The sequence below is a fragment of the Prosthecodimorpha hirschii genome (assembly GCF_001305515.1).
In the GTDB taxonomy this organism is placed as follows: Bacteria; Pseudomonadota; Alphaproteobacteria; order Rhizobiales; family Ancalomicrobiaceae; genus Prosthecodimorpha; species Prosthecodimorpha hirschii.
Genome location: NZ_LJYW01000001.1, coordinates 6,244,375 through 6,300,892, shown reverse-complemented (window position 1 = coordinate 6,300,892; position 56,518 = coordinate 6,244,375). Strand labels below are relative to the sequence as shown.

Sequence of the window (56,518 nt, the reverse complement as noted above, 5' to 3'; positions counted from 1 at the left end):
CGATCCTGATCGACCGCATCATCACCCTCGCCTTCTGGCTGTCGATCGCCGGCGCCGCGACCGGCCTCTGGATGATCGGCAGCATCCTGGCGTCACCCCCGGCCTGCACCTGACCGCCTCGCTCTGCCGGCGGATGCCGATGGCATCCGGACCCGCCGGCAGCACCGGGCCGTCAACCCGAATGGAGACCAGCATGACCAAAGTCGTCGATAGCAGTTCGGACGAGCGCACCGTCAACAACGTGATGCGTCACGCCTACCGGGCCCTTTCCGAGCCCGAGAAAGCTACGATGCAGAAGATCAAGGACGACGGCCTCGCCTTTCATGACTTCCTCGCTTCGCTCGGCAACAGTCGAGAGATTTCGGTCGCGAAGACGAAGATCGAAGAGGCCGTCATGTGGGCGGTCAAGCACGTCACCGCCTGAGGCTGACCGCCTCGCCCTGCCGGCCCATCAGGTCGGCAGCACCGGGCCGTCACTCCGCACCCCGAACCCCGGAGCCACCCATGCTCGCCAGCCTGTTTTCCGCGCCGGCTACCGGCGCCCTCGCCTTCGGCGCAATCGTCTTCGGCATCGCCGCCCTCATTCTGCCTGCCCAGGAGACGCAGCCGTGAGCGAGACCGGGACTGTGTTTGTCGCCGACGCGCTCGCCGCCGAGGCGGCCGCCCATGTCGCGGCCCTGGATGCCGCGCCGGCCGATGCCGGTGCCGACCCCGCGGCCGGCGACGCCGCCCTGCTGGCCGGCATCCTGGAGGAGGCCCGGCGCGAGACCGTGGCGATGCTCGGGCGCACCGCGCCGACGACGCTCGCCATCGCCCGCATGGTCGGCCCCGGCTACCCGCTTGGCGACGCCGTGGCGGCGATCCGCGAGGCCGACCAGATGGCCTTTGCCGGCGCCCGCCCGCAGGCCGTCGACCTGCTGAGCGAGGCGATCGCCGCGCTCGCGGTCGCGTCCGTCGTGATCCGGGAGGGCCGCGAATGACCGACCCCGCCACCCATCACGGCTATGCCCTGGTCTCTCTCCCGCCGACCGCCCGGCGCGTCGCGTCGGTCGACGTGATCCTGATCGAGCAGGTCCGCCCCGACGGCACCCTGGCCGGCCCCTTCGCCGGCCCGGGCGGCCGCCGGCGCACCCAGGCGAGCCGCAGTTTTGCCGCCGGCGCCGTGATCGCGCGGTTCGGCCGCATGCCGAAGCCGTTGGAACGCGAGGATGCGATCACCCGATGGCATGCCGGCCGCACGCTCGATGCCCGGGCGCGCTCCCGCGCCTATGCCCGCGCCCGCCGCCTGACCCCGCGCGCCGCCGCCGAGCTGCTCGGCGGCATCGCCCGCACCCCGATCGCCCGCGCCGAGGCCCGCCGTCTGGCAATGGCGGCCCAGTGCCTGGAGGAGGAGGAGGCCATCGCCCGCTTCATGGCGCCCGGCCCCACTCCGAAGAGGATCCGCCGCCATGGCTGACAAGACCGGCATCGAGTGGACCGACGCCACGTGGAATCCGATCGTCGGCTGCAGCGTGGTCTCGCCCGGCTGCACGAACTGCTACGCGATGCGGCTCGCCGGCACGCGGATGAAGCATCATCCGTCCCGCGCCGGGCTGACGCGCGACAGCAAGGCCGGCCCGGTCTGGACCGGTGAGGTGCGGTTCATGGAGCCGTGGCTGACCCAGCCGCTGCACTGGTCCAAGCCGCGCATGATCTTCGTCTGCGCGCACGCCGACCTGTTCCACGAGGCGGTGCCGGACGAGTGGATCGACAGGGTCTTCGCCGTCATGGCTTTGTGCCCCCAGCACACGTTCCAGGTGCTGACGAAGCGGCCGGAGCGGATGCGCAAGTATGTTTCCGAAAACCTTGGAGGCAGAATTCAAGACGTCGTCGATAACATGGAACCAGACGGAATTTGGAAGTTTCCAGGGTACGAGCCGTGGATTACGGATGATTTCCCGCTCCCCAACGTCTGGCTCGGTGTCTCGATCGAGGATCAGCGACGGGCCGATGAGAGGATCGGCATTTTGGGGGCCACTCCCGCGGCTCTTCGATGGGTCTCTGCAGAGCCGCTGTTGGGGCGGATCGACTTCGATATCGATCAGCTGCGGGTAATCGACTGGGTCGTCGCTGGCGGCGAGTCCGGCCCCGGCGCGCGGCCCATGCACCCGGATTGGGCGCGCTCGCTGCGGGACCAGTGCGCGGCGGCTGGCGCGCCGTTCCTATTCAAACAGTGGGGCGAGTGGGTGTCCGTGCTGGATCGCGATCGTGACGATCCGGACTGGAGAGCCGATTACCCAAAGCATGAGCGGATCGGCAACCGAGTGCTGAACCTTGCCGGAGGCTCCGGCTTCCACGGTGAGCGGGTGCACATCATGCACCGCATCGGCAAGAAGGCCGCCGGCCGACTGCTCGATGGCGTGATCCACGACGGATACCCGGAGGTCCGCCCTCATGCGTGACCGCCCGATGCCCCGCTGGCTTGCCGGCCTCGATCACCCCGCCGCCGCCAGCCTATTGGCCGGCCTCGCCTCCGCCGTCGGCCTGTTCTGGGCCGCCGCCCGCTCGGGAGGATTCTGACGTGCCTCATCCCAACCAGCGCGCCGCCGACGAGCTGCGCGACCATCTCGATGCCCTCCTGGCCATCGAGCTCGAGCGCGATGCGCTCAAGGAACGCAGGTCCGAACGGCTCGCCGAGATCAAGGCGCGCGGCTACGACCCGAAGGCCCTCCTGGCCGTGCTGCAGCGGGTACGCGAGGACGAGGCCGCGCGGCGCAAGCGCGAGTCCGTCGCCGCCAGCGCGGAGATCTATGCCGCCACACTGGGCATGGACCTCGGCGACTTCGGCGCCCGGTCCGATCCCGGCCTGTCGCCCGGCGCCCGCGACGCGATCGAGCGGTCGCGCCGGCCCGGCCAGCCCCATCCCGGGCCGCCGGATCCGGGATCGCCCGACGGCGACGATGACGCGCCGCATGCCGCCGGCCAGACCCGGCAGCCCGAGACCATGGCCGGCACGCCGCTGGCACCCTCGGCCGACGAGATCTCGGCGGCGCGGCAGCAGGGCGCGGACGCCTTCCACGCCGGCGTCGATGTGCTCGCCAATCCCTACCTGGCGGGCGATCCCCGCCGCTTCGTCTGGGACAATGGCTGGTGTGCCGCCGGCGGCACCGACGGCATGGACATCCCCGCTCATCTCCGCCGCCCGGCCGATCGCCGCCGGCCGAAGCCGGAACCGGAAGCGCCCGCCCCGGCCGCAGAGTCCGACATCACGACCAAGGCCGGGCCGCCTTCCACGTCCGATGAGCCCACCCCCGACGAGGACGACGCCTGATGCGCGAGACCCGCTCCATGTCGCCGACGCCGCTCCGGCGCGCCACCCTGCCGGCCGACCTCGGCACCATCCTGGAGCCGGGCGAGGCCGAGGAACCGATCCTGACCCCGGCTGTACGCCGGGCGATGATCGACTGGATGGCCGAGATCGAGGCGCGCGACGCGCTCGCCCAGGCCGGTCTCAAGCCGCGTTTGTCCGCCCTCCTGGAGGGCCCGCCCGGCTGCGGCAAGACCACGCTCGCCCACCACATCGCCGCCCGCCGCGGCATCCCGATGCTGGCTGTGGGCGCCGAGAACCTGCTCGGCATGTATCTCGGCGAGAGCGAGGGCAAGGTCGCCAAGCTGTTCGGCGCGTTGGAACAATCCCGCTCTGAAGTGTTGCTGTTCCTCGACGAGATCGATGCGATCGGCGGCAAGCGCTCCAATGCCACCGATCCCGGCGGCTCCGTGTCCGCACGCAACTCGATGCTGACGGTCCTGCTCCGCCGCGTCGAGCAATGCCGGACGATCATGATCGCGGCGACCAACCGGCCGGACACCCTCGACGAGGCGCTGTGGCGCCGGTTCGGCCTGCAGATCACCGTCGACCTGCCGGGCGACGACGAGCGCTACGCCATCCTGAAGCGCTATGCCGCCCCGTTCCGGTTCGACGAGGACCTCCTCGATGCCCTGACCGACCTGACCGAGGGTGCTGCGCCCAGCCTGCTGCGCCAGCTGATGGAGGGCCTGAAGCGGGACATGATCCTCGGGCGCACGCCGGCCGGCATCGACGCCGCCGATGCGGTCGCGGCCGTCACCTCGGCCATCCGCCCGCATCCCGACTACGAGCCCCCGCGCCTCTGGACCGCCGGCCTGCCGGACGGATTCCCCTGGCCGCCGAGCCGGGAGACGAGCCGGGAGCCGGGCCGATGAGCGGCAGCGTCAACAAGGTCATCCTGATCGGCAATCTCGGCCAGGACCCCGAGATGCGCACGACCCGGGATGGCCGCAAGGTCATCACCCTGTCGGTCGCGACCTCCGACGGCTGGCGCGACAAGCAGTCCGGCGAGCGCCGCGAGAAGACCGAATGGCACCGCGTCGTGATCTTCCACGAGCAGCTCGGCGCGATCGCCGAGCAGTATCTGCGCAAGGGCTCCAAGGTCTACCTCGAGGGCCAGCTGCAGACCCGCTCCTGGGAGGACCAGCAGGGCCAGAAGCGCTACTCGACCGAGGTCGTCCTGCAGGGCTTCCACGCCACCCTGACGCTGCTCGACCGCGCCGATCGCCCGGCCCCGAGCCCCGACGACTACGGCCGCCAGACCACGCGCCCCGCTGCCGGTCTTGCGACCGGGGGCGGTTCGGCGCCCGGAGCCGGCCAGACGACCAGCCGAAACGCCGCCGCGCTCGCCGCCGGCGGCGCGCCCTTCGACGACGATATTCCGTTCTGAGGAGATGCCGATGTCCGTGAATGGCCACCGCCTGTCCAAGCACCACCCGGCCGCATCCACGCCGCCGCAGCTCGCGCCGCCGTCGTCCCATCTCGCCGACTATGACGTCGTCGAGCTCCGATCGCCGGCCCTCCCCGATGTCGAGCCCGTGCCGCCCGTCACGCCCGAGCCCGGCTGGACGGAGCAATCCGGCTTCTACGCCGGCCTCGTCATTGGCGTCATCGCCACGATCGCCCTGATCATGGCCACCATGGCCGTGGCGACGGCTTTCCGGAGGGTTTTATGACTCAGTCAGAATTCATCGAGCGCTTCGTGGCCCACATGATCGCCGAGGCCGGAGAGACGTTCCCCGACGGAACGTCCGTTGCCGAGTACGCGCGGGAGACGGCCCAGACCTATTGGGACGACGAGGACCAGAGGTCGGAAGGCCCGGAGGAATGCGCCGATTGCGATATGTCCTATTGGGAGGCCTCAGCATGAGCCCGCTCGACACGAGCCCCGCCGCGCTGCGGGAATGGCGCCTAGGCGCCATGAATGACGGCCTGTTCATTATCGACGCGCCGCCGCGCCCGAGTACCGATGACATCATCCACGATCGGGAAGACGGCCCGACGTTGATCCTCAACGTCACTGATTTGCCCGAGGCAAAGGCACGGGCAATCGTGAATGCGCACAACGCGGCCCTCCGCACCCTCGCCGCCGAGAATGAAGCTGCAACCGTCAAGCCGGACTTTACCGTTGGGGCAGTCGCGGCTTTCGACGCCGCCTCGCGTGACGCTCACCTGGAGATCGTTCGCGAGAAAGACGCCACGATCGACGCCCTCCGCGCCAGCCTCGCGGAGGCCGAGAAGGCACGGGACGCCGCGCATGCCGCCCTGGCGCTGATCCCGCCGATCGCCGACGAAATCTTCGAGCGATGGGACAAGGACATGCGCCCGGCCAAGCTCCTGACAGCGCTGGCCGGGCGGCTGAATGGCTATCGCCCGGACGTTACCGAGATCGTTGCGGCGGTCCTGGCGTCGCCGGCAGCCGCGAAAGCGAAAGCGATCGAGGCCGAGCGGGATGCGCTGGCCGGCCCTCTGGTCTACCGCTCGTACGCCTGCGTGCCCGAGCACGCGGTCCAGTGCGCCTATCTCCTGAGCCTCGCTGAGGCCGAGTATGCGCGCGATCCGTCGTCCAACGCGGCCGAGGTCATCGAGCTTTACGCTCGCGGCGACGTCTCGATCGAAGAGGCAATGGATGCCCTGGCCGCGCCCGATCAGCCGGAGTCGCCTCCGTCATGATGACCCTTCTGTCGCCGGCCGAGGCCGCGGCACGCCTCGGCATTGCGGTGCGCACCTTGCGCGCGCTCGTGCGGTCCGGTGAAATCCGCTACGTGATCACCGGGTGCGGGCGGCGGCGGCCCAAGAAGGCCTACGACCCCGCCGATCTCGCGGAATTCGTCGCCCGCCGGAAGCGCCAGGAGCCGCCATGTCCGTCTATCGCCGCGCCGGGCGCGAGGGCTACAGCTACGATTTCCAGACCGACGGTCGTCGCTTTTCCGGCCGCCTCGAAGCGACCAACCGCCGCGACGCCGAAGCCGAGGAAAAGCGCATCAAGGCCCAGGTCCGAGCGGACCTGGATCGGACCCGGCGGCGCGCCCGCGCGCCCATGACATGGGGCGAGGCTTGCCGGCTCTATGTCGAGCAGGTTGCCTCGCTCTACCGCGGCCGCCGCGCCCGCCAGAAATGCGAGGCTGCCCTCGCCTGGCTGACGCTCTGGATCGGCGCCGACACGCCGCTCGCCGCGATCGGCAATCGCACCGTCTCCGACCTGGTCGCCCGAAGGCGCGGCGACGGCGTCGCCCCGGCCACCGTCAACCGATCCTGCACCGAGCCCTTGCGGCGCGTGCTCAACCGGGCCGCCAAGGTCTGGGAGGAGGAGGTCGCGCCGATCGACTGGCGGCAGCATGTGCTCGGCGAGCCGCAGGAGCGCGTGCGCGAGCTCGGCGCCGATGAGGAGGCGCGGCTCTTCGCGTCGCTCCGGCCGGACTATCACGCCATCGTCCGCTTCGCCCTCGCCTCCGGCGTCCGCCTCGCCGGCTGCCTGGCGCTGACTTGGTCCGATATCGATTGGCAGGCCCGCCGCATCCGGATCCGCGGCAAGGGCGAGCGCGACTATACCGTTCCGCTGTCGACCCTGATGCAGGCGATCCTGTCGCCGCTGCGCGGCCGGCACGAGACGGCAGTATTCACCTATGTGGTGCAGCGCACGCGCGACGGCCGCACCGCCGGCGCCTGCCTGCCGATCACCGAATCGGGCCTGTCGTCGGAATGGCGCCGCGCCAAGGCCGATGCCGGCCTGGAGAATTTCCGGTTCCACGACACCCGCCACACGCGCGCAACCCGTTTGTTGCGACGCACCGGGAACCTGAAGCAGGTGCAAAAACTGCTCGGCCACTCCCGCATCGAGACGACGGCCCGATACGCCCACGTCACCGAGGACGACCTCCTGGCAGCCCTCGACGCCGAGTCCCACCAGAATTCCCACCGGCCCCGCGCCGCAAAGATAATCCGTCAATGATATGAATTGTTTAAGCGATCCAGCCCGGGAAAACCCAAAACTCCCGCGCTACCAGACTGCGCTATGCCCCGCCTTGTTGCCTGACGATCGGATAGTGGCTTTTCCGCCGCACCGCAAGCGACGCGATCGGCACGCGGACATATTCGCCGGCGGGGCACCCGACCCGGCATCCCGAAAACATATGCGAAAACACCGTAAATTTACGCCCATGCCGCAGGATGCCGCTCGAAACGCTTCGGGGAGGACTTCATGGCGGGGGCTGGTCGATTCGGAATGGGCAGCATCGGGGGCAAGCTGGTGATCTGCGTCGCGGCCGCCATGATGGCCGCCGCGGGGGCGATCGGCATCGTCAGCTATCGCGAGCAGGAAGCGCTGAGCCGGACGGCGATCGAGGAAGCGCTGACGCAACGCTATCAATCGGTGATCGCCGCCATGATGGAGCGCGGCGACCGCGCGCTCGGTGTGGCGCTGACGCTGTCCGAGGATCCGCGTCTGGCCGATGCCTTCGCGGCGAACGATCGCAAGGCGCTGCTCGAGGTCGTCAAGCCGGCCTTTGCGATCAACCGCGAACGGCTGAATCTCGGCCTGTTCAGCTTCCAGAAGCCGGACGGGACCAATTTCGCCCGCTCCCATGCCCCGGACAATTTCGGCGACAGCGTGCTCGCCCGGCGCGTGACCGTGCGCGACGCGCTGCAGACCGGCAAGGGTGTCGTCGGCATCGAGCCGGGTCGCGACAATATCAGCATCTTCGGCACGGTCCCGGCCAAGAAGGACGGCCGCATCGTCGGCGTGATCGACATCGGCTCGGTCTTCGAGAACCGGTTCCTGAACGACCTGAAGGCCGTCAACCACGTCGACATCGCCATGCACGTGATCGCCGACGACAAGATCCAGACCCTGGGGGCGACCTTCGCCGAGAAGACCCTGCTCGATCCGGCAGCCCATATCGCGGCGCTCGCGGCACCGACCGGCCTGCGCATGGCCGAGATCGGCGGTCGTCCCTTCGCGGTCCTGGCCGGCCCGCTCAAGAACTATTCCGGCAAGGCCTTCGGGACGATCGAGGTCGCGATGGACGCCTCCACCTTCGTGGCCGCCAAGCGCGACGCCATCCGGATGCTGATCGTCGTGCTGATCGTCGTCGCGCTGGTCGGCTGCGGCATCGCCATGGCGCTGGCCCGTCATCTCGGTACGCCGATCCGGGCCCTCAACGAGCTGATGCTTCGGCTCGCCGCGGGCGACTACGAAGTCACCGTCCCGGCGGTCAACCGTCGCGACGAGATCGGCGCCATGGCGCATTCGGTCGAGGTGTTCCGGCGCAACGGCATCGAACGGCGCGACCTGGAGGCCGCCTCGCTGCGCGAGGTCGACGCCCGCCAGGGCCGCCAGAAGGCGCTCGACGGCCTCCTGCGCGACTTCTCGACCTCGATCGGCGACGTGGTCCGCGGCGTCAGCGACAATGCCCGCGCCATGGAGGCCACCGCCCAGAAGCTGACCGCGCTCGCGGCCTCCGCGAGCAGCGAGGCCGGCCGGGCGGGCGACGCCTCGCGCGCCGCCTCGCGCAACGTCCAGTCGGTCGCCGCCTGTTCGGAGGAACTGTCCACCTCGATCAGCGAGATCGCCGCCACGATCGGCCAGACCGGCCAGGTCGTGAACCAGGCCGACGCGGCGGCGCGCGGTGCCAACCAGCGCGTCAAGGCCCTGGCCGAGACCGCCTCGCGCATCGGCAATGTCGTCTCGCTGATCCGCGACATCGCCGAGCAGACCAACCTGCTCGCGCTCAATGCCACCATCGAGGCGGCCCGCGCCGGCGAAGCCGGCCGCGGCTTCGCGGTCGTCGCGGCGGAGGTGAAGTCGCTCGCCGGCCAGACGGCCCGCGCCACCGAGGAGATCGCGCAGCAGATCGCCGCGATCCAGACCGAGACGGAAGCCGCCGTTAAGGCGATCGAGACGATCGCCGGCACCATGGCCAACGTCTCGACCTATACCGCCGCAGTGACCGGTGCGATCGAGCAGCAGAGCGCGGCGACCGGCGAAATCTCTCAGAATGTTCAGGCGGCGGCCGACGGCACGGCGACGGTGGTCGAGACCGTCTCGGTGGTCACGTCGAGCGCGGTCGACACGACCCGCTCGGCCGAAACGGTGCTGGCGGCCGCGCGCGACCTGACCCGACAGGCCGAGCGGCTCGGCCATCAGGTCGACAGCTTCCTGGGCGCCGTCCGGGCGGCCTGAGGGCGCCGCCGGCGCGATCGCCCAACCCCGTCCATGAAGAAGCCCGCGGGTCCGACCGGCGGGCTTCTTTCGTTCAGTCGTCCGATTGGTTGGTCGAGCGGCGCGCGGCGCGGACGCGTTCGCGCTTGCCGGGGCGCTTGGGGCCGCCGGCCGGATCGGGCCGGTCGGGACGCGGCGCGAAGGGCGACTTGCCCTCGCCCGGGCCGGCCATGCGCCGGCGCGGCGGACGGCCTTCGCCGCGGACCTCGCCCCGTCCTTCGCCCCGGGCCTCGCCCCTGGCCTCGCCAAAGGCCTCGCGCGGCGGGCGGTCGCCGGCCTCGGCAGGCCCGCCGGCTCCGGCGCGCGGCGGCTTGCGCGGGGCCCGCTCCGGACGATCGGGGCGCCCGGCACGCGGGCGGGCGGTCTCTTCGGTCGCCGGCTCGATGCGGACTTCCTCGTCATCGGCCTTGCGCACGGCGGCGGCGAATTTCGGCGCCGCCTCGCGCGCAATCTCGAACCGGGTATCCCGGTCGAAGATGCGGATCGCGCCGATATCCTTCTTGGTGATGTGGCCGAGCCGGCAGATCAGCGGGATCAGCCAGCGCGGGTCGGCATTGCGGTTGCGACCGACGCTCATGCGGAACCAGACGACCTCGTCGGGGCCGAGCCGTGCCGGCGGGGCGCCGTGCTGGTCGCCGCCGGCGGGACCCTCGCCGCGCCGGGCGGGCCGCTCGCGCTGCGGGGCGGAACCGGCCTCGAACATCTCTTCCGGTTCCGGCAGGCGGGCCCGGTAGAGCCGCACCAGGGCGGCGGCAAGCTCCTCGGCCGGCCGGCCGGCGAGCAGGGCGCGACCGAGCGCGAGGTCCTCCTCGCTCTGGTTCTCGGCGATGACCGGGTCGGCCAGCATGCGTTCCTGATCGAGCGCCCGGATCTGCTCCGCCGTCGGCGGGCTCGACCACTCGACCTCGATGCGGGCATTGTGGATCAGCATCTCGGCCTTGCGCCGGCGCGTATAGGGCGCCAGCAGGACGCAGACGCCCTTGCGGCCGGCGCGGCCGGTGCGCCCCGAGCGATGCAGCAGCGTCTCGGCGTCGTTGGGCAGGTCGGCATGGATGACGAGCGCGAGGTCCGGCACGTCGATGCCGCGCGCGGCCACGTCGGTCGCCACGCAGATGCGCGCCCGGCCGTCGCGGATCGCCTGAAGGGCGGTGGTGCGGTCATGCTGGCTGAGTTCGCCCGAGAGCGCCACGGCGGCGAAGCCGCGTTCCTGCAGCGCGCCGTAGAGATGGCGCACCGCCTCGCGGGTCGAGCAGAACACCATCGCGGCCGGCGCCTCGTAGAAGCGCAGTAGGTTGACCACGGCCCGTTCGATGTCGTTCGGCGCCAGTCGGATGGCGCGATACTCGATGTCGGCATGCGAGGTCGCGTCGGAGGCCACGTCGAGGCGCAGGGCATCGCGCTGGTAGGCCTTGGCGAGCGCCACGATCGGCCGCGGGATGGTCGCCGAGAAGAGCAGCGTCCGCCGGGTGGCCGGCGCGGATTCCAGGATGAATTCCAGATCCTCGCGGAAGCCGAGGTCGAGCATCTCGTCGGCCTCGTCGAGCACGACGGCGGCGAGCGAAGACGGATCGAAGCTGCCCTTCTCGAGATGATCGCGCAGGCGGCCCGGGGTGCCGACCACGATATGGCAGCCGGCGTCGAGCGCCCGGCGCTCGCGGCGGATGTCCATGCCGCCGACCATCGAGACGATGCGCGCGCCGGTGTCGGCGTAGAGCCACTCGAACTCGCGGCAGACCTGCAGGGCCAGTTCGCGGGTCGGCGCGATGACGAGCGCCAGCGGCGCCCCGGCCTGCGGGAAGGTTTGCGCCGTGCCGAGCAGGGTCGGCGCCAGCGCCAGTCCGTAGGCGACGGTCTTGCCCGATCCGGTCTGGGCCGAGACGATCAGGTCGCGCCCCTCGCTTTCGGGCTGCAGGACGGCGGCCTGCACCGGCGTCGGCACCGCATAGGAGCGGGCGACGAGGGCATTGCCGAGAGCGGGATGGGCACGGGAAAAGGCCATGGCGGGCTCGATCATCAAACGGAAAAGACCCGGCCGGGCGCCGGGCCCGTTCGGTTCGGGCGGCGTCAGGTGATCCGGCAGGAGGGGTTCGGCGGTTTCGATACAGGATCGGCGGGCGGAAAGCCAGCGCGGATCGGCGATTCCCGGCCCTGCCGTTGCCGATCGCGCCGCGCGCGGCCCTATCCGGCTATCTTGAGCCCGGCGATGCCGGCGACGATCAGCAGGATCGAGACGATCCGGGCCACCGTGGCCGGCTCCTGGAACAGGATCATGCCGAGGATGGCGGTGCCGATCGTGCCGATGCCGGTCCAGATCGCATAGGCCGAGCCGACCGGCAGGTCCTTCAGCGCCAGCCCGAGCAGGCCGAGGCTCGCCGCCATCGCGATGAGCGTGCCGAGCGTCGGCCAGAGCCGCGTGAAGCCTTCGGTATATTTCAGTCCGACCGACCAGACGGTCTCCAGCAGGCCGGCGACGAGCAGATAGACATAGGCCACGGGATCGATCCCCTCGAATTTTTCGGGGTCGTCCCCTTGAAGCGATGTCGGCATGCGTGCCGCGAGGTCGTCCTCGCCGGACAAGGATGGTGCCGACGCGGCCGGTTCGCAAGCCCGGGGCCTGCCGGTTCGGCGGCCGTCCGGTATCGAATGGCAGTATGGCACACGAAAGCACCCCGAAGCGCGCCCGGGCGACCGGTCGGGTGTCGCCCGCCTTCGGTCGTCCGTACGCCTCGCGGTCGGACGGATCGAGGATCCTGACATGGATTGTCGGGGGACTGCGCTTCCCTCCCGGGAGGAGCTTGACAGTTGAATTGTTCGGGTCGAGAACGTGCGAATGAACGTTCGCTCTCCAAAACTGACCCGATCCCTGGCGGCCGCCGCGGAGGCGCTGCGCCATGCGCTCGGCGGCTGCACGGCGGGTCAGGCCGAGACGCCGCACGACCAGCGCCGGCGCCAGATCCTGGCGGCGGCGCGCGCCTGTTTCGCGCGCTCCGGCTTTCACGGCGCCTCCATGCAGGAGATCTGCTCGGCGGCCCAGATGAGCCCGGGCGGGCTCTATCGCTATTTCCGCTCCAAGGACGAGATGATCGACGCCATCGTCGAGGAGCAGCGGCTGCGCAACGTGCGGCTGCTCGGCGAACTCTCCGGCCCCGGTCCGCTGACCGACCGGCTGGTGTCGATCGCGATGGTGTTCGTGCGCGAGATGAGCGAACTGGGCTCGGTCGCGCTGATGACCGAGGTCTATGCGGAGAGCTTCCGCAATTCCGCGCTCGGCGAGAAGTTTCTCTCCAACGAGAACGAGGTTCGGAACGGCATCCGGACCTTCATGGAACAGCAGATGGCGGAGGGGCGGATCGCACCGACCCACGATCTCGAAGCGGTGCTGAGCTTCATGTGCGGCATGATGGACGGCGTCGTCATGCGCATGGCGTTTGACGGCGCGCTGTCGCCGGAACGGATCGAGCCGCTTTTGCGGGAAGTCGTGGTGACGCTGCTCCGGCCCGACGATACCGGGCTCCGGCCCGACGATATCGGGCTCAAGCCCGACGAGACGGGCGCCGGCGCACCGGCGGACTGATCCGCATTGCAAGACAAGACGAATACTGGACGGATTCCGATGAGGCACGGCTGATGACCGCGACAAGGACGATTTTTCATTTGGGCGCCACGGCGGTCTTGGCCGGTGCCGTATGGACCGGAACGGCGCTGCCGATCGGCGGTGGCCGGACGAATGCGGCCGAGGCCAACACGGCGACGCCGGGCTCCGCGCCGGTCGCGACCGTGAAGCCGCCGGCCATCGCCGTCGTGCCCGCCGAGACCCGTGAGGTGGTCGAGACCGTGATGGTGGCCGGATCGCTGCTGCCGCGCGAGGAGGTCGTGGTCGGCGTCGATATCGACGGCCTGCGCATCCTGGATCTCGGCGCCGACGTGGCCGACCGCGTGGCCGCCGGCCAGGTGGTGGCGCGCCTCGCCGACGACACGATCCGCACCCAGCTCGCCCAAAACGCTTCGAATATCGCCCGCGCCGATGCGGCCATCGCCCAGGCGCGCAGCAATATCGCCAATGCCGAAGCGGCGGAGGTCGAGGCGTCGGCGGCGCTCGAACGGGCCAAGCCGCTGCGCGAGCGCGGCATCATCAGCCAGGAGGTGTTCGAGCAGCGCACCTCCGCGGCGCGCGGTGCCGCAGCGCGGCTCGAGGCGGCACGCGCCGCGCTCGACGTCGCCCATGCCGACCGCGCGGTGCTGGTCGCCGCCGGTCGCGAGATCGAGCTCCGGCTCGGCAAGACCGAGATCAAGGCGCCGACCGCCGGCATCGTGCTGGCCCGCAGCGCGCGCATCGGCGCGGTCGCGGGCGGTTCCGGCGAACCGCTGTTCCGCATCGCCCGGGACGGCAAGATCGAACTCGAGGCCGACGTTCCGGAAGGCCAGATCAGCAAGCTGAGGCTCGGCCAGCCGGTCGACGTCACGCCGGCCGGGTTCAACGCACCGATCCGGGGCGAGATCCGGCTGCTGTCGCCGCAGATCGATACGACCACCCGGCTCGGCCGCGTGCGCGTCGCGCTGCCGGCGGACGCAGCCGTCCGTTCCGGATCCTTCGCGCGCGGCACGATCGAGACGGCGCGACGCTCGGGCGTTTCCGTGCCCCGTTCGGCCGTGATGACCGAGCGCGGCCACGCCACGGTGCAGGCGGTCAAGGACGGCCGCATCGAGACGCGCAAGGTTGAGGTCGGGCTTTCGGGCGATGGCCGCGTCCTGATCCTCTCCGGGATCGAGGCCGGCGAACAGGTGGTGGTCAAGGCCGGCACCTTCGTACGCCATGGTGATCAGGTGACGCCGGTCGTCGCCAAGGCCGAGGAGATCGGCGGATGAATATGAATTTCTCGGCCTGGTCGATCCGCAACCCGGTCCCCCCGGTGCTGCTTTTCGTCGTGCTCATGGTGCTCGGTTGGCTGAGCTTCATGAACATGCCGATCACCAAGTTCCCGAATATCGACGTGCCCGTGGTCTCGGTCACGGTGACCGATCGCGGCTCGGCACCGGCCGAGCTGGAGGCGCAGGTCACCAAGAAGATCGAGGACGCGGTCTCCGGCGTGACCGGCGTCAAGCATATCCAGTCGGACATCACGGACGGCCAGTCGCTGACCGCGATCGAATTTCGCCTGGAGATCAATTCCGATCGCGCCCTCAACGACGTGAAGGATGCGATCGCCAAGATCCGCGCCGATCTGCCGCGGACCGTCGACGAGCCGATCATCCAGCGCGTCGAGGTCGAGAACCAGTCGATCGTCACCTATGGCGCGGCGTCGCCCGGCATGACGCCGGAAGAGCTGAGCTGGTTCGTCGACGATGTCGTCGTGCGCCAGATCCAGGGCTTGAGGGGCGTCGGCCGCGTCGAGCGGATCGGCGGCGTGACGCGCGAGATCCGGGTCGCGCTCGACCCGGACCGCCTGATGGCTCTCGGCATCACGGCCGGCCAGGTCAACGCGCAGCTCCGCGCCACGACGGTCGACGTTTCGGGCGGCAAGTCCGAGATCGGCTCCCAGCAGCAGGCGATCCGCACCCTCGCCGCCGCCGAGACGGTGACGGGTCTCGCCGATACCAAGATCTTCCTGCCCGGCGGCCGTCAGGTGCGCCTCGCCGATCTCGGCACGGTGACCGACAGCTGGGAGGAGCCGAAGAGCTTCGCCCGCCTCGACGGCCGCCCGGTCGTGTCCTTCTCGATCTATCGCGCCAAGGGCGCCTCCGACACGACCGTCAACGACATCACCGCCGCCAAGGTGGCCGAACTCGGCAAGCTCCACCCGAACGTCGTCTTCACCAAGATCGACGACGGCGTCTTCTCGACCTACGGCAACTACGAGTCGGCCATGCACTCGCTCCTGGAGGGGGCGGGTCTGGCGGTGCTCGTGGTGTTCATCTTCCTGCGCGACATCCGGGCTACCATCGTGGCCGCGATCGCCATGCCGCTCGCCGCCGTGCCGACCTTCTGGGCGATGAGCATGATGGGCTTCTCGCTCAACCTGGTCAGCCTGCTCGCCATCACCCTGGTGACCGGCATCCTGGTCGACGACGCGATCGTCGAGATCGAGAACATCGTCCGGCACATGCGGATGGGCAAGTCGCCCTACCGCGCGGCCATGGAGGCGGCCGACGAGATCGGCCTCGCGGTCATCGCCATCACGATGACGATCATCGCGGTGTTCGCGCCGGTCAGCTTCATGGGCGGCATCGCCGGCCAGTATTTCAAGCAGTTCGGCCTGACGGTCGCGGTCGCGGTGTTCTTCTCGCTGCTGGTCGCGCGCCTGATCACGCCGATGATGGCCGCCTATCTGTTCCGCAGCCACGGGCATGAGGAGGCCCATGACGGCTGGATCATGCGCGCCTACACGGCCGTGCTGCGGGCCACGCTGCGCTTCCGTTGGCTGACCCTGATGGCCGGCATCGCCTTCGCGATCGGCTCGATCATGTCGGCCTCGACCCTGCCGCAGGGCTTCATCCCGCCGGAAGACCTGTCGCGTCTGGTGGCTTCGATCGAACTGCCGCCGGGGTCGTCGCTCGACGACACCGCGCGGGTGACCGATGCGGCCATGCGGGACCTGAAGAAGATCCCCGAGGTCAAGGACGTGTTCGTGCTCGGCGGCACCTCGCCGACCGGCACGCTCGAACTGCGCCGGGCCAAGCTGACCGTCAATCTCGTGCGCAAGTCAGAGCGCAAGCGCTCGCAGAAGACGCTGGAAAGCGTCGTCGGCGAGACGCTCGCCGGCATCCCGGACCTGCGCTTCTACTTCGTCAACGACCGCGGCGAGCGCGAGCTGACCGTCGGCCTGCTCGGTGCGGACGGCAAGGCCGTCAACGATGCGGCGCTGGCCCTGCAGAGCGCCATGCTGAAGAACCCGATCTACGCCTATCCGACCGCCAACGCGGCGCTGGATCGGCCGGAGATCCGGATCGTGCCGCGGTTCGATCTGGCCGCCGATCTCGGCATCACGCCGGAATCGATCTCGGAGACGATCCGCATCGCCACGATTGGCGACAACGGCCCGAACCTCGCCAAGCTCAATCTGGGCCTGCGCCAGATTCCGATCCGCGTCCAGGTCGAGACCGACGCGCGGGCGGATCTCTCCACCCTGTCCGCCCTGCGGGTGCCGACGGGGTCGGGAAAGTCGGTGCCGCTGTCGAGCGTCGCCGAGATCGGCTTCGGTCAGGGTCCGTCCTCGATCCAGCGCTACGATCGCGAACGGCGGGTGACCGTCGGTGCCGCCATGACGGCGGGCCACGCCACCGGTGAAGGCCTCGAGGCCATGATGGCGCTGCCGGAAGCCAAGAATCTCCCGGTCGGGGTGCGCATCCAACCGACCGGCGACACGGAAATCCAGGACGAGGTCTTCGCCGGTTTCGCCTATGCGATGGGCGCCGGCATCATGATGGTCTTCGTGGTGCTGATCCTGCTGCTCGGCAACGTCTTCCTGCCGATCACCATCCTGGCCTCCCTGCCGCTCTCGGTCGCCGGCGTGGTGCTCGCCCTGCAGGCGACGCAGAACCCGGTCTCCATGCCGGTGGTCATCGGCATCCTGATGCTGATGGGCATCGTGACCAAGAACGCGATCATGCTGGTCGATTTCGCGGTCGAGCAGGAGAAGCACGGCATGCCGCAGCGCGAGGCGATCGTCGATGCCGGCCGCAAGCGGGCGCGCCCGATCGTCATGACCACCATCGCCATGGTGGCCGGCATGATGCCGGCGGCCTATGCGGCCGGCGAAGGCGGCGAGTTCCGCGCCCCGATGGCGATCGCGGTGATCGGCGGCCTGATCGTCTCCACGGTCCTGTCGCTGCTGTTCATCCCGAGCTTCTACACGATCATGGACGATGTCGGCCGCTGGACCGGCAAGGCCTTCGCCTGGATCCTGCGCCCGAACAGCCCGGACGAGGACGACGCGGCGGCCGTGCCGGGGCACCCGAGCGACGTGGCCGTCGCGGTCCCGGGCGGACACGCCGCTAACCCTCATGCCCCGGGCGGCCACGCCGCCCACGCTCATGCTCCGGGCGGCCACGCCCAGGGCGGTCATGGGGGCGGCGGGCACGCGGCGGGCGACCACGGTCCGTCGGCGACCATCGTCGCCCTGACGGCAGCCGAGCGCCGCAAGGCCGAAGCGAAGTTGTCCGCCCTGCCCTTGGCGGCAGAATGATCGCCGCGGGGCGGACGGCCGCAATGCAGCCGCCCGCCCCGCCGCCCGCTTTTCATCGCCGCTACCGTATCCGGCCTTTCGATCTGCGAGCACGCGCCACGATCTAGTGGTTTGATCGAGACGGATGGTACCCATCCGTCTCGTGAATCCAAACCACTAACTCTTTGACGACGTGGTCAATTCAATCTGACATTTGCGGAACGCAAATGTCAGATTTTGACCACTAGGCCTCGTTTCGTCTTTTCACATCCCGCCTGACATTCGACATTATTGCCACCGAAATACCTCAATGCGTTTCTTTTATTTTATTGTGACAGGCTTCCACTCGGCGTAGCCTGAATACTCTCTGATTCACGCTGGCACTACGCTCGGGAACACAAATTCCACGCCGCCATCAACGGTTCGTTAGCCGGGCGGCCGTAACCTTGCCGGCGATTCACAGGGACGAAATGCATGGACAAGCTGCAGGAGAGCAGGACGACGGCGGTCTACGATCACGTCACGATGTTCGAGCTTGCGCCGGTTTCGCTGTGGCTCGAAGACTATAGCGGTCTCAGGCGGCTGTTCGATGCCTGGCGCGCGGCCGGAATTTCCGACCTGCGCGCCTATCTCGGCGAGGATCGGGCGCGGGTGCAGGCCTGTTCGGCCGAGATCCGCATCGTCGAGGTCAACCGCCGCACGCTCGACCTGTTCGGTGCCGCGGACCGCGACGATCTGGTTCGCAATCTGCCGGTCGTCTTTCGCGACGAGATGTTGTCGACCCATATCGACGAACTGGTCCAGCTCTGGTCCGGCGCGACCCGCTTCGGCGGCGACACCGTGAACTACCGGCTCGACGGCCGCCGGCTCGACGTCCATCTCCAGGGCACCATCCTGCCCGGGCACGAGGCGACCTGGGACCGCGTCCTGGTCGCCATCGAGGACATTTCCGAGCGCGAGTATGCGCGCAAGCGGCAGGCCGCCAGCGAGGCCTATGCGCAGGGGCTGTTCGAGCATTCCCCGGTCTCGCTGTGGGTCGAGGATTTCAGCCGGATCAAGCAGCTGCTCGACGGGCTGCGCCAGCGCGGCATCGCCGATTTCCGCGTCTTCACCGATGTCCATCCGGAATTCGTCAACCAGTGCGCCTCGGAAATCCGCGTCATCGATGTCAACAAGCGCACGCTCGACATGTTCGGCGCTCCGGATCGCGCGACCCTCTTGCGCCATCTGCCCGACATCTTCCGCGACGCCATGGTGCGGGACTTCCGCGAGCAGCTGATCCAGCTCTGGGACGGGCACCTGTTCCACACGCGGGAGGTCGTCAACTACACGATCGAAGGCGACGAGCTGCATCTCCTGCTGCAGTTCTCCGTGCTGCCCGGCCACGAGCGGGACTGGTCGCTGGTCCAGATCGCGCTGACCGACATCACCGCGCGCAAGAAGGCCGAGGCCTATCTCGAATATCTCGGCCGCCACGACGTGCTGACGCAGCTTCTCAACCGGGCCCACTATTCGGAAGAGATGAAGCGGCTCGAACGCAAGAAGCTGTTCCCGGTCTCGATCGTCATCGCCGACCTCAACGGCCTGAAGACCGCCAACGACAGCTTCGGCCATGCGGCCGGCGACAGCCTCTTACGGCGCGCCGGCGAGGTGCTCAACAAGGTCACCGAGGCGCCCGCCAGCGCCGCCCGCATCGGCGGCGACGAGTTCGCGCTGCTGCTGCCGTTCACCGACGAGCGCGGAACCGGTGAGATCATCAAGCAGGTCCGCAACCTGGTCCAGTTGAACAACCAGTTCTATCCCGGCCAGCCGCTCAGCTTCGCCATCGGCGCGGCGACGGCCTTGCCGGGCGAAAGCCTGGAACAGGCCGCACGCCGGGCCGATCTCGCGATGTATGCCGACAAGCGGGCCCAGAAGCTGTCGTCCGGGCCGCTCTGCGAAGCGGCCGAGTGACGCCGCGGGGGCCGAGCCCCCGTCGGCCCCGTCTTTCGCCGACCGGCCGCACGGTGACGGTCGGCTCTCCCGGTCAGGCCAGATCCTTGGCGATGCGCATGCCGTCGAAGACGGCGGCGTGGATGTTGCGCGAGGCGACCGCGTCGCCGATCCGGTAGAGGCGGAAGCCCTGCCCCGCCGGTGCCGGCTGCGCGGTCCCGGCGACGAAGGCCTTGTAGTCGACCGCACCGCCATTCGACGACAGCGGCTTCAGCGCGAAATAGAGATCCTCCAGCGGCAGCGTACCGTGCTCGACCACGATCTGGTCGGCCCGCTTCTCGACCAGCCCGCCGCCATATTCCTGCTCGAACACGCCGACGAGGCCGTTGCCGTCGCGCCGCACCGCGCGCAGGCGCAGATTGAGCGTGGTCGCCACGCCATGCTTGGAGAAGGCGCGGAAATAGACCGGATAGTTGGTGCCGCCGACCTCCGGCGCCAGCGTGCGCTCCGGCGTGACGACCTCCAGCTTCGCGCCGGCTTCCGCGATCGCCTCGGCGGCGGTCATGCCCGGATGGTTGCCGTTGTCGTCATAGAGAATGACCGTCTCGGCCGGCTTCACCGTGCCGGACAGAATGTCCCAGGTCGTCGTCACCAGGTCGGCACCGGAATCGAGGAACTCGACATTCGGCAAGCCGCCCGTGGCGACGATCACGACATCAGGCGATTCCGCCGTGACGTCTGATACTTCCGCGTAGGTGTTGAAGCGGAACTGGACCCCGTGGCGGGCGCATTGCTCCAGCCGCCAGTCGACGATGCCCTGGATCTCGCGCCGGCGCTTCAGCCCGGCCGCGACCCGAATCTGGCCGCCGGCCGCGTCCGCCGCCTCGAACACCGTCACGGCGTGGCCGCGTGCCGCCGCCACCCAGGCCGCCTCCAGCCCGGCCGGACCGGCCCCGACGACGACCACCTTCAGCGCCCGCGGCGCCTTCTCGGTGATCTCGTGCGGAATGAAGCCTTCGCGGCCGGTCGCCGGATTGTGGATGCACAGCGCGTCGCCGCCGAAATAGATCCGGTCGATGCAGTAGCCCATGCCGACGCAGGGACGGATCTCGTTCTCGCGGCCCTCGGCGACCTTCCGGCCGATATGCGGATCGGCGATATGGGCCCGCGTCATGCCGACCATGTCGAGCTTGCCGGTTGCGACCGCGTGTCGGGCCGTCGCCACGTCCTGGATGCGCGCCGCGTGGAAGACCGGGAATTTCGTCGTCTCGCGCACCGTGCCGGCGAAATCGAGATGCGGCGCCGAGCGGTAGCCCATGCCGGGGATGACGTGCGACAGCGCCTCGTCGGTATCGATATGGCCGCGGATCACATTGATGAAGTCGATCAGCCCGGAACCGGCCAGCCGGCGGGCGATGTCGAGCCCTTCCTCCTGGCTGAGACCCCGGTCCCAATCCTCGTCGCAGACCATCCGGGTGCCGACGATGAAATCCGGACCGACCCGATCGCGCACCGCCTTCAGCACCTCCATGCCGAAGCGCAGGCGATTCTCCAGGCTGCCGCCATACTGGTCGTCGCGGGTATTGGTGGCCGGCGACCAGAACTGATCGATCAGGTGCCCGTACATCTCGAATTCGAGACCGTCGAGGCCGCCCGCCTTCACCCGCTCGGCCGCATCGGCATAGTCGGCGATGATGCGGGCCAGATCCCAGTCCTCGGCCGCCTTCGGAAAGGCGCGATGGGCCGGCTCGCGCACCGGCGACGGCGCCACCACCGGCAGCCAGCCGTCCTTGTTCCAGCCCGTGCGCCGGCCGAGATGGGTGATCTGGATCATCACCGCCGCGCCGGCCTCGTGCACGTCGTCGCTGAGCGCCTTCAGCCACGGCACCACCTCGTCCTTGTAGAGGACGATGTTGCCGAAGGCCTGCGGGCTGTCATGGGACACGACCGAGGAGCCGCCGATCATGGTCAGCGCGATGCCGCCCCGCGCCTTCTCGGCGTGATAGCGCCGGTAGCGGTCTTTCGGCATGCCGTCTTCGGTGTAGTAGGGCTCATGCGCCGTCGACATGAAGCGGTTGCGAAGCGTCAGGTGCTTCAGGCGGAACGGCTGGAGCAACGGGTCTTTCGATGCCGTATGGGACGGGACGGGCGCGTTCATTCAATGCTCCGGCAGCTGGGGGACGGCTTCGGCGATGGCGTAATAGTCGCCGGCATAGTCGCAATAGATGTGCCGCTCGATGCACAGGCCCGTCGGCCCGTCGAGCGTTCCGGCGGTGATCGAGATGCGCCCTTCCCCGGCCGGCTTCCAGAAGAGATTGCTGCCGCAAAGGCGGCAGAAACCGCGCTCGGCCTTCTCGGAGGAGCGGAACCAGGCCAGGCAGTCGTCGTGCGTCAGCACGAAGCGTTCGAGCGGAACCGAGGTCATCGCCGCATAGTGCCCGCTGGTCTTGCGGCACTGGACGCAATGGCAGGCGACGACGGCCCGCAGCGGCGCCTTCGCCTCGTAGCGCACCGCCCCGCATAGGCAGCCGCCGGACCGGACGTCGTCGGATTGCAGGTTGTGTTTCGCTTCGGATTGCGGTGCCGTGCTCATCGACAGGCCTCGCCGGCCCGGTCCACCGCGGAGCCCGGCGAATCAGCCGGCTGCGCTTGCGGCCCATGGCCGAGCGCGGTCAGTTCTGCCGCGACGATCCGGATGCAGTCGGGGCACAGACAATCGTCGAAGGGGCCGACGCCCGCCGGCAGGGGCACGGGCAGCCGGAACGCCTCCTGGCCGCACCAGCAGCGCCCGCTGCCGTCGTTGCGGCATCCAAACTCAGCGCCGCAGCGCGAGCAGGCGATCCTTCGAGACGCAGCGGCAGCACTCGGCATGGCCCCTCCCCGGTCGGAATCCACTGTCCGACCGGACGTCGCCGCTCGCTATCGAGAAGGCGACATCCGGCGGCGAAGCGTCGACGCGGATGGGAGGTCTGCGCCGGCCGGGGGCCTGCCGGTCGCGCGGATCACGCCGCGTCGAGATGGGCGAGGAAGCGGCGCAGACCGTCCTGCAGGTCATTGGCCTGGCCGCCGAGCCGGCGCGCCTGGGCGACGACGCCGTCGGCGGCGCCTTCCGTCGAGACGACCGCCGAACGCACCTCGCCGATATTGGAGGTGACGATGCCGGTGCGGCGCGAGGCGTCGCCGGCCGAGGTGGTGATCGCCCGCGTCGCCTCGGTCTGTTCCTCGACGGCCTCGGCAACCGAGCGCACCGCGCCGCCGATATCGCCGACCACCTGCCGGATGGTCTCGATCGCCTCGACGGCATCGCCGGTCACCCGCCGCATGGCCGCGATCTGGCCGGCGATCTCCTCGGTCGCCTTGGAGGTCTGGCCGGCAAGCGCCTTGACCTCGGAGGCGACGACCGCGAAGCCGCGCCCGGCCTCGCCGGCCCGCGCCGCCTCGATGGTGGCATTGAGCGCAAGCAGATTGGTCTGGCCGGCAATGCCCTGGATGATGTCGACCACGGTCCCGATCCGGTCCGCGGTATTCGACAGCGAGGCGACGATCTCGTTGGTCGAAGCCGCACGCCGGTCGGCCTCGCCGGCGACCGCGCCCGACCGGGCGATCAGTTCGGAGACCCGGCGCAGCGAGCCGAACAGCTGCTCGGAAGCCGAGGCGACGCTGCTCACGTCCTGGCTGGCATCCTGCGACGCATCGGCGACCGTGGTCGACTGCGCGGCCGACCGGCGCGCCAGCGTCGCCATGGCGCCGGCAGCCGTCTCCAGATCGACCGCCGCACGCCCGACCGATTCGGCGACGCCGCCGACCCGGGCCTCGAACTCCCGGGCAAGCCGCGTCGTCGATTCGCGCCGCTCGCGGTCGCGCATCTGGCGTTCGGCCTCCGCGACGCGGCCGCGCTCCAGCGCCTGCTGCTCGGTCGAAGTCTTGATGGTCTCCACGGCGCGCGCGATCTCGCCGATTTCGTCCTGGCGCGACCGGCCCTGGATCTCGGCGGCGAGATCGCCGCTGGCGATCGCCTTGAGGGCCGCGGTCAGCCGCAGGATCGGCCGGGTGATGCTGAGCGCGACCAGGATGCCGATCAGGACGGTGGCGGCGAGGATGGCGGCGCCGACCAGCCCCATGGTCCGGCTGATCGAGTCCGCGGCCGCCTGGGCCTCGGCGACGGACTTGTCCGCCACGATGGTCCAGGTCGTCCCGAACAGGCCGACCTCGGCGGTGCGCGCGAGACGTGGTTCGCCCGCCACCGCGTAGTGCAGCGTCCCGGAGGCGGCAGAGAAGTTCGCCGGCAGTCCGAGGTCCGCGGCCGGCAGGCCGGCGGTGGGCTTGCCCGCCAGCGGCGCGTCGGAGCGCAGCACACCGTCGGCGCCGACCGCGAAGGTCTGCCCGGTCTCGCCGAGCCCCTTCCGGTCGGCCAGCACGCGGTCGAAGATCGACGGTGTCAGGCGGACGACGACATAGCCGGCCCGGACATTGGCCTGGGCCTCGCCCATGGCGACATTCGCCTTCTTGACCACGGCCCGGCCGATGAAGGCCGACGGCAGCCCGTCGCCGCCCGGCGCATAGGCCGAGAAATCCTCGAACACGGCCTTGTCGTCCGCAGCCGCCTTCAGCGCGGCGAAGACGCGGGCAAGGCCGGTCCCGGCCAGGCTGCGATCCGCGACATCGAGGCCGAATTCGCCGGCCTTGGTCACCGAATAGACCACCCGGCCATCCTTGTTCAGAAACAGGATGTCGGCGTAGCCGCCGGTGCGGGTCAACTGCTGCGCGGCGCCGTGCATCTTGGCGTGGCGGACGCCGTAGACCTTGCCGAGCTTGGCGCCATCCCGCGCGATGCGCTCGGCCGCGGCCCCTTCCGTGAAATGGGCGCGGACGACATCGTAGTCCGGCTTGCCGGGCACCAGATTCTCGTCGAGATCGACCAGGCTGCCGCCGATCAGGCGATCCGCCACCATCGCCGCGGTGTCGATGTCGATCCGCTCCGCGACCAGAGCCAGGCTCAGTTCGCGGGCGGTGGCGGCCTGCGCCAACCGCTCGGAGGCCTCGTCTTCGAGCGCGTTGCGCGCGCCCGACCAACCGATCCCACCCATGACCGCCGCGCTTGCGACAGCCAGGGCCACCAGCGCGAAGGGAAGCCGGACACGAAGCGAAGCAAGCATCATCGGGATGTCCTGAGTGACGGTTGGATGGCAAGACGACGTCGCCACCGTCTCAACCGGTTCAGGATAAGTGATGCCGCGCTAACATTGTCCTTACGGAATGTAACGACATGTCAGCCTCGATGCCGCGGATTGTCGCAGCGGACTCAAGCTCACATGCGCATCCGGCTGCCCTTCGGATCGAACAGCGGTTCGGACAGCAGGCGCGCCGGCCGGCGCTCGCCGATGATCTCGATCTCGTAGGCCGCCGACGGATCGGACGCGCCGGCCTCGACATAGCCGAGCGCCACCGAAACGCCCGAGGCATGGGCGTAGCCGCCCGAGGTGACCCAGCCGACCACCGTGCCGTCGCGCCAGATCGGCTCGTCGCCGATCACGTCGGCATCGAGCGCATCGACCACGAAGGTGTTGAGCAGCCGCTCCGGCCCCTTGTCGCGGGCGGCGAGCAGCGCGTCGCGGCCGATATAGCCGGTCTTCTGGGTCGAGACGAAGCGCTCCAGCCGCGCCTCCCAGGGCGTATAGATCGGCCGGTATTCGCGCGACCAGGACCCGAAGCTCTTCTCCAGCCGGAGCGAATTCAGCGCCCGGGCACCGAACGGCCTGAGGCCGAGATCGGCGCCGTTGGCGACGAGGAGGTCGAGCAGCGTGCGCTGGTGCTCCGGCTTGACCCAAAGCTCGTAGCCGAGATCGCCCGTATAGGTGACCCGGCCGACCAGGGCCGGCAGCGTGCCGAGATCGAATTCGGCGACATCCATGAACCGGAAGCCTGCGGCGGAGACGTCGCGCGCGGCGATGCGCGTCATCAGTTCGCGCGATTTCGGCCCGGCGATCTGGAAGCCGGTGAGACCGAGGCCGAGCGAACGGACGGAGACGCCGGCCGGCGCCGCGGCCAGGAACCAGCGCATGTGATAGGCCTCCGCGAGGCTCGATCCGAAGATCACGAAGCGCTCGTCGGACAGCCGGCCGACGGTGAAGTCGCCGATCAGACGGCCGGCCGGATTGAGCATCGGCGTCAGCACCATGCGCCCGGCCGCCGGCAGGCGGTTCGGCAGCAGCCGGTCGAGGAAGCCTTCGGCGCCGGCCCCGGTCACCTCGTATTTGGCGAAGTTGGAGATCTCCAGGAGGCCGACCGCCTCGCGCACCGCCCTACATTCGGCGCCGACATGGGCGAAATCGTTCGACCGGCGGAACGAGAAGTCGTCCTTCGCCTCCTCGGGCGACGGCGCGAACCACAGCGCGTGTTCCAGGCCGCACAGATCGCCCATGACCGCGTTCATGCCGACGAGCCGGTCATAGACCGGCGTCGTGCGGAACGGCCGCGCCGCCGGCAGTTCCTCGTTGGGGAAGCGGATGCGGAAGCGGCGGGAATAGTTCTCGCGCACCTTCGCATTGGTGTGGCCGAGCGTGGTCCAGTCGCCATAGCGGGCGACATCCATGCCGAACACGTCGAAGCCCGGATCGCCGTCGACGATCCAGTTCGACAGCGCCAGACCGACGCCGCCGCCCTGGCTGAACCCGGCCATCACCCCGCAGGCGACCCAGTAGTTCTGAACGCCGCGGATCGGGCCGACCAGCGGATTGCCGTCGGGCGCGAAGGTGAAGGGTCCGTTGATGATCCGGCGGATGCCGGCCCGGGCATAGGCAGGGAAATGCTCGAAGCCGACCTCGAGCGAGGGCGCGATGCGGTCGAGATCCGGCTCGAGCAGGTTCTGCCCGAAATCCCACGGCGTGGTTTTCTCGCTCCAGGGCTTGCAGGCCTTCTCGTAGGTGCCGAGCAGCATGCCGCCGCGTTCCTGGCGGGTGTAGATCTCGCCCTCGAAATCGAGCGCGGTGATCACCTCCTTGCCGGTCGCGGCGTTGATCTCGGCGACCTCGGGCATGTCCTCGGTCAGGAGATACATGTGCTCCATGGCCAGGATCGGCAGTTCCAGCCCGATCATGCGCCCGCATTCGCGCGCCCACAGGCCGCCGGCATTGACCACATGCTCGGCATGGACCGTGCCCTGCTCGGTGATCACGTCCCAGGTGCCGTCGGCACGCTGGCGGGTATCGATCACCCGGTTGCGCAGCACGATCTCGGCGCCGTTGATCTTGGCCGACTTGGCATAGGCGTGGGTGGTGCCGTAGGGGTCGAGATGGCCCTCGAACGGGTCGTACATGGCACCGACGAACTTAGCCTCGTCGATCAGCGGCATCAGCCGCTTGGCCTCCGCGGCCGAGATGATCTCGGTATGCATGCCGAGATAGCGGCCGCGGGCATGGGCCATCTTGAGCCATTCCATGCGCTCGCGCGTGCCGGCCAGCATGACGCCGCCGGTCAGGTGCAGCCCGCAGGACTGGCCGGAGATCGCCTCGATCTCCTTGTAGAGCTCGACCGTGTATTGCTGCAGCTTGGCGACGTTCGGATCGCCGTTCAGCGTGTGGAAGCCGCCGGCGGCGTGCCAGGTCGAACCGGCGGTCAGCTCCGCCCGCTCGATCAGCATCACGTCCGTCCAGCCGCGCTTGGTCAGGTGATAGAGCACCGAGCAGCCGACCACACCACCGCCGATGACGACAACACGGGTCGAGGATCTCATGGTCTTGGCTCCGGATTGCATCTCAAGGTAGAATTTTCAGATCTTGGGATTGTCGGCGCACGGTCGGGGCTTGTCCCGACATCTTGCGCAAATATATACACAGGGGCGACGCGATGCCGTCGATCGAACGCGACCTGCGCCGGATACGGCAACGCCTGTCGGAAGAGGGCTGGACCATCGTGCGCCAGGACGGTCCGCACGACGTGTTCAGGCATCCGGATCGCAAGGGAGTCGTGGTGGTCCCGCGCCATCGGGGCGAACTGGCCACCGGCACGGCGCGTTCGATTGCACAACAGGCCGGCTGGCTGTGAGCTGTCGGCCAGCGCGGTGACCTGGAGGGTCCCATGAAGCACTTTGTCGGCATCGTCGAAAAGGAACCCGGCTCCTTGTGGAGCATCTGGTTTCCCGACTGCCCGGGCTGCACGACCGCCGCCGAAGACTTCGAGACCGCCGTGGGACAGGCGAAGGACGCCCTCCGGCTTTGGGTCGACGCAGCGGCCGACGACGGCGGTGCCGTCATCCTTCCCCGCACGCTCGACCAGTTGCGGACGGATCCGGCCGTCCTGGAGGCGCTCGCGCAGGGTCATGCGGCGATCCTCGTGCCGCTGATCCAGGAATCCGGGCGCTCGGTTCGCGCCAACATCTCGCTCGATGCCGGCCTGCTGCAGTCGATCGACATGGCCGCCAAGGCGCGCGGCCTGACCCGCTCGGCCTTCCTGGCCTCGGCGGCGCGCGAGAAGATCCTCGCCGAGGTCTGAACCGCCTCGGGGGACGCCCCAAAGGCCACCCCAAAGCCCGCCCCGGAAGCCGCCCGCCGCACCGCCAGACGGGCCGCCCGGAGATTGGCCGGCGTCACAGCGCCAGGTCATAGGTGACCCATCGCGTCTTCATCGCCAGCCGGTCGTAGACCTTGCGGGCGCGGGCATTGTCCTCTGCGGTGATCCAGCGGATCACACTCCAACCGCGGGCGCGGCCGATCTCGGCGATCCGGCCGATCAGCGCATCCGCCGCGCCCGATCCGCGCGCCGCCTCCGACACGAAAAGATCGTCCAGGAAGCCGCCGGTGGTGGCGGAGAGCGGGCGCGCGAAGGCCCGGAAATGGGCGATGCCGACCGGCCGGCCGGCGGCGTCGACCGCCACCAGCCCCTCGACCTGATGGGCCGGATCCATCAGCCAGGACCAGACCGTGTCGCGCATCGCCGGCGTCTGGGTCACCCGATAGAAATCGGCATAGCCGGCATAGAGGTCGTCCCAGGCCGCGCGATGCTCGGGGGCGGTCGGCAGGATCCGGATGGCGTCCGTCGTCATGATCAGAAATCCGTCGGGGCGCCGCCCTCGGCCTTGCGGCGGGCGACGAAGGCGGCCAGCTCCTCGGCCACGGCCGGATCGATCGCCGGTTCGGCATAGCCGGCCAGCTTGTCCCGGTAGAGCCGCTCGGCCGTGTCGTAGGCGGTCGGGCTGCCGGCCTCGCGCCAGGTCTCGTAGTTGCGCCAGTCGGAGATCATCGGCGCGAAGAAGGCGGTGCGGTAGCGCGCCTGGGTATGGGCGCAGCCGAAGAAGTGCCCGCCCGGCCCGACCTCGCGCATGGCGTCGAGCGCCAGGCTGTCGGCATCGACCACCAGGGGGGTGAGGAATTCGGCGACCATGCCGAGCATGTCGGCATCGAGCACCATCTTCTCGAACGAGGCGTGCAGCCCGCCTTCCATCCAGCCGGCGCCGTGCATGAGCAGGTTGGCGCCGCCCATGATCGCGCCCCACAGCGAGAAGACGCTCTCATAGGCCGCCTGGGCATCGAGCGTATTGGCCGCGCAGGCATTGGACGACCGGTAGGGCAGACCGTAGCGCCGGGCGAGCTGGCCGCCGAGCAGGGCCGATTTCATGTATTCCGGCGTCCCGAATGCCGGCGCGCCGGACTTCATGTCGACATTCGACGTGAAGCCGCCATAGACGAAGGGCGCGCCGGGCCGGACCGTCTGGGCGAGCACCAGGCCGGCGAGCGCCTCGGCATTCTGCTGGGCGACCGCGCCGGCGATGGTGACCGGCGCCATGGCGCCGGCGAGCGTGAAAGGCGTCAGCACCGTCACCTGGTTGGCGCGCGCCATCTGGATGACGCCTTCCAGCATCGGCGCGTCGAGCCGCAGCGGCGAGGACGAATTGATGATGGTGAAGACCGAGGGCTCGCGCTCCAGCTGCTCGCGCGGGATGCCGCGCGCGATCCGGGCCATCTCGATGCCGTCGACGATGCGCTCGCGGCCGAGCGCATAGGCGTGGATCGGCTTGTCGGTCAGCGTCAGCATGTCGTAGAGCGCGTCGAGATGCCGGATCGAGGCATGCAGGTCGGCCGGCTCGGTCGGGTAGCCGGCGACGATGTGGATCGCATCGAGCGCCTGGCAGAGCCGCACCAGGTTCTGGAAATCGGCCCGGTTGCCCGGCCGCCGGCCGCCCTGCCGGTCGGCCACGTTGGGGGTCGAGGCGACCGACCCGAAGGCGACATAGCCGTCGCCGAGCATCATGTCCCGGTCGGGGTTGCGGGCATGCAGCCGGAAGCTCGACGGCGCGCGGCCGATCACGCTCTCGACGAGGCCGCGATCGAAGCGCACGCGCTCGGAATCCGGATCCACGTCCGCCCCGGCCGCCTTCAGGATGGCGCGCGCCTCGACATGGAGGAAATCCATGCCGATCTCTTCGAGCACCGTCAGCGAGGCCTGGTGGATCGCCTCCAGCTCGTCCGCCGAAACGGCGCTGACCGGGGCGAAGGGCAGGCGCGGCTGCGGCTTGCGGGCGGCCTGCGGCGCGGCCCGGGTCCGCTCCTCGCGTCCGCGCCGGCCGCGGCGCTCGCCGGCCGGGGCTCCGGTCTCCTGGGGGACTGCCGTCTCGATGGTCATGGATCGCCTTGTCGCCGCGCGGATTCCGCCGCCGTCGACCGGAAACTGCCCTGTCGGGGGCCGCGCGAAAAGGGTCGCCGTGACAGGATCGCATTTTTGGATCGCGGCATCGAATAAATGGCGCTCCCGAAGCCCCGGCGCTTCTCTAAACCTTGGCCGGTCAACCGGAGTGAACCGCATGAGCCGTTGGGACCTCGCCATGAGCCCGCATGTCACCGGCGGTGCCGGCGCGCGTCAGGCCGTCGGAGCCCTGACGGCGGCCCGCACCGGACCGGGCGCGGCGGTGCTGCTCGTCGCCGATCCCGGCCTCGCCGCCACGCCGCTGATCGGCGAGGTCACGGCCTCGCTCGCCGCCGCCGGTCTCGGCGTCACGGTCTTCTCGGACTTCACCGGCGATCCGACCGCCGCCCAGGTCGATGCGGCCGCCGACATGGCGCGCCGCACGGGAGCCCGCGCCGTGGTCGCGCTCGGCGGCGGCTCGGCACTCGATCTCGGCAAGGCGGTCGGCGCGATCGCCGGCGACACCGCCCCGGCCGTCGCCTACCAGCTGTGCGAACGCGACTTCCCGGCCGCGACGCTCGCCCGCATCTGCATCCCGACCACCTCCGGCACCGGCTCGGAGGCGACCCGGACGGCGATCGTGACCCGCGCCGACAAGGCCAAGGTCTGGCTCTGGGGCGACGCGATCAAGGCGCACGAGATCATCCTCGATCCGGAGACCACGCTGTCGCTGCCCGCGCATCTGACCGCCCAGACCGGCATCGACGCCCTGGTCCATGCGCTTGAGGCCGCCACCAACGGCAACGCGAACGCCGCCAACAATCTCTACGCCCATGAGGCGATCCGGTTGGCGAGCCGGAACCTGGAGGCCGCCGTTGCGGACGGCAGCGACCTCGCCGCGCGCGACGGCCTGCAGCGCTCGGCCTGGCTCGCCGGCATCGCGATCGACAATGGCGGCACCGCCGTCGCCCACACGATCGGCCATGCACTCGCCTCGCTGCGGCCGCTGCATCACGGCCGCTCGGTCGCGCTCGGCATGATCGCGACGCTCGCCTGGAACCTCGCCGACGACGACGGCCGCTTCGATGCCGCCGCCCGGGCGATGGGCCTCGCCGGCGCCCGCGACCTGCCCGAGGCCTTCGAGCGACTGACCCGTTCGGTCGGCATCAAGGTCTCGCTCGCGGACGAATTCGCCGGCGTGACGCCGGACGCGCTCGCCGCCCAGATGGCGCGGCCGGAAAATGCCGCCATGCGCCTGTCCAACCGCCGCAGGATCGAGGACGGCGATCTCCTCGTCTTCGCCGAACGGGTGCTGACCCAGGCCTGATGCCCACTTGCGGGCACCCTGCAGGCGCGTGGCCCGGCCGCCGCGCTGCAGCCGGAACGGAGAGGAATGCCATGCTCGACCGCCCGACGACCCGTGCCGGCTGGGAGGCCCGCGCCGCCGACCTGAAGCCGGAAGGCCGCGCCTTCATCGACGGCCGCCTTGTCCCGGCCCGGTCCGGCCGGACCTTCGAGAAGCGCTCGCCGGTCGACGGCCGGATCATCGCCGCGGTCGCCGATTGCGACGCGGCCGATGTCGATGCCGCGGTCGCCGCCGCGCGCGCCGCCTTCGAGGACGGCCGCTGGCGCAACCTGCCGCCGGCCGAGAAGAAGCGCATCCTGCTCGCCTTCGCCGACAGGATCCGCGCCGATCTCGATCATCTCGCCCTCCTGGAGACGCTCGATGTCGGCAAGGTGATCGGCAATGCACTCGCCGTGGACGTGCCCTTCTGCGCCAACTGCCTGCAATATTACGCGGAATTCGCCGACAAGCTGTATGACGAGATCGCCCCGGTCGGCCCCGACGACACGGCGCTCGTGCGCAAGGAACCGCTCGGCGTCATCGGCGCGATCGTGCCGTGGAACTATCCGCTGATCATCTCCGCCTGGAAGATCGGCCCGGCCTTGGTGGCGGGCAATTCGGTCGTCCTGAAGCCGGCCGAGCAGTCGCCGCTGTCCGCCATCCGCCTCGGCCAACTGGCCAAGGAGGCCGGCCTGCCCGACGGCGTGCTCAACATCGTGCCCGGTTTCGGCGAAAGCGCCGGCCAGCCGCTGGCCCTCCACCCGGACGTGGACATGATCTCCTTCACCGGCTCGACCGAGGTCGGCAAGCTGATGATGGTCTATGCCGGCCAGTCCAACATGAAGCGCGTGGCGCTCGAATGCGGCGGCAAGAGCCCGCATGTGGTCATGGCCGACGCCGATCTCGACGCGGCCGCCGAGGGCATCGCCTGGGGCATCTTCTATAACCAAGGCGAGACCTGCCATGCCGGCTCGCGCGTCCTGGTCCATCGCAGCGTCCAGGCCGCGCTGGTCGAGAAGATCGCGGCCGTCGCCAAGGCGCAGATCCCGCTCGGCCATGCCCTCGACCCGGCCGCCCAGATGGGCGCGCTGGTCGAGCCCCGCCACCTGGAGCGGGTGCTCGGCTATGTCGAGACCGGCCGCGCCGAGGGCGCCCGCATCGCCTGCGGCGGCCGACGCGCCACCGCGGACGGGCTGGAGGCCGGGCTCTACATGGAGGCGACCATCCTGGACGATGTCGCGCCGAATGCCCGCGTCGCCCGGGAGGAGATCTTCGGCCCGGTGCTGGTCGTGACGCCGTTCGAAACCGAGGCCGACGCGGTTCGGCTCGCCAACGATTCCATCTACGGCCTCGCCGCGGCGGTCTGGACGGCCGACATGAACGCCGCGCACCGGCTGACCCGATCGATCCGCGCCGGCACGGTGTGGGTCAACTGCTTCGACCGATCCTCGCTCGCGACCCCGTTCGGCGGCTTCAAGCAGTCCGGTTTCGGCCGCGACCGCAGCCCGCATGCGATCGAGAAATACATGGATTTCAAGACGGTCTGGACCGCCTACCGGTGAGACCAGCCGGAAGCGGCACTCAAGAACCGACTGCGAGGGGCAGGAACGCGCGATGAAGATCACCGCCATCGAGATCACCCATCACCGCCTGCCGCTCGACCCGCCCTTCAATGCCAGCTGGGATACAAGGCCGCGCACCCATTTCGATGCCACCATCGTGCGCGTGAAGACCGACGAGGGCATCGAGGGCATCGCGTCGGGCGACACCATGACCGGCTTTGCCGGCCACGAGCCGATGTTCGTCGGCCAGGACCCGCTCGCCATCGAGCGCCACTACCGCATCCTGTCCAACATCCAGTTCCACTACGGCCGCTGCTGGCCGCTCGATCTGGCGCTGTGGGATCTCGCCGGCAAGATCGCCGGCCAGCCGGTCTGGAAGCTGCTCGGCGGCCTCAGCGACCGGGTCCGCGCCTATGCCTCCTCGGGCACCTTGCGGGCGCCGGCCGCGCTCGCGGATGCGGCCGAGGCCTATTTGGCGCAGGGCTTCAAGGCGCTCAAGATCCGCTTCCACCGCGGCGACTGGCGCGCCGACGTGGCCGCGCTCGAAGCCGTGCGGGCGCGGGTCGGCGACCGGCTGGAGCTTATGGTCGACTGCAACCAGGGCTGGCGCATGTCCTGGGACGCCTATGCGCCCTGGTCGCTCAAGGACGCGCTCCAGGTCGCCCGCGAGATGGAGCGGATCGGCGTCTACTGGATGGAGGAACCGCTGTTCCGCGCCGATCGCGACGGCATGCGGCGGCTGCGCGAGATGGTCGACGTGCGTATCGCCGGCGGCGAGATGACCCGCGAGATCTACGAGTTCCGCGACCTGATCCGCGACGGCTGCCTCGACGTGGTCCAGCCCGACGCCGCGCTGGTCGGCGGCATCTCGGGCCTGCGCCGCGTCGCCGCCATGGCGGAGGCCGCCAATCTGGTGTTCACGCCGCATACCTGGACCAACGGCATGGGGGTGGTCGCCAACGCGCATCTGACCTGCGGGCTTGCCGACGCGCCCTTCATGGAATTCCCGTTCGATCCGCCGGAATGGTCGCTCGATCGGCGCGACTTCCCGATGCGGGCGCCGCTCACCATCGATGCCGACGGCTTCGTGGTGCTGTCCGACCGGCCCGGGATGGGCTACGAACTGGACGAAGACCGGCTCGCGGCGACCCGCATCGGCTGACCGCCGGCCGGCGACCCCGAGGATCCCGCATGGACCGTCGCTGGCTGCCGCTCAATGCGCTCCGGGCCTTCGAGGCCGCCGGGCGCCACCGCAGCTTTACCGCCGCCGCCCAGTCGCTGATGGTGACGCAATCCGCCGTCAGCCGGCATGTCATCGGGCTCGAAGACCTGCTCGGCATCCAGCTGTTCGAGCGCAAGCCGCACCAGCTCGCGCTGACCGATGCCGGCCGCCGCATCCTGCCGGTGGTGACGCGCTCCTTCGACCGCATCGACGAGGTGCTGGAGGAGGTGCGCGCCGACAAGGGCACGCCGCGTCGCGCGCTCAAGGTGCTGCTGCCGCACACCTTCGCCCACCAGCTGGCGATCCCGATGCTGAAGGACTTCCGCGCCGAGCATCCCGATATCGGCATCGACCTCGACAGCCGCACCGTCGCCGGGCCGATGGAGCGCAGCGCCGATGTGGCGGTGGTCTATTCCGAGCCGAAGGTCACCGACCGCGTGCTCGATCTCCTGTGGATGGTGCGCCTGACGATCCTCTGCCACCCGGACGTGGCCGCGACCGCCCGGCCCGGCGATCTCGCCGGCTTCCTCGGCGCCCACGACCTGCTCCATGTCCGCCTCGACGAGCGGCCGAAGACCTATCTCTGGGACATGTTCGCCCGCTCGGCCGGCTGCCCGGACCTGAAGACCGACCGCGGCCTCGTCTTCGACACCGCCCAGATGGCGGCCGGCTATGCGATGGCGGGCGAGGGCCTCGCGCTGGTCGATCCGCTGCTCTTTCGCGAGGAGATCGCCGCCGGCCGGCTCGTCCGCCCGGTCGACCTGATGATCGACGACGGCTACGGCTACTATCTCGCCACCGACCCGGACGATCTCGGCGAGACGGCGGTCTCGATCTTCCGCTCCTGGCTGATCCGCCGCTTCTCCGCGCCGCCCTTCACGACCGGCGGCCGCTCCACTCCGGACGGCAACGCGCCCTGATGCCGTCGCCCGCGACGAACCCATCGCGCGCGACAAGCCCGTCGCCCCCCCTGAAACGCGAAAGCCGCGCGGCACGGGTCCGCGCGGCCTCCGCTTGCAGTCGACGCACTCACTTGGCGGCAAGCAGATCCTTGACTTCGAGCAGGACGAACTCGTTGTCGTCCGCCTTGTTCGGCTCGCGACCGGCCGAGAAGGGCAGATTGTTGTCGTTGCCGACCACGATCAGGCCGGCCGCGGCATCGACCACGTCGACATTCTCGATGGTCACGAAGGGCATGGCGAGCTTGCCGCCCCGGCCGCCCTGGCGGGCGAGTTCGCGCGGGTCCTGGATGGCGAGCAGGTCGATGTCGCCGATCTTGCGCACCAGGCCGCCGACATTGGCGTCGGAGAACTCGACCTTCACGATGCGCTTGTACTTGGCCACGTCCTCGAAGCAGTCGGGCTTCTTCTCGCCGGCCGGGCAGGCCTTGTCGGCGGTACCTTCGCCATTGTCGCGCTCGATGATCAGGCCGGTGGTGGCGTCGATCATGTTGAAGTCGCCGATGGCGTTGCCGTTGGCGGCGAGCTGGTACTTCCAGGACCGGCCGGTCCACTTCTCGGCCTGCACGTCGAATTCGAGCACGCGCAGCACTTCCTTGCCGTCGACGGTCTCAAAGGCCTTCTTGCCCTCGTCCCAGATCGGGCCTTCCAGCAGCGCATACAGGAACTTGCCGTCGGGCGACTGGGCCATGCCCTCGAAGCCCTTGGAGCGGCGCACCTGGAAGGCGACCGGGGCGCCCGGCATGGCCGGGGTGGTGACCGCATAGTGGTCCGGCGACTTCACGACCTTGCCGTCGACTTCCGTCTCGAACACCGCCTCGACCCGGCCGTTGGCATCGGTCCGAACGAGATAGGGGCCGAGTTCCTCGCCGATCCAGAGCTTGCCGGCGATCGGCTGGATCGACTCGATGTCGAAGTCGGCGCCGGTCAGATAGCGCTCGCGGGTGCCCTCGTTCATGATCCGGAACGGAACCTTCTTGTCCGGGTCGGTCAGGAAGGTGGTGGCGCTGCGCTCGACCTTGCCACCGGCGAAGTCGATCTTCAGCCGGTGCACCATCAGGGCGGCGTCGGGCGAGTTGCCCTTGGAACCGAAACCGTTGTCGGTCAGCACGAGATACTCGCCGTTGCCGAGCGAGCGGATGCCCGAGAAGCCCTGCACGGCCTGGCCTTTGAACGGCAGCGAGAGGCCGGTCGGGCGGATGCCGGACTTGCCCATGACCGAGCCGATCGCGTCGGTGCGGCGGCCGCCCTGCGTGAACTTCGCGGAGGTCTTGAGGTCGTCCGGCGCATCGGCCGGGGCGTCGACGAAGCTCGCCGCCGGCAGCACGGCGTGGCCCATCAGGGTGGCCTTGAAGGACTTCGGCTCGCCGTCGGCGAGGGCGGCGGTGGCGAGCGTCAGGCTCGCGAGGATCGCGGCGAGGCAGGTGCGCATGGCAGTCTCCCGGAGTGGTCGGTCGGATCGAAAGCGGTGCGCCACCTTTCCCCGGGGCCGATGACGGGCGTGCGAAAGACCGCCGTCAGATTGATGACAGGTTGGGGAATGACGGCCGCGGACAAGTCCCGTCGCAATTTCGTTCGGATCGCAGGCCAAGGGTCTGGCATCCTGACCCTCTGATTCTCCCCGGATTTTCGCCTTGGCCTCCGCCTATCGCTCCGTCGCCGCGCTGCTCGTGTCGGTGTTCCTGCTCCTGTCGGGCAACGGCCTGCTGTTGACCATCATCCCGCTCGGCGCGCGGGCGCACGGCCACAGCGAGATCGAGATCGGCTTCCTCGGCTCGGCCTATTTCGTCGGCATGCTGATCGGGGCGGTGATCAACCCGGCCGCGGTGCGTCGCTCCGGCCATGCGCGCGCCTATACGGCCTCGGTCGCGCTGGCCGTCATCGCCACGCTCGGCTTCGCGGTCTTCCACCAGCCCTGGGCCTGGATCCTGTTCCGCGGCGTGCTCGGCTTCTGCTTCGCCGGCCTCTATGCGACGGTCGAAAGCTGGCTGCAGGGCAAGTCCGAGAATGCGGTGCGCGGCCGGGTGTTGGCGGCCTACAGCGTGGTGCAATATGCCGGCTGGGCGGTCGGCAACCAGTTGATCGGCCTCGACGAGCCGACCTCGTTCACGCTCTTCTCCGGCGCCGCGGCGCTCCTCGCCGCCGCCATCCTGCCGGTCATGATCACCAACGAGGATCCGCCCGAACGGCCCGCCTCGCCGGAACTGCCGCTGCGCTGGCTGTGGCGCACCAGCCCGATCGGCATCGTCGGCGTCTTTCTGATCGGCGCCGCCAACGGCCCGTTCTGGAGCCTGACGCCGATCTACGCCGCCGGGATCGGGCTCACCTCGGGCGAGGTCGGCACCTTCATGACCATGCTGACGATCGGCTCGGCCCTGCTGCAGATCCCGATCGGGCGCCTGTCGGATCGCACCGACCGGCGCGCCGTGCTGGTCGGGCTGGTCGTCGCCACGGGCCTGATCGAGCTGTTCCTGGCCCTCGCCGGCCCCCTGCCCCGCATGCTGCTCTATGGCGTCGGGCTGGCGATCGGATCGGTGCTGGCGACGCAATATTACGTGTTGGTCTCGCATGTGAACGATCGCAGCGGACCCGAGCGCGCGGTCGGGGTTGCCGCCGTGCTGCTGCTCGCCTATTGCGTCGGCGCCATCGCCGGGCCGGTGACGGCCGGCTATGCCATGTCGAAGCTCGGCCCGGGCGGCCTCCATGTCCATAACGCGGTGGTGCATGCCGTGCTGGCGGCCTATGTCATCTGGCGCATGCTGGCGGCCTCCGCGCCGCCGGCGACCGTCTCCGCCGCCCCCGCGCGGTCGCCCAATTGAGGATGCTTGCATGACCCGGGCCGCGCTCGTCGGTTCCCTGATGGCGCTCACCGCCGGCATCCTGTGGAGCTTCGGCGTCCTCACCGTCCGTTTCGCCGCGGACTCCGACCCGTTCCAGTATCTGATCTGGCGCGGCATCGGCGTGCTGATCGCGATGGAGACGATTTCGCTGGTCAGCGGCCAGGGCCTCCTGCTGCCGCGCTTCCTGAAGAGCGACGGGCTCGGCATCCTGGCCGCCGCCGGGCTGGTGCTCGCCGCGGTCGCCTTCATCTTCGCGCTGAAATCGACCACGGTCGCGGCCGCGGTCTTCTTCTCGTCGACCGCGCCGCTGCAGACCGCGATCCTCGCCCGCATCGTGCTCGGCGAGCGGCTCGGGCTGGTCGGCACCGCCGCCATCCTGATCGGGCTGGCCGGCCTCGTCGTGATGGTCGGCGGCGAACTCGGCTCGGGCAGCCTCGCCGGCAATCTCGGCGGCCTGCTGTCGGCCTTCGGCTTCGCCGTCTATGCGGTCTGCGTGCGCGTCGGCAAGGGGCGCGACTGGGCGCCGGTGCTGTCGGGCTACGGGCTCCTGACGCTGGTCGTCTGCGTCGCCACCACGCTCGTCAACGGCCGTCCGCTCGTCGTGCCGCCCTTCGACGCCGCCATGGCGTTGATCCACGGCGCGGTCCTGATCGGCATCGGCACGATCCTGTTCAACCGTGCCGCCCGCGTGGTGCCCGCGGTCGGTCTGACCGTGCTGGCGCAGACCGAAACCGTCTTCGCGCCGCTCTGGGTCTATCTGGTGCTGGCCGAGACGCCGCGCACGTCGAGCCTGATCGGCGGCGCGCTGATCCTCGCCGCCATCCTGCTGCGCGCCCTCGCCCCGGCCAAGGACCCCGTGCCGGCCCTCGGCAGTGGGCCGACCTGAGCAGACGCGATCGGCACATCCGTCAGGCCGCCCGCCCGACCCGGGCGATGCTTTGGCTACGCCGCTCGTTCGAGCCGGGCGACGACCGCCTCGACCGGCACCGGCAGGCGGCCGTGGCCGGAGCGCAGGAACTCGACCAGCGCCATCTCGGCGCGGCTGAGCCGGCCGTTGCGGCCCATGCGGGCGACCAGCCAGTCGACCTCGCCGTCGCTCAGCCGCTCGGCCTCCTCGATCGCGCGGGCCCGGCGGGCATTGGTCTCGCGATGGGCCTGCTCGACCTTGTCGCCGAGGCTCTGCGTCAAGCCCTCGATCAGATTGCCGATCCCGGTCAGGCCGTCGACGAAGCGGTCCAGGAAGCTCGTGCCGTCGTCCGGCGCGTCGAGCCAGGCCTGCCGTCTGAGCGCGTCCTCGCGCGAGGGCGTCTCGTGCAGGACGGCGGCCATCAGATAGTTGCCGACCGCCTTGGCGAAGAGCGTGGCCCAGGTCTCGGCATTGTCGGCATGCCCGACGGCGTCGTCGATGTCGAACAGCGCCTCGGCCTCCTCGCGCGACACCGCCACACCGCCCTCGCCGCCCGCTCCGTAGAGGACCCGGCGCACCAGCGCGACCTCCGCCATGGTGATCTGCCCGGGGGCGAGCGCCCCATGCCGGGTCAGGCCGGAGCCGTCGACGACCGCGCGGCGGACCTCCTCCAGCGCCATGGCCGACAGGCGAAAGGGCACCGCGCGGGCGGTCTCCACGATGCGGACCAGGAGTTCCAGTTCGGTCTCGGAGCGGATGCGGCCATCCTCGTTGAGGCGCCCGATCAGCCATTGCGCGGTCTCGCCGCCGACATAGCCGTGCGGTTCGGTCTGCATCACGACATGATCGGTCATGGCCTCGACGAAGAAGTCCGACCAGTCGGGCACCACCTCGCGCACGCGCTGCTCGAGGTCGAAGACGAAATCGGCTTCGGCCGGGTCGACCAGCCCGTCGGCATAGTGGAGACCGCGCAGCGCGCGCACATCCTCGGGCTCGATGCGGCCGGTCGCGCTGACCCGGTCCAGAAGACTGCGCTTGTCGACGCTCGGCATGGGACGGCTCCTCCGCAAGTCCGTTGCCGGAGAAGCCTGCCCGTCCCGCTTTGAAACGGCGTTAAGACCGCCGCCGACGGCGCAACAGGCAGCCCCGCCGGCCGTCACGACCTGCGACTGGGCCTAGCAAAGGCTTAAGGCCGCTGGCCGGTCCGCACCACGGTCCCCCCCGCTGGCGGCCGCGTCACTTGCAGTATTTCTGCCGCTCGACCTGAACGATCAGCGCGATGGTGCGCCGCTCGGTGGAGCTGAGGCCGAGCGCGCTCTCGTTCGAGGTGACGCAGCCGGCATTGCCGAAGGTGCGGATGCCGCGCTCGGTCTGAAAGCAGTAGCCGCGCTCGTGATAGATCGAATTGCGCTCGTACCAGAGCTGCGGGCAGCTCATCGACCAGAAGTCCTGGGCGGCGGCCGGTGCGGCCCAGAGGACGAGCGAGGCGAGCGAACCGGCGGCGGCGAGCTTGCGCGAGACGATCATGGGGCGGGCTCCTCGTTGCGACGGGCTGGACCCGTCGGTCGGACCGACGGGCCTGTCCGGTCCGACCATGCGTCGGACCGATCACGGACACAAGACGGTCGCCCTACGGATGAAGGCCAACCGGATCGCGGCGGCCGGACAAGCCGCCGCCGAGCGGGCCGTCCTCAGTACTCGACCACGCCGTCGAGCGCGTAGTGCTTGACCGTCTTGCGGTTGGCGATCAGCTCGTCGATGGTCGGCTCGCCGCGCATGGCCCGGCCGATCGCGATCTTGGTCGCCTCGTGGTTGGTCCGGTAGAGATCGGCCTTGTCGAGATTGGCATCCTCCGCGCAGCGCGGATCGAGCCAGACCATGACGATCATGCACAGGTCGTCGAGCCCGTCCTTCGGCAGCACGCCCTCGATCACGCAATCGAGGATGGCGTCGCCGATCGCGCCCTGCACGACGCCGCCGAGCAGCTCGACATATTCGGCCGTGTGGATCGTCGCCTTGGTGGTCATCATGGTCGCCGGGCGGACCATCTGGTTGAGGTCGCGCACCACGAACATGCGGGTATGGCCGACCACCTGCCCCATCATCGAGGCGAAGGCCTGGCCGGCCGGGCCGCGCACGGAGCCGATCAGAACCTCCGGCATGGCGTCCGTCGCCTGCCCCTCGGCCGCCAGCACGGTCGCTTCGCCGGTGCGGAACCAGATCTCGCTCATCATTCGCCTCTCGGGGTCTGTCAGGGTGTGGTTGTGGGGTCTTCGCCGAGCCGGATAGCCCGCCGGGGCGGCGCGGTCGAGTGCGGCATGGGGACACGAGGCGGAAATCGATCTCCCCGCCGCGCCGTCGGCCCCGCCGCCTGCGCCCGAACGCTCAGCAGCAGCGTTCGATCAGCCGATCGATGAACCGCTCGCAGCGGCCGAGCTCGGCCATCTCGATGAACTCGTCCGGACGGTGCGCCTGCTCGATCGAGCCGGGACCGACCACGATCGACGGCACCCCGGCCATGTGGACGAACAGTCCGGCCTCGGTGCCGTAGGCGACCTTGGCATGGTCGTTGCGGCCGGCCAGCGCCTTGGCCATCGGAATGACCGCGGAGCCGAGGTCGGTATCGAAGCCGGGCGTGCCGTTGACCAGCTCGATGACGATGCCGGTCGCCGGATCGATCGCCTTCATGCGCGGCTCCAGCACGTCGCGCGCGAAGCTGCGCACCTCGTCCTCGAAGGTCTGGTGCGAGATGCCCGGCAGCATGCGGAACTCGAAGGCGAATTCGCAGGATTCGGGCACGATGTTGAGCACGGTGCCGCCGGTGATCACGCCGGTATGGGCGGTCGAAACCGGAATGTCGAAGGCCTCGTCGCGCGGACCCTCCGCGAAGCGGCGGTTGATGTCGCGGATCTTGAGGATCAGTTCGGCCGCGTAGTCGATCGCGTTGACGCCGGCCGGCGCCAGCGAGGAATGCACCGGCTTGCCGGTGACGACGACCCTGTAGTTGTGCTTGCCCTTGTGGGCGACGATCACCTGCATGCTGGTCGGCTCGCCGATGAAGGCGGCAACGGGCGCGACAGGCGCCAGATCGCCGATCCGTTCCAGCGCATAGCGCACGCCGATGCAGCCGATCTCCTCGTCATGGCTGAAGCAGAGATGGATCGGCCGCTTGAGCGACGCCTGCAGCATGTCCGGCACCTTGGCCAGCGCGACGGCGAGGAAGCCCTTCATGTCGGTCGTGCCGCGGCCGTAGAGCCGGCCGTCGCGCTCGACCAGACGGAAGGGGTCGGACGCCCAGTCCTGCCCGTCGACCGGGACCGTGTCGGTATGGCCGGACAGCACGTAGCCGGCCTGATCGGCGGGGCCGATGGTCGCCCAGAGATTGGCCTTGGTGCCGGTCGGATCGTAGACGCGGGTCGAGCGGACGCCGCGATTGGCGAGATAGTCTTCTACCCAGGCGATCAGCGGGATGTTGGAATTTCGGCTGGTCGTATCGAAGGAAACGAGGTCGCGAAGAATGTCGACGCTCGCGGCGCTGGCGGGCCGGGTCCCGGCGGTGGTGTTCGACGTCATGATCCCATGGACTTCCGTGGTTCGGAAGTGAGGCATCCTATAGCGCCGGCGCCGTCGCGGCCAGCCGAAGAGTGCGGCGGCATGGCTGTTGTTCGGTCATCCCTTGCGGCCGCGTGCCAGCCGCTCGACGACATCCGCCCAGGCGCCGGCAAAGGGGTGGAAGGTGAAGCGCAACGTGTGGCGCCCCGCCGGCACCTGCACGGCGCGGAAGATCGCGTCGGCCTTCAGCATCTCGGCCGGCCGGCCGTCCAGTTCGGCTCGCCACCAGCGATGCCAGACATCGGTCAGCACGACGAATCCGGCCTGGGCGGCGTCGACCTCGAGCACCACCTCGGTGTTGTGGTAGGCCGCGATGACCACGCGTCCGGGCTCGGCCGTCGCGCTGCCGCCGTCGCGTGCTCCCTCCGCGACGCCCGCCGGCAGCCGCTCGAGCACGATCTCGCGCGCCGGGTCGAACCCCTCCGGCCAGCGCCCGGTCTCCAGCAGGCGGGCGAAATCGGCCTGCCGAGCCCGGGTCACGAACAGCGCCCGCGGCAGGGCGTCCCGGTTCTCGTAGATCCGCGTCTCGCCGAACTGCGCGATCTCGACGATCCGGCCGGTGTCGTAGCGCGGATCGATCGACGCCAGCGGCACATTGGCGGCGATGTAGCGCAGGCCGAGGAGGCGCCCCATCACCGACGAATAGGACGGGAACATCGCATTGAACAGGCGCTGGTCCGGCAGGCCGATCGTGTCCTGCGCGGCGGTGGCCGCCTGGTAGGTGTCGATCCGCAACGGATTGTAGCCGAGCACCGTATCGAAGCCATGCACCATGCCGGCATTCGGCCAGTGGAAGCCGAGGCCGGCCAGTTCGACCCGATCGCGGCGCGGGCCCGTCGCGGTCTCCCGGGTGCGCTCTTTCAGGAAGCGGATCGTCGGATCGGAGGTGTCCGGCTTCAGGGCCTCGAAGGTCGCCGGCGGATAGGCGGTCGATTCGTTCGGGGCGTTGTTCCAGCGCAGATCGGCGGCCGTGAAGCCGGCGAGCAGACCCACGGCCAGAAGCGCCGCCCGGCCCCGGGCGAGACGGCGCGCCAGTTCCAGGGCCAGAAGCGCGCCGCCGAAGAACAGGATGGCGGTCGCGGTCGGCTTGACGGCCTCCGTCAGCCGATCGGCATGGAGCCCGAAGGCGACCGGCAGCGCCACCAGGACCACAAGCGCCAGGCCCCATTGCAGCGCACGGGCGAGCCGGCCGGCCGGCGGCACGGTGCCGTCGAGCCAGCGATGGGTCAGGTAGCCGCCCAGCACCGCGATCCAGAAGCCGAGCAGGAAGGTCGCGTCGGCCGGCCGGCGGTAGAGCTTCACGCCCGGCAGCCAGTCGAAGAACAGCGTGAAGACCGGGCTGTACCAGCCGATGGCATAGAACACGGTCAGGAGCGCCATCACGGCGGCAAACCGGATCTCGCGCGCGGCCAGCAGGCCGCGGCCGAGACCGAGCATCAGGATGGCGACGATCGGGACCGCACCGGCATAGAAGGCGGCCATGTTCTGGGCGAGGTAGATGTCGGTCACCCCGAAGGCGGCGCTCGGCGGCCCCCAGAAGTGCACGTTCGGATCGCCCTGGCCGAACAGGTCGGCAATCACCGCGGTGATCAGCGAGGCCGGGTGCAGCGAGCCGCGGCCGGCGCCGATATAGTCGATCTCCGGCCGGTTCGATTCCGCCGCCAGCAGCAGGGTCAGCACGACCGGAACCACCACCACGGCAAGGCCCGCGACCGCCCCGGCCGACAGCGGCTTCATCGCGCCGGCGACCCGCCCGCCGAGCCCGCGGGCGCCCATGCCGTCGCCGAACAGGACGGCGGCCACCACCTGGCCGATCAGCAGATAGATGCCGAGAAGCGCGATCTGGTCGCGTCCGAGCGCCAGCACGCCCGCCGCAGCCCCCGCCAGCAGGCCCCAGCCGAGGGACCGGCGCTCGAGCGCGCGGGCGAGCAGCATCATGGCGAGCGGGATCGCCGCATAGCTGATCACCTGCCCGGTATGCTGGATGCGCCAGGCGGCCGAACCGCCGAAGGCGAAGGACAGCGCCGCCACGGCGCCGGCCGCCTGATGCCAGCCGCGATCGCGGAAATAGACGAACAGCGACAGCGCCCCGACCAGCAGGCTGGCATAGACGGTCGCGTCCATCGCCGCAAAGCTCGGCGCCGGATTGACGAGCGCGAGCAGCACGAAGGCCGGCACGAAGATCAGCGATTGCGGGTCGGCCACCTGCGGCCAGCCGGCGAAGATGTTCGGGTTCCAGAAGGGCGATTCGCCGCGGCTCAGCGATCCGGCCAGGAACTGCAGCTGCGGCTGGAAATGCGCCTTGGCGTCCCACGGCACGGTCCAGGCGCCGGAGATCCAGGGCCAGGCCAGCCAGACCCACAGGCCGCAGACGGTGAGAACGGTCAGCGTGGTGAGACCCGTCCGGCCGGCTCTCGCCGCCGGAACCGCCCCCGGAGCGGGCGCGGTCATCGGCCGGGCCCGGGACCCGGCACGGACGGCGGCGCCGCGGCGACCGGCGGCGCGTCGTCCGCCGGACTATCCTCGAATCCGGCCGTCTCCTGGACGAGATAGAGCGGGCGGCGCTTCACCTCGGAAAAGACGTGGCCGATATATTCGCCGATGATGCCGAGCCCGATCAGCTGCACGCCGGCCGACAGCATCAGGCCGACGATCAGCGACGGATAGCCGGGCACGTCGGCGCCGAAGATCAGCGTGCGCACGAAGATATAGGCGCCGTAGGCGAGCGCCATCAGCGACACGACGCCGCCGATATAGGTCCAGATGCGCAGCGGCAGCGTGCCGAAGGACGTGATCGCGTTCATGGCCAGCCGCATCAGCTTCAGGATGCCGAACTGGCTGGCGCCGCTCTCGCGCGCTTCCATGTCGACCGGCACGGTGCGCGTCTTGAAGCCGGCCCAGGCGAGCAGGCCGCGGTTGAAGCGGTTGCGCTCCGGCATGGCCAGGAAGGCGTCGACCACCTTGCGGTCGATCAGCATGAAGTCGCCGGTCTCGCGGTCGATCTTGACCTCGCTCATCATGTCGAACAGGCGGTAGAACCACTTCGTCAGGATCTTGCGGGTGAAGCCGCCGCGGTCGAGGCCGACCCGGCGCGCATAGACGATCGCGACGCCCTCCTCCTGCCACGGCTTGAGAAGCTGCGGGATGCCCTCCGGCGGATGCTGCAGGTCGGAATCCATCAGGATCACGGCCCGCCCGCTGGTGCGTGCGAGACCTGCGGTGACGCCGATCTCCTTGCCGAAATTGCGCGACAGGCTGACCACCTTGAGCCCGGGCACCTGCTCGCGCAGCGCCTTCAGGCGGGCCAGGGTGTCGTCGGTCGAGCCGTCGTCGATGGCCACGATCTCGAACGGCAGGCCGATGCCCTGCAGCACCGGCACGAGGCGGGCGAACAGGCGATCGAGCCCGCGCGACTCGTTGCGCATCGGCAGGACGACCGACAGGACCGGTCCGGCGACGGTGCGACCCTTGAAGTCGACCGGGAGTATCGTCATGGGACTGCGTTCCTTTTCGGGCTTCGGCCGGCTATGGTGCCGCGCCTGCCCGTCGCTCAGTTCGTATCGTCAATGACAGACTTCGCCGATGTTTGACAAGAAGAGACTGGTCCTCTGCGCGGACGACTTCGGCCTGTCGCGGGGTGTGGATGCGGCGGTACTCGACCTCGTCGAACGGGGCCGGCTGAGTGCGGTCAGCTGCATGGTGGCCGGGTCCGACTGCGCGGCCGGCGGGGCGGAACTGGCACGTCTCGCCGACCGGACCGACATCGGATTGCACCTCACCCTGACCGACCTGGCCCCGCTCGGCCCCCTCCCGGCGACCATGCCGGGCGGTGTCGTGCCGACCATCGGGACCCTGATCGGCAAGGCTCTTGCCGGCCGCATCGCCTATGCGGAGACCAAGGCGGAGATCGGGCGCCAACTGGCCCGTTTCACGGAGATTTTCGGCCGCCCGCCCGATTTCGTCGACGGCCACCAGCATTGCCACGTGCTGCCGGGCATCCGCCGCGCGCTGATCGAGGAGGTCGCCGCCCTGACCGGACGCGGCCACCGGATGTGGCTGCGCTCCTGCGCCGAGCCGTTCAAGGCGATCCGCCGGCGCGGCATCGAGGTGCCCAAGACGAGCTTCATCGCCTTCCTGTCGCGCGGCATGGGCGACGACGCCCGCCGGGCCGGCGCCGCTGCCAACGACAGCTTCCGCGGCGTGACCAGCTTCGCGCCCGAGCCGTCCTTCCGCGCCTGCATGCAGCGCTTCCTGACCGGCGCCGGCAGCGTCCCGCTGGTCATGTGCCATCCGGCCGCCGGCGGCTATCCGGCCGACCCGACCGACGCGATCATGCCGGCGCGCCTGCGCGAATATGCCCATCTCGGCAGCGACGCCTTCCCGGCCGACCTCGACGCCGCCGGCATCCGCATCGGCCGCTTCTTCGACAAAGGTTAGCTGTCGAAGGGTCTGAGGCGCGCACTGGACGGATCGAGATCATCCGTCTCGATCGATACGCGATCAGGTTGTTCAGTTCCGTGATGCAGAACGTGCAACGTTACCTGCGCGATGACAGGATCTAAACGCCGTCAACCTGGGATGCCCAGACCGGTTCAATGGTCGGAGAAGCCGATCGCAGTCTTGAAATTCGCGTTCCGAGTGATGCTTGCCGTCTGCTGACCCTTGTTCCTTGAGCCTCACGGCAATTGCCATGTTGAAATTGTTCTGGATCACGTTTGCCGGGGCAGAACCAGGCCCCTTAGGTCTCGGGTGCGGGGTCACTGCCGCCTCCGACGAAGAGGCATTGGCTCTCATCGAGAGGGACGTGTTCTCACAATTTGGGCGTTTCGAGATTTCATCGATCTCGCCGGTCGAGAGAATTGAGGATCTCGATCAAAGCCATGTCGTTCCCAACATGCGCTTGTTTTTCCAGAGAGGGATCTGGTTTCCGTAGTCTGGCTCGTCCAAGCGTCTGCTTCAGCGGATGCGGTCGCGAGCGCGGATCACGAAGGCGATCACCTCGGCGACCGCGCGATAGAGCTCCTCGGGGATCTCCGCATCGAGTTCGATCCGCGACAGGGCGTCGGCGAGCACCGGGTTCTGCTCGATGGCGACGCCGGAGGCCCGCGCCTCGGCCAGGATCGCGTCGGCGATCGGCCCGCGCCCGGTCGCCACCACGCGCGGCGCCGAGGGCGCCTCATAGGTCAGGGCCACGGCGATGCGGCGGCGGGGGTCTTCGTCGGCCGGCGGCGGGCTCATGCGCTGCGGTCCACGAAATGGGTCGCCGCGCGTCCGTCCGCGGCCGGCGGCCGGCCCTCGGCCAGATGGATCTCGTCGACCGTCAGCCGTGCCGCCTCCAGCGCGTCGCGCAGCAGGCCGACCTCGGCGCCGAGCTGCGCGGCGGCCTCGACCCGCTCGGTCCACAGGCCGACCGACAGGTGCTCGCCCTGCAGGGACAGGAGGGCGTGGATCGCCCCGAAGAGCTCCAGATCGAAGGCGAAGCGCACCCGCCAGACCGGCGCGGCCGGCTTGCCGTCCCGGCCGGACCGGCCGCGCTCGTCGCGCTCGATGCGGAACTGCGCGATGCCTGTCTCGCCGCGCGCCACGATCGGCAGTTCGAAGGTCCATTGCGGCGGCTGCGCCCGCTCCTGCCCGGCCGGCCGCCCGGCCGCCTCGGCCTCCGGCCCGAGCGAGGCATACTGGCTGAGGAGCATGCGGGCGAGCGCCGCCTCCGTCTCCTGGCGCACCACCCGCCCCTGCCCGACCGGATCGCCCGCGCCCGGGCCATGCCCGATCGCCGGCGCCTCGCCCTGGATCGACGCCCCGCGCCGCGGCGGCGGGCTCGGCGACCCGTCCGGATCGCCGGCCATCGGCACCGTGGCGGACCCCGCCGCGCGTAGCGCGTGCGCGGCCATCAACTGCCGGGCCGCAACATCGGTGTCCGGGGCCTCGCCCGGCAGCAACCCAGCCGAGGCATCGCCGGCGGCAGCGGCGAGTTGCACGAGCGTGCGCAGCAGACGCGCCACCGCGTCGGCCTCATGGGCACCCTCGGCCTCGGACCCGGTCGCGGCGACGCCGCCGGCGAGGGCCGCGGCCAGCAGATCGGCGCCGGCCCATGCGGAGGACGGCGCCGGCGAGGATCCGGACAGGCGATCCGACGCCGCAGGCCCGGCATCATCGGGTGCCGGCAGCCCCACGGACGCCGCAGCCTTCCGCGCGGCGGCCGTTCCATCGGGGCCCCGCTCGGGTCCACCGTCGTCGGCGGCGGCTCCGGCCGCATCCGGCCCCGGGAGACCCACCGGCGGCGGGATGCCCGGACCCGCAGGTCCGGGACCGGACCCGGCCCCGCCGGGAGGCGGACCCGCGGGCGCAGTCGAACCCGCCACGGCCTCCGGCACGGTGCCGGTCAGCAGCTGATCCTGTCCGCTGGCCGCCGGAAGCCGCGACAGCAGCGCCGCCGAGGGGGCATAGCCGGTGCCCGGCGATCCGGCCGGCCGACCGACCGCCGTGGTTCGCATCGGCATACCGGCGTCCGCAGCAGCCCCCGCCCCGGTCACCGGCCGGGCTCCGACCATGCCGCCGGTCTGTCCCGACACGCTGCCGGTCGGCAGCGCCGGCGTCGCGGTCGGACCGGGTCCGGACGACGAAAGGCCGGGCGACGGAACGCCAGCCGGCGGGCCGGCCCCAGTCGGCGGGTCGGCCCCGGCCGTCGGCCGATCGGCCGGAGATGCACCCCCCGGCACGGCGCCGGTCGGGCCGGCGGCGCTCCCCGGCAGGCCGGGCGGCCCGGATGCCGGTCCGCGCGCGCCCGGTGCGGTCCCGGCGACCTGAGCGGCCGATGGCGATCCGCCGCCGGCCTCCGCGGCAGGTCCGAGCCAGGCACCGAGCGCGGCGCCGAGGCGCAGCAGCGATGCCTTGAGGTCGTCGCCCGCGGCGAGCCCGGCCCGGGCGGCCGGGCCGGCCCCTGCGGCGGTTGCCTCGTGGAAGACACCGGAGCCGAGCACGGCGCGCGCCAGGCTGCGCGCGTCCGGCGCCCGGTCGAGATCGAGCCGCCGGCCGAGCAGGTCGGCGACGGCCGCGCGCACCGCGTCGGGGACCCGGTCGGGTGCCGCCGTCGCCAGGGCCGTCGCATCGGCGAAGAGCCGCGCCATGCCGGCCTGTCGGGCCGCCGCCGCCATGACGGCCTCGCCGAGCACCTGGCGGCGGACCACGGCCGGGTCGGCGGCGACCGCATCGGCGGCAGCCGGCGGCGCGGCGTCCCCGGCCGCCTTGACCGCCAGACGCGCGACGAGCCCGCCGCCTTCGCCCGGCTCGATCGCCAGCGCCACCAGCCGGCCGGGTTCGACGCCCTCGGCCGCCCCCATCAGGGCGGACAGCGGGATGTCCAGTTCCCCGAGCCGGGTCGACAGGCGGACGATGCCCTTGTCGGTGATGTCCAGGATGCGGGCATCGAGCACCAGCCCGCCCCGCGGCGCGGCGAAGTCGCCCGGGGCCGTCTCGCGCGGTACGCCGACCGCTCTGCCGGAAAGCACGTCGATGACCATGGACCCTCCGTTCGGACCGGTCCCCGCATCAGTGTAGCTGTCCATCGCGAGCCGGCCAACGCCCCCTCTGCGCGGCGCGTTCCGCAACCGCACGATGCGACTCGCGAAGAGTTCATATTTTTGTCACGAAACGTTGCAATTCTGCAACTCCATGAGGATTCAAGCGTCAGGATCTTTACTTCATGTCATTCTTTCCTCAGTAGTTTCCCATCCACCGCGTTCCACCGACCGGGTAGATTTCCGTGCAAGAGCTGAAGCGTTTCATCGGACACCTGTCCGCGCCGAGCCTGTTCGAGACGGCGCTGCTCGTCTGTCTCGCATCGCTGGCCCTGGTTGCACTCTCCATCCAATAGCCGAATCACGCTCTCCCTGGCGACGAAGCCGCATTCGGCCTGTCTTCAGGCGCGCGATGGCATGGCGCGGGCGGGGCCGTTGCGGCATGCTTCGGCAACGCCGCAACCGGGAGCCGGCGCCGAACCCCGATCGCCCGGCACCGGAACGCCATGACCGATCCCGTTACGACCGATCCCGCCATACCTGATCCCGCCCCGGTCGATTCCGCCGTCGCCCGTCTCGACCCCATCCGCCGTCACGGCGTCGATCCCGACCGCCTCGCCGCCTTCCTGGCGGCCGAGCAGCAGGCCTATCGGCAGGCTCATCCGCGCTCCGCCGACCTCGCCTCCCGGTCGTCCGAACATTGGCACGGTGGCGTGCCGCTGCACTGGATGAGCGACTGGGGCCTGCCCTTCCCTCTTTTCCTGAAGGAAGCGACCGGCTCCTGCCTGACCTGCGTCGACGGCCATCAGCATGCCGATTTCTGCCTCGGCGATACTGGCGCCATGTTCGGCCACGCGCCGGAGCCGGTGCGCCGGGCGGTCGCCCACCAGATCGCCCGCGGGGCGACCGCGATGCTGCCCTCGGCGCTGGTGCCCGAGGTCGGCCGGCTGCTCGCCGAGCGCTTCGGCCTGCCGGTCTGGCAGGCGACGCTGACGGCGAGCGACGCCAACCGGGCCGTCATCCGCTGGGCGCGCGCGCTGAACGGCCGCAGCGACATCCTGATCTTCAACGGCGCCTATCACGGCGCGGTCGACGACGTGCATGTCCGCCTCGCCGACGGCGTTCCGGTCCAACGGGCGGGGCTCGTCGGGCAGGTCTACGACATGCGCGCCCATACCCGCGTGGTCGAGTTCAACGACATCGCGGCGCTGGAGGCGGCCCTGGCCGACCGCGGCGTCGCGCTGGTCCTCGCCGAGCCGGTCATGACCAATATCGGCATGGTGCTGCCGGACGAAGGCTATCACGCGGCCCTGCGCCGCCTGACCCGTGCCGCCGGCACCCTGCTCGCCATCGACGAGACCCATACGCTCTCGGCCGGCCCGGGCGGCTATGCCCGCGCCCATGCGCTCGAGCCGGATTTCCTGGTCGTCGGCAAGGCGATCGGCGGCGGCGTGCCGGCGGCGGTCTATGGCGTCACGGCCGCGGTCTCGCAGGGCATGGCGCGGGTGCGTGCCGAGGCGCCCGGCTATTCGGGCATCGGCACGACGCTGTCGGCCAACGCGCTGGCGATGGCGGCGATGCGCGCCATGTTCGAGGAGGTCATGACCGCCGACGCCTACCGGCACATGATCGCGACCGCCTCGGATCTGGCCGGGCGGCTGCGCGCGATCATCGCCGAGCGACGGCTGCCCTGGTGCGTCACCGCGGCCGGCGCCCGGGTCGAATTCATGCTCGCGCCCGAACCGCCGCGCACCGGCGGTGCGGCCGCCCGGATCGGCTCGGCCGAGATCGAGGGCGCCCTGCGGCTCGCGCTGATCAATCGCGGCGTGGTCGTCACCCCGTTCCACAACATGCTGCTGGCCGCCCCGACCACCGGCCCCGAAGAGGTCGACCGCCTGTGCGCCGGCCTGGAAGCCGCGCTGGACGCGATCGTCGCGGCGTGAAGCCGGCAAAGGACCGCACGCCGGCGGTCTCCCACCGTCAGAAGGTCTTGGCGCGCCCGGCCTTGTCGACCGCCTCGACGACCCGCCCATAGACGGTCGCGGTCCACCCGTTCTCGTGGCCCCGATTGTTCGCGATCAGATAGCGCCCGTCGGCGGCAGTGCGGGTGATCAGATGGGCGTCGATGAAGCGCCCTTTCACCTTGCAGAAGACGATGTCGCCGACCGCATAGCGTTCCTGCCGGCGATAGACGCAAGTCGACGGATTGCTGAGGATCGGCAGCATCGAATTGCCGGAGCATTTCATGGTGGCGGACCCGAGTGTCTCGAGCTCCCTGATCGCGCGATCATATTTGTTCATGAGAAAACCTGTTCGTGTCGTATCGGCAGACTGAAATTCGAACTGTCGCGGCCGGTGAAATGGCGCCGGCATTGACGAAGGGGCGGAGCCCTGGCCTTCGGATCGGGACAGCAAGGCGCCCTGCCAAATGCAGGGCTTGTCTGAATGGAAAATCTCGTCGACGGAGCCGGGACCGAAACGGATCCCCCGTCAGGAACCGGGCAATGCGGGCCGCGCAATCCGGACCGGCCGTCGGAGAGGTCGAAGGCCTGTTCCGCGCCGCCGGACATTCCGGGCGCATCGGCGCAAATGTCGACGATAGGGTCCCTGCCCTCCCATCGGGACGGGAGACACGCGGATGACGGCTTCGCCGGAGCCTGCCGGCGACTGCACATTTTCAGGATGGAGTTCGCGCTTGAGCCGCTCAGCCTCCCGGGCCGGACACCGTCGACGCGGCGACCGGACGCCGGTCCGGTCCCGTCTTGGCTTCCAAGAGTTGAGACCGCCGACGCTCTGCCGTCGCCGATCCGCCTTCCGCCCGCGACCCGAACGGCTCGCGCGCAGTCTCGATTCCGTGCGTCCGCACAGCGGCCCTGCGGCGCCGTGTCGGTCCCGGGCCATCATGCCGGACGGCGGCCGCACCCCCAATGCGGGACGCGCCACCCGCCCGGCTGCCCCGTCAGATCAGACGCGGCAAATAGAGAACCAGGTCGATCACCGCCAGCAGAATGGTCAGGCCGACCGCAAGACGGACTCGACGGGCATCGACCGGATGAACGGCCGGCTTCGCAACCATAGCGGGCATGGCTTCGGACGCGCCGGGCGCAACCGTGACCATCAACTCAGTACCTTCCGCCCGATACGCCATAGGGTTCCCCAACTCCAACGTCATTCCCGCCTTCAATTTTCGCCGAAGCGATTACGGTTCGATTAACATTGAGGCCGATTAACCAGCCTCGATCCGAGTCACAAGCCGGGCCCTGTGGGCAACGCCACATCGAGCACCCGCAGTTGCACTCTTGCATCACCCTGCCAATGGTCCAGCGACAGCGAACCGGCGACATGGACCATCCGGCCGCGCGCCTCCAGGAGCGCCCGGCCGAGCGGCTCGGATGCGGCCCGGAAGGCCATCGCCTTGAGGGTCGAACCGTCGCCGGCCGCAAGGCTGGCGCGGACATGACCCTGGCCGACGGTCTCGACATAGGTCACCCGGTGCGCCGCCAGCGCGAAGACCGGCTCGGGATGGCCGGCCCCGTAGGGTCCCGCCTTCTCGACCATCTCGACGAAATCGACCGTGGCGCCGGAGGCCGACAGGACGCCGTCGAGCACCAGATCGGACACCGCCAGACTGTCGGCGACCGCCGCCGCAACGCGCGCCTCGACATGGGCGCGGAACGCCTCCAGCCGGTCGCGCTCGATGGTCAGGCCGGCCGCCATGGCGTGGCCGCCGCCCTTGACGAGCAGCCCCGCCGCCACTGCCGAGCGCACCGCGGCGCCGAGGTCGACGCCGCCGATCGAGCGCCCCGAACCGGTGCCGACCGGGCCGCGATCGAAGGCGATCGCGAAGGCCGGCCGGCGCCAGCGCTCCTTCAGCCGCGAGGCGATCAGGCCGACCACGCCGGGATGCCAGGTCTCCGAAGCCGTCACGATCACCGGCCCCGGCTCGCCCATGGCATCGACCTCGGCCATGGCCTCTTCGAGCATCGCCGTCTCGATGACCTGCCGCTCGCGGTTCAGCCGATCGAGTTCGACCGCCAGCCGTTCGGCGGCGACAGGGTCCTCGGTCGCCAGCAGTTCGGCGCCGAGCGCGGCATTGCCGATCCGGCCGCCGGCATTGATGCGCGGCCCGATCAGATAGCCGAGATGGCTGGCGGCGATCGGGCCGTTCAGCCGCGCCACGGTGGCGAGCGCGGCGAGGCCGACATTGCGCCGGCTGCGCGCCACGGCGAGCCCGCGCACCACGAAGGCCCGGTTGAGCCCGATCAGCGGCACCACGTCGGCGACCGTGCCGAGCGCGACCAGATCGAGCAAGGCCATCAGATCCGGCTCGGCGCGCTTCGCGAAGGCCCCGCGCCGGCGCAATTCGCGATTGACCGCCACCATGGTCATGAAGGTGACGCCGACGGCCGCCAGATGGCCGAGCCCGGAAAGGTCGTCCTGGCGGTTCGGATTGACCACCGCCACGGCGGGCGGCAGCGCCACGTCGCATTGGTGATGATCGATCACGACCGTGTCGAGCCCGAGCCGGCGCGCCTCTTCCAGCGGCTCGAAACTGGTCGACCCGCAATCGAGCGTGATCAGCAGACGCGCGCCGCCCTTGGCGAGGCCGCGGATGGCCTCGACATTGGGGCCATAGCCCTCGATCAGCCGATCCGGAATATAGACGGTCGCCCGAAGGCCGAGCGCGGCGAGATAGCGTGTCGCCAGCGCGCAGCTGGTCGCCCCGTCCACGTCATAGTCGCCGAACAGAGCGATCGCCTCGCCGGCCACGACCGCATCGGCGATGCGCGCGGCCGCCGCGTCCATGGCGGTCATCACGGAAGGGTCCGGCATCAGGGCGCGCACGGTCGGCTCGAGAAAGCCGACGGCCGCCTCCAGGCCGACATCGCGTCCGGCCATGATGCGCGCGACCATCTGGTCGATGCCGGTGCGCTGCGTGATCGCCAGCGCGGTCGCCTCCCCGGCCGCATCCAGCCGGTCGCGCCACCGCCGTCCGGTCACGGACCGCGCCACGCCGAGCACCGCCGGATCCGGCGCCCGATCGTCGAAGGCGGGAAATCGAATCGTCATGGCCATGAGGGTAGCCGAACCACCCTATCCGGCCCACCGGCCACGGCAGGAACGTTCACGTGATTCAAGGTTCGGCGCCGGGCGATGCAGGGATGTGACGCTGCCCCATGGGCAGAAGCGGCGGGACCCGTCGCAGCGCGGCGGGGCGCTCCCACGGACCGGGTCGGCCGATATGAACTCCGGCCATCCGTGACCGGATGCCGGGCTCTGCCGGCCGGCGGTCGGCCTGCACCGGTCACGAGCGCGGCTTCGGACGCGGCAGCGGTGCCGTATAGGCAGCGGGCGGCGGCTCGCCGGCGACGAGCGCCGGATGGCCGGTGGGCGGCGGCACCGTCGCGGTCGTTGCCGGCGCGGGATCGGGAAGCGCAGCCGGCTCGGTGGTGGTTGAATTGGGATTCGGGAAGGAGAATCCCTGGATCACGCGGACCGGTCCGGCCGGCGCCACCGCCTCGGGCGGCTGCGAAACCTCCGGCGGGCGCGAAACCTCGGTCGTGGCGGCATTCGGGATGGCGTTGACGATCAGCGTTCCGGCCGGCGCGGCGCCGTCGCGGCGGGGCCGCGCGATCAGATCGCCCTTGGGCAGCGGCGGCGACGAAATGCGCGGCCCGGTCAATGCCAGCGGCGGCGGCGGCGTCCGAACCGGCGCGATCGCGGCCATCTGTGCGGAGGGACGCGGCAGCGGCGCACCGTCGCCGCGACCGGTCTCGACCGGACCGATGGCCGTCGTCCCCACTCCTGCGGTCGCTGCCCCTGGAGTCCCGGCCCCTGGCATCCCTGTCCCTGGGTTCGCTGCCCCTGGGGTCCCCGCCCCCGACGGAGCCGGAGCCGGTCCGCCCGCAGCGGACGGGTAAGGGATCGCCGGCGCGACGACTGCCGCGGCGGCATGCGAGCCGCCCGGTGCCATGCCGGCCGGTGCCGAACGCTGGGCCGGCAGCGGGGGGCCGCGCTCGATCGGCGGCGGCAGGGCCGACGTCATGTCGCCGGGCGGCGCATAGGCGGCCAAGGGAATCCTGCGTTCGGGCACCCGCTCGGGACGGCCTGCCGGCGCTCCGCCATCCGCGGTCGGGCTGGCTGCCGCCGGCGGCTTGCCGCGAGCGTCGGCGGCGAGGGCCCCGGCGGTCGGATCGGCATGGCCGGCGAGACCGGTCCCTTGCGGGCCGGATGGCGGCAGGGCGCTCCGGACGTCCGCCGGTGCCGGCGGCGG

At 70.1% G+C, this 56,518-nt stretch carries 50 protein-coding genes and 1 pseudogene; 29 read left to right on the top strand and 22 right to left on the bottom strand.

Translation table 11 applies throughout. The features are described from left to right. Window positions 1-193 precede the first annotated feature (193 nt). From ABB55_RS27660 to ABB55_RS29350, 14 genes and pseudogenes are all read left to right on the top strand, one after another. Window positions 194-424: an Acb2/Tad1 domain-containing protein gene (locus ABB55_RS27660; RefSeq protein WP_054362338.1), complete on the top strand. Its 231-nt coding sequence runs from the start codon at window positions 194-196 to the stop codon at window positions 422-424. A 184-nt stretch (window positions 425-608) separates the two neighbouring features. Continuing rightward, window positions 609-980, top strand: coding sequence for a hypothetical protein (locus ABB55_RS27655; RefSeq protein WP_054361712.1), 372 nt, complete (start codon window positions 609-611; stop codon window positions 978-980). After that, window positions 977-1,456 (top strand): hypothetical protein, encoded by a 480-nt coding sequence (locus ABB55_RS27650; protein WP_054361711.1) that lies wholly within the window; start codon window positions 977-979, stop codon window positions 1,454-1,456. The genes ABB55_RS27655 and ABB55_RS27650 overlap by 4 nt, the downstream gene beginning before the upstream one ends. Next, window positions 1,449-2,441, top strand: coding sequence for a phage Gp37/Gp68 family protein (locus ABB55_RS27645; protein WP_054361710.1), 993 nt, complete (start codon window positions 1,449-1,451; stop codon window positions 2,439-2,441). The genes ABB55_RS27650 and ABB55_RS27645 overlap by 8 nt, the downstream gene beginning before the upstream one ends. Next, window positions 2,434-2,559, top strand: a complete 126-nt coding sequence (locus ABB55_RS31190) for a hypothetical protein (protein ID WP_276326417.1) — start codon at window positions 2,434-2,436, stop codon at window positions 2,557-2,559. Before ABB55_RS27645 ends, ABB55_RS31190 begins: the two co-directional genes overlap by 8 nt. Before the next feature lies 1 nt (window position 2,560). Beyond that, entirely contained in the window at window positions 2,561-3,310 is a 750-nt protein-coding gene (locus ABB55_RS27640) for a GapR family DNA-binding domain-containing protein (protein WP_054361709.1), read from the top strand. Beyond that, window positions 3,310-4,221: an ATP-binding protein gene (locus ABB55_RS27635; RefSeq protein ID WP_054361708.1), complete on the top strand. Its 912-nt coding sequence runs from the start codon at window positions 3,310-3,312 to the stop codon at window positions 4,219-4,221. The genes ABB55_RS27640 and ABB55_RS27635 overlap by 1 nt, the downstream gene beginning before the upstream one ends. Further along, entirely contained in the window at window positions 4,218-4,736 is a 519-nt protein-coding gene (ssb, locus tag ABB55_RS27630) for a single-stranded DNA-binding protein (protein WP_054361707.1), read from the top strand. Before ABB55_RS27635 ends, ssb begins: the two co-directional genes overlap by 4 nt. 10 nt (window positions 4,737-4,746) lie before the next feature. Further along, a complete protein-coding gene (locus tag ABB55_RS27625; protein WP_054361706.1) occupies window positions 4,747-5,022 on the top strand; it encodes a hypothetical protein in 276 nt (91 codons plus the stop codon). Next, complete coding sequence (locus tag ABB55_RS27620; RefSeq protein WP_054361705.1) at window positions 5,019-5,216, top strand: hypothetical protein; 198 nt, start codon at window positions 5,019-5,021, stop codon at window positions 5,214-5,216. The genes ABB55_RS27625 and ABB55_RS27620 overlap by 4 nt, the downstream gene beginning before the upstream one ends. Then, a complete protein-coding gene (locus ABB55_RS27615) occupies window positions 5,213-6,019 on the top strand; it encodes a hypothetical protein (protein WP_054361704.1) in 807 nt (268 codons plus the stop codon). The genes ABB55_RS27620 and ABB55_RS27615 overlap by 4 nt, the downstream gene beginning before the upstream one ends. Further along, window positions 6,016-6,177: pseudogene (locus ABB55_RS31350) on the top strand (helix-turn-helix domain-containing protein); the annotation flags it as partial. The gene ABB55_RS27615 and the pseudogene ABB55_RS31350, both read left to right, overlap by 4 nt. Before the next feature lie 29 nt (window positions 6,178-6,206). Continuing rightward, window positions 6,207-7,298 (top strand): tyrosine-type recombinase/integrase, encoded by a 1,092-nt coding sequence (locus tag ABB55_RS27610; protein ID WP_054361703.1) that lies wholly within the window; start codon window positions 6,207-6,209, stop codon window positions 7,296-7,298. A 273-nt stretch (window positions 7,299-7,571) separates the two neighbouring features. Beyond that, window positions 7,572-9,527: a methyl-accepting chemotaxis protein gene (locus ABB55_RS29350; protein ID WP_160321331.1), complete on the top strand. Its 1,956-nt coding sequence runs from the start codon at window positions 7,572-7,574 to the stop codon at window positions 9,525-9,527. A gap of 73 nt (window positions 9,528-9,600) precedes the next feature. Here ABB55_RS29350 and ABB55_RS27595 read toward each other — a convergent pair whose 3' ends face one another. Further along, window positions 9,601-11,565, bottom strand: coding sequence for a DEAD/DEAH box helicase (locus tag ABB55_RS27595; protein ID WP_152982220.1), 1,965 nt, complete (start codon window positions 11,563-11,565; stop codon window positions 9,601-9,603). 179 nt (window positions 11,566-11,744) lie between these two features. After that, window positions 11,745-12,059, bottom strand: a complete 315-nt coding sequence (sugE, locus tag ABB55_RS27590; RefSeq protein WP_054362337.1) for a quaternary ammonium compound efflux SMR transporter SugE — start codon at window positions 12,057-12,059, stop codon at window positions 11,745-11,747. 337 nt (window positions 12,060-12,396) lie between these two features. Between sugE and ABB55_RS27585 the strand changes: the two genes are divergently transcribed. The 4 genes from ABB55_RS27585 to ABB55_RS27570 all read left to right on the top strand — a co-directional run bounded on the left by ABB55_RS27585 (window position 12,397) and on the right by ABB55_RS27570 (window position 19,681). Further along, window positions 12,397-13,140: a TetR/AcrR family transcriptional regulator gene (locus ABB55_RS27585; RefSeq protein ID WP_054361700.1), complete on the top strand. Its 744-nt coding sequence runs from the start codon at window positions 12,397-12,399 to the stop codon at window positions 13,138-13,140. Between the two features lie 80 nt (window positions 13,141-13,220). Then, on the top strand, window positions 13,221-14,432 hold the full coding sequence (locus tag ABB55_RS27580; protein ID WP_244472136.1) for an efflux RND transporter periplasmic adaptor subunit: 1,212 nt from the start codon (window positions 13,221-13,223) through the stop codon (window positions 14,430-14,432). Continuing rightward, entirely contained in the window at window positions 14,429-17,749 is a 3,321-nt protein-coding gene (locus ABB55_RS27575) for an efflux RND transporter permease subunit (protein WP_083464008.1), read from the top strand. Before ABB55_RS27580 ends, ABB55_RS27575 begins: the two co-directional genes overlap by 4 nt. Window positions 17,750-18,202: 453 nt before the next feature. Continuing rightward, window positions 18,203-19,681 carry a sensor domain-containing diguanylate cyclase gene (locus tag ABB55_RS27570; protein ID WP_054361699.1) on the top strand — a complete coding sequence of 493 codons (1,479 nt, stop codon included), beginning with the start codon at window positions 18,203-18,205 and terminating at the stop codon, window positions 19,679-19,681. A 73-nt stretch (window positions 19,682-19,754) separates the two neighbouring features. Here the strand turns inward: ABB55_RS27570 and ABB55_RS27565 are convergent, their stop codons facing one another. The 5 genes from ABB55_RS27565 to ABB55_RS27550 all read right to left on the bottom strand — a co-directional run bounded on the left by ABB55_RS27565 (window position 19,755) and on the right by ABB55_RS27550 (window position 27,392). Further along, on the bottom strand, window positions 19,755-21,818 hold the full coding sequence (locus ABB55_RS27565; RefSeq protein WP_054361698.1) for an oxidoreductase: 2,064 nt from the start codon (window positions 21,816-21,818) through the stop codon (window positions 19,755-19,757). Next, window positions 21,819-22,253: a GFA family protein gene (locus ABB55_RS27560; protein ID WP_054361697.1), complete on the bottom strand. Its 435-nt coding sequence runs from the start codon at window positions 22,251-22,253 to the stop codon at window positions 21,819-21,821. After that, window positions 22,250-22,531: a cysteine-rich CWC family protein gene (locus ABB55_RS29345; protein WP_083464007.1), complete on the bottom strand. Its 282-nt coding sequence runs from the start codon at window positions 22,529-22,531 to the stop codon at window positions 22,250-22,252. The genes ABB55_RS27560 and ABB55_RS29345 overlap by 4 nt, the downstream gene beginning before the upstream one ends. 131 nt (window positions 22,532-22,662) lie before the next feature. Then, entirely contained in the window at window positions 22,663-24,819 is a 2,157-nt protein-coding gene (locus ABB55_RS27555) for a methyl-accepting chemotaxis protein (RefSeq protein ID WP_054361696.1), read from the bottom strand. Between the two features lie 149 nt (window positions 24,820-24,968). Continuing rightward, window positions 24,969-27,392, bottom strand: coding sequence for a GcvT family protein (locus ABB55_RS27550; RefSeq protein WP_054362335.1), 2,424 nt, complete (start codon window positions 27,390-27,392; stop codon window positions 24,969-24,971). A 113-nt stretch (window positions 27,393-27,505) separates the two neighbouring features. On the opposite strand from ABB55_RS27550, the gene ABB55_RS27545 reads away from it, so the two are divergent. Beyond that, on the top strand, window positions 27,506-27,703 hold the full coding sequence (locus ABB55_RS27545; protein WP_054361695.1) for a type II toxin-antitoxin system HicA family toxin: 198 nt from the start codon (window positions 27,506-27,508) through the stop codon (window positions 27,701-27,703). 33 nt (window positions 27,704-27,736) lie between these two features. Further along, window positions 27,737-28,150, top strand: coding sequence for a type II toxin-antitoxin system HicB family antitoxin (locus tag ABB55_RS27540; RefSeq protein ID WP_054361694.1), 414 nt, complete (start codon window positions 27,737-27,739; stop codon window positions 28,148-28,150). Window positions 28,151-28,244: 94 nt separating this feature from the next. Here the strand turns inward: ABB55_RS27540 and ABB55_RS27535 are convergent, their stop codons facing one another. Next, window positions 28,245-28,700, bottom strand: coding sequence for a GNAT family N-acetyltransferase (locus ABB55_RS27535; RefSeq protein ID WP_054361693.1), 456 nt, complete (start codon window positions 28,698-28,700; stop codon window positions 28,245-28,247). Window positions 28,701-28,702: 2 nt separating this feature from the next. Then, on the bottom strand, window positions 28,703-30,277 hold the full coding sequence (locus ABB55_RS27530; RefSeq protein WP_054361692.1) for a trimethylamine methyltransferase family protein: 1,575 nt from the start codon (window positions 30,275-30,277) through the stop codon (window positions 28,703-28,705). Window positions 30,278-30,455: 178 nt separating this feature from the next. Between ABB55_RS27530 and ABB55_RS27525 the strand changes: the two genes are divergently transcribed. The 4 genes from ABB55_RS27525 to ABB55_RS27510 all read left to right on the top strand — a co-directional run bounded on the left by ABB55_RS27525 (window position 30,456) and on the right by ABB55_RS27510 (window position 35,326). Continuing rightward, entirely contained in the window at window positions 30,456-31,604 is a 1,149-nt protein-coding gene (locus ABB55_RS27525; protein WP_054361691.1) for an iron-containing alcohol dehydrogenase, read from the top strand. 71 nt (window positions 31,605-31,675) lie between these two features. Beyond that, window positions 31,676-33,184 (top strand): aldehyde dehydrogenase, encoded by a 1,509-nt coding sequence (locus ABB55_RS27520; protein ID WP_054361690.1) that lies wholly within the window; start codon window positions 31,676-31,678, stop codon window positions 33,182-33,184. Window positions 33,185-33,236: 52 nt separating this feature from the next. Beyond that, a complete protein-coding gene (locus ABB55_RS27515) occupies window positions 33,237-34,346 on the top strand; it encodes a mandelate racemase/muconate lactonizing enzyme family protein (RefSeq protein ID WP_054361689.1) in 1,110 nt (369 codons plus the stop codon). 29 nt (window positions 34,347-34,375) lie between these two features. Continuing rightward, window positions 34,376-35,326 (top strand): LysR substrate-binding domain-containing protein, encoded by a 951-nt coding sequence (locus ABB55_RS27510; protein ID WP_054361688.1) that lies wholly within the window; start codon window positions 34,376-34,378, stop codon window positions 35,324-35,326. 109 nt (window positions 35,327-35,435) lie between these two features. Here ABB55_RS27510 and ABB55_RS27505 read toward each other — a convergent pair whose 3' ends face one another. Continuing rightward, the gene (locus ABB55_RS27505) at window positions 35,436-36,797 is read right to left on the bottom strand and encodes an esterase-like activity of phytase family protein (protein ID WP_054361687.1); all 1,362 of its coding nucleotides are present in this window, start codon (window positions 36,795-36,797) and stop codon (window positions 35,436-35,438) included. 202 nt (window positions 36,798-36,999) lie between these two features. Here ABB55_RS27505 and ABB55_RS27500 point away from each other — a divergent pair, with 202 nt between their 5' ends. Together ABB55_RS27500 and ABB55_RS27495 are read left to right on the top strand one after the other, a co-directional pair. Next, a complete protein-coding gene (locus tag ABB55_RS27500) occupies window positions 37,000-38,184 on the top strand; it encodes an MFS transporter (RefSeq protein ID WP_054361686.1) in 1,185 nt (394 codons plus the stop codon). A 10-nt stretch (window positions 38,185-38,194) separates the two neighbouring features. After that, window positions 38,195-39,091, top strand: a complete 897-nt coding sequence (locus ABB55_RS27495; protein ID WP_054361685.1) for a DMT family transporter — start codon at window positions 38,195-38,197, stop codon at window positions 39,089-39,091. Between the two features lie 56 nt (window positions 39,092-39,147). On the opposite strand, the gene ABB55_RS27490 is transcribed toward ABB55_RS27495, so the two are convergent. The 6 genes from ABB55_RS27490 to ABB55_RS27465 all read right to left on the bottom strand — a co-directional run bounded on the left by ABB55_RS27490 (window position 39,148) and on the right by ABB55_RS27465 (window position 46,218). Continuing rightward, the gene (locus tag ABB55_RS27490; protein ID WP_054361684.1) at window positions 39,148-40,164 is read right to left on the bottom strand and encodes a hypothetical protein; all 1,017 of its coding nucleotides are present in this window, start codon (window positions 40,162-40,164) and stop codon (window positions 39,148-39,150) included. A gap of 184 nt (window positions 40,165-40,348) precedes the next feature. Beyond that, a complete protein-coding gene (locus ABB55_RS27485; RefSeq protein WP_054361683.1) occupies window positions 40,349-40,639 on the bottom strand; it encodes a YARHG domain-containing protein in 291 nt (96 codons plus the stop codon). Window positions 40,640-40,803: 164 nt separating this feature from the next. Further along, a complete protein-coding gene (locus ABB55_RS27480; RefSeq protein ID WP_054362334.1) occupies window positions 40,804-41,343 on the bottom strand; it encodes a formaldehyde-activating enzyme in 540 nt (179 codons plus the stop codon). Between the two features lie 154 nt (window positions 41,344-41,497). Next, window positions 41,498-42,685, bottom strand: coding sequence for an acetylornithine deacetylase (gene argE, locus ABB55_RS27475; protein ID WP_054361682.1), 1,188 nt, complete (start codon window positions 42,683-42,685; stop codon window positions 41,498-41,500). 96 nt (window positions 42,686-42,781) lie between these two features. Further along, window positions 42,782-45,175, bottom strand: a complete 2,394-nt coding sequence (locus tag ABB55_RS27470; protein WP_054361681.1) for a hypothetical protein — start codon at window positions 45,173-45,175, stop codon at window positions 42,782-42,784. Next, the gene (locus tag ABB55_RS27465; RefSeq protein WP_054361680.1) at window positions 45,172-46,218 is read right to left on the bottom strand and encodes a glycosyltransferase family 2 protein; all 1,047 of its coding nucleotides are present in this window, start codon (window positions 46,216-46,218) and stop codon (window positions 45,172-45,174) included. The genes ABB55_RS27470 and ABB55_RS27465 overlap by 4 nt, the downstream gene beginning before the upstream one ends. Window positions 46,219-46,306: 88 nt before the next feature. On the opposite strand from ABB55_RS27465, the gene ABB55_RS27460 reads away from it, so the two are divergent. Together ABB55_RS27460 and ABB55_RS27455 are read left to right on the top strand one after the other, a co-directional pair. Beyond that, the gene (locus ABB55_RS27460; RefSeq protein WP_054361679.1) at window positions 46,307-47,161 is read left to right on the top strand and encodes a ChbG/HpnK family deacetylase; all 855 of its coding nucleotides are present in this window, start codon (window positions 46,307-46,309) and stop codon (window positions 47,159-47,161) included. Between the two features lie 253 nt (window positions 47,162-47,414). Next, entirely contained in the window at window positions 47,415-47,657 is a 243-nt protein-coding gene (locus ABB55_RS27455; RefSeq protein ID WP_152982217.1) for a hypothetical protein, read from the top strand. A 23-nt stretch (window positions 47,658-47,680) separates the two neighbouring features. Here ABB55_RS27455 and ABB55_RS27450 read toward each other — a convergent pair whose 3' ends face one another. Continuing rightward, a complete protein-coding gene (locus tag ABB55_RS27450) occupies window positions 47,681-47,962 on the bottom strand; it encodes an EscU/YscU/HrcU family type III secretion system export apparatus switch protein (protein WP_054361677.1) in 282 nt (93 codons plus the stop codon). Next, window positions 47,959-50,247: a flagellar hook-length control protein FliK gene (gene fliK / locus ABB55_RS30075; RefSeq protein WP_054361676.1), complete on the bottom strand. Its 2,289-nt coding sequence runs from the start codon at window positions 50,245-50,247 to the stop codon at window positions 47,959-47,961. Before fliK ends, ABB55_RS27450 begins: the two co-directional genes overlap by 4 nt. 503 nt (window positions 50,248-50,750) lie before the next feature. Here fliK and ABB55_RS27440 point away from each other — a divergent pair. Continuing rightward, a complete protein-coding gene (locus ABB55_RS27440; RefSeq protein WP_083464001.1) occupies window positions 50,751-52,187 on the top strand; it encodes a transaminase in 1,437 nt (478 codons plus the stop codon). A 37-nt stretch (window positions 52,188-52,224) separates the two neighbouring features. On the opposite strand, the gene ABB55_RS27435 is transcribed toward ABB55_RS27440, so the two are convergent. The 4 genes from ABB55_RS27435 to ABB55_RS27425 form a co-directional block, all read right to left on the bottom strand. Beyond that, the gene (locus ABB55_RS27435; RefSeq protein ID WP_054361675.1) at window positions 52,225-52,545 is read right to left on the bottom strand and encodes a S24/S26 family peptidase; all 321 of its coding nucleotides are present in this window, start codon (window positions 52,543-52,545) and stop codon (window positions 52,225-52,227) included. 658 nt (window positions 52,546-53,203) lie between these two features. Next, window positions 53,204-53,416, bottom strand: a complete 213-nt coding sequence (locus ABB55_RS30070) for a hypothetical protein (RefSeq protein ID WP_140943308.1) — start codon at window positions 53,414-53,416, stop codon at window positions 53,204-53,206. A 74-nt stretch (window positions 53,417-53,490) separates the two neighbouring features. Then, window positions 53,491-55,320: a single-stranded-DNA-specific exonuclease RecJ gene (gene recJ / locus ABB55_RS27430; RefSeq protein ID WP_083464000.1), complete on the bottom strand. Its 1,830-nt coding sequence runs from the start codon at window positions 55,318-55,320 to the stop codon at window positions 53,491-53,493. Window positions 55,321-55,549: 229 nt separating this feature from the next. Then, on the bottom strand, window positions 55,550-56,047 hold the full coding sequence (locus tag ABB55_RS27425; RefSeq protein WP_054361674.1) for a hypothetical protein: 498 nt from the start codon (window positions 56,045-56,047) through the stop codon (window positions 55,550-55,552). Window positions 56,048-56,518: the final 471 nt, after the last annotated feature.

Bases quoted from the DNA above. Each gene is read 5' to 3' on its own strand.
- ABB55_RS27660 (WP_054362338.1), top strand. From the start codon at position 194: ATGACCAAAGTCGTCGATAGCAGTTCGGACGAGCGCACCGTCAACAAC.
- ABB55_RS27650 (WP_054361711.1), top strand. From the start codon at position 977: ATGACCGACCCCGCCACCCATCACGGCTATGCCCTGGTCTCTCTCCCG.
- ABB55_RS27645 (WP_054361710.1), top strand. From the start codon at position 1,449: ATGGCTGACAAGACCGGCATCGAGTGGACCGACGCCACGTGGAATCCG.
- ABB55_RS31190 (WP_276326417.1), top strand. From the start codon at position 2,434: ATGCGTGACCGCCCGATGCCCCGCTGGCTTGCCGGCCTCGATCACCCC.
- ABB55_RS27635 (WP_054361708.1), top strand. From the start codon at position 3,310: ATGCGCGAGACCCGCTCCATGTCGCCGACGCCGCTCCGGCGCGCCACC.
- ssb (WP_054361707.1), top strand. From the start codon at position 4,218: ATGAGCGGCAGCGTCAACAAGGTCATCCTGATCGGCAATCTCGGCCAG.
- ABB55_RS27625 (WP_054361706.1), top strand. From the start codon at position 4,747: ATGTCCGTGAATGGCCACCGCCTGTCCAAGCACCACCCGGCCGCATCC.
- ABB55_RS27620 (WP_054361705.1), top strand. From the start codon at position 5,019: ATGACTCAGTCAGAATTCATCGAGCGCTTCGTGGCCCACATGATCGCC.
- ABB55_RS27615 (WP_054361704.1), top strand. From the start codon at position 5,213: ATGAGCCCGCTCGACACGAGCCCCGCCGCGCTGCGGGAATGGCGCCTA.
- ABB55_RS27610 (WP_054361703.1), top strand. From the start codon at position 6,207: ATGTCCGTCTATCGCCGCGCCGGGCGCGAGGGCTACAGCTACGATTTC.
- ABB55_RS29350 (WP_160321331.1), top strand. From the start codon at position 7,572: ATGGGCAGCATCGGGGGCAAGCTGGTGATCTGCGTCGCGGCCGCCATG.
- ABB55_RS27595 (WP_152982220.1), bottom strand. From the start codon at position 11,565: ATGGCCTTTTCCCGTGCCCATCCCGCTCTCGGCAATGCCCTCGTCGCC.
- ABB55_RS27585 (WP_054361700.1), top strand. From the start codon at position 12,397: ATGAACGTTCGCTCTCCAAAACTGACCCGATCCCTGGCGGCCGCCGCG.
- ABB55_RS27575 (WP_083464008.1), top strand. From the start codon at position 14,429: ATGAATATGAATTTCTCGGCCTGGTCGATCCGCAACCCGGTCCCCCCG.
- ABB55_RS27570 (WP_054361699.1), top strand. From the start codon at position 18,203: ATGGACAAGCTGCAGGAGAGCAGGACGACGGCGGTCTACGATCACGTC.
- ABB55_RS27565 (WP_054361698.1), bottom strand. From the start codon at position 21,818: ATGAACGCGCCCGTCCCGTCCCATACGGCATCGAAAGACCCGTTGCTC.
- ABB55_RS27560 (WP_054361697.1), bottom strand. From the start codon at position 22,253: ATGAGCACGGCACCGCAATCCGAAGCGAAACACAACCTGCAATCCGAC.
- ABB55_RS29345 (WP_083464007.1), bottom strand. From the start codon at position 22,531: ATGCCGAGTGCTGCCGCTGCGTCTCGAAGGATCGCCTGCTCGCGCTGC.
- ABB55_RS27555 (WP_054361696.1), bottom strand. From the start codon at position 24,819: ATGATGCTTGCTTCGCTTCGTGTCCGGCTTCCCTTCGCGCTGGTGGCC.
- ABB55_RS27550 (WP_054362335.1), bottom strand. From the start codon at position 27,392: ATGAGATCCTCGACCCGTGTTGTCGTCATCGGCGGTGGTGTGGTCGGC.
- ABB55_RS27545 (WP_054361695.1), top strand. From the start codon at position 27,506: ATGCCGTCGATCGAACGCGACCTGCGCCGGATACGGCAACGCCTGTCG.
- ABB55_RS27540 (WP_054361694.1), top strand. From the start codon at position 27,737: ATGAAGCACTTTGTCGGCATCGTCGAAAAGGAACCCGGCTCCTTGTGG.
- ABB55_RS27535 (WP_054361693.1), bottom strand. From the start codon at position 28,700: ATGACGACGGACGCCATCCGGATCCTGCCGACCGCCCCCGAGCATCGC.
- ABB55_RS27530 (WP_054361692.1), bottom strand. From the start codon at position 30,277: ATGACCATCGAGACGGCAGTCCCCCAGGAGACCGGAGCCCCGGCCGGC.
- ABB55_RS27525 (WP_054361691.1), top strand. From the start codon at position 30,456: ATGAGCCGTTGGGACCTCGCCATGAGCCCGCATGTCACCGGCGGTGCC.
- ABB55_RS27520 (WP_054361690.1), top strand. From the start codon at position 31,676: ATGCTCGACCGCCCGACGACCCGTGCCGGCTGGGAGGCCCGCGCCGCC.
- ABB55_RS27515 (WP_054361689.1), top strand. From the start codon at position 33,237: ATGAAGATCACCGCCATCGAGATCACCCATCACCGCCTGCCGCTCGAC.
- ABB55_RS27510 (WP_054361688.1), top strand. From the start codon at position 34,376: ATGGACCGTCGCTGGCTGCCGCTCAATGCGCTCCGGGCCTTCGAGGCC.
- ABB55_RS27505 (WP_054361687.1), bottom strand. From the start codon at position 36,797: ATGCGCACCTGCCTCGCCGCGATCCTCGCGAGCCTGACGCTCGCCACC.
- ABB55_RS27495 (WP_054361685.1), top strand. From the start codon at position 38,195: ATGACCCGGGCCGCGCTCGTCGGTTCCCTGATGGCGCTCACCGCCGGC.
- ABB55_RS27490 (WP_054361684.1), bottom strand. From the start codon at position 40,164: ATGCCGAGCGTCGACAAGCGCAGTCTTCTGGACCGGGTCAGCGCGACC.
- ABB55_RS27485 (WP_054361683.1), bottom strand. From the start codon at position 40,639: ATGATCGTCTCGCGCAAGCTCGCCGCCGCCGGTTCGCTCGCCTCGCTC.
- ABB55_RS27480 (WP_054362334.1), bottom strand. From the start codon at position 41,343: ATGAGCGAGATCTGGTTCCGCACCGGCGAAGCGACCGTGCTGGCGGCC.
- argE (WP_054361682.1), bottom strand. From the start codon at position 42,685: ATGACGTCGAACACCACCGCCGGGACCCGGCCCGCCAGCGCCGCGAGC.
- ABB55_RS27470 (WP_054361681.1), bottom strand. From the start codon at position 45,175: ATGACCGCGCCCGCTCCGGGGGCGGTTCCGGCGGCGAGAGCCGGCCGG.
- ABB55_RS27465 (WP_054361680.1), bottom strand. From the start codon at position 46,218: ATGACGATACTCCCGGTCGACTTCAAGGGTCGCACCGTCGCCGGACCG.
- ABB55_RS27460 (WP_054361679.1), top strand. From the start codon at position 46,307: ATGTTTGACAAGAAGAGACTGGTCCTCTGCGCGGACGACTTCGGCCTG.
- ABB55_RS27455 (WP_152982217.1), top strand. From the start codon at position 47,415: ATGTTGAAATTGTTCTGGATCACGTTTGCCGGGGCAGAACCAGGCCCC.
- ABB55_RS27450 (WP_054361677.1), bottom strand. From the start codon at position 47,962: ATGAGCCCGCCGCCGGCCGACGAAGACCCCCGCCGCCGCATCGCCGTG.
- fliK (WP_054361676.1), bottom strand. From the start codon at position 50,247: ATGGTCATCGACGTGCTTTCCGGCAGAGCGGTCGGCGTACCGCGCGAG.
- ABB55_RS27440 (WP_083464001.1), top strand. From the start codon at position 50,751: ATGACCGATCCCGTTACGACCGATCCCGCCATACCTGATCCCGCCCCG.
- ABB55_RS27435 (WP_054361675.1), bottom strand. From the start codon at position 52,545: ATGAACAAATATGATCGCGCGATCAGGGAGCTCGAGACACTCGGGTCC.
- ABB55_RS30070 (WP_140943308.1), bottom strand. From the start codon at position 53,416: ATGACGTTGGAGTTGGGGAACCCTATGGCGTATCGGGCGGAAGGTACT.
- recJ (WP_083464000.1), bottom strand. From the start codon at position 55,320: ATGGCCATGACGATTCGATTTCCCGCCTTCGACGATCGGGCGCCGGAT.